Annotated in this window: 36 protein-coding genes and 3 tRNA genes (1 of these 39 running past the window's edge); 23 read left to right on the top strand and 16 right to left on the bottom strand. The window is 34.7% G+C overall.

The genetic code is table 11. From position 1 onward, the window contains the following. The 3 genes from IRZ80_RS15725 to IRZ80_RS15735 form a co-directional block, all read left to right on the top strand. The coding region (locus IRZ80_RS15725) for a T9SS type B sorting domain-containing protein (RefSeq protein WP_194642532.1) at positions 1–3,888 on the top strand (3,888 nt) is incomplete at its 5' end. A gap of 30 nt (positions 3,889–3,918) precedes the next feature. After that, complete coding sequence (locus IRZ80_RS15730; protein WP_194642533.1) at positions 3,919–4,338, top strand: DUF2141 domain-containing protein; 420 nt, start codon at positions 3,919–3,921, stop codon at positions 4,336–4,338. Positions 4,339–4,426: 88 nt separating this feature from the next. Continuing rightward, complete coding sequence (locus tag IRZ80_RS15735) at positions 4,427–4,996, top strand: hypothetical protein (protein ID WP_194642534.1); 570 nt, start codon at positions 4,427–4,429, stop codon at positions 4,994–4,996. Positions 4,997–5,293: 297 nt separating this feature from the next. Here the strand turns inward: IRZ80_RS15735 and typA are convergent, their stop codons facing one another. Beyond that, the gene (gene typA, locus IRZ80_RS15740) at positions 5,294–7,090 is read right to left on the bottom strand and encodes a translational GTPase TypA (RefSeq protein ID WP_194642535.1); all 1,797 of its coding nucleotides are present in this window, start codon (positions 7,088–7,090) and stop codon (positions 5,294–5,296) included. Positions 7,091–7,265: 175 nt separating this feature from the next. Between typA and IRZ80_RS15745 the strand changes: the two genes are divergently transcribed. Both IRZ80_RS15745 and IRZ80_RS15750 read left to right on the top strand, forming a co-directional pair. Then, positions 7,266–8,978, top strand: a complete 1,713-nt coding sequence (locus IRZ80_RS15745; RefSeq protein WP_194642536.1) for a PAS domain-containing sensor histidine kinase — start codon at positions 7,266–7,268, stop codon at positions 8,976–8,978. 1 nt (position 8,979) lies between these two features. Then, entirely contained in the window at positions 8,980–9,375 is a 396-nt protein-coding gene (locus IRZ80_RS15750) for a response regulator (RefSeq protein WP_194642537.1), read from the top strand. A gap of 78 nt (positions 9,376–9,453) precedes the next feature. On the opposite strand, the gene rpsT is transcribed toward IRZ80_RS15750, so the two are convergent. The 5 genes from rpsT to proS form a co-directional block, all read right to left on the bottom strand. Next, the gene (rpsT, locus tag IRZ80_RS15755; protein ID WP_035673520.1) at positions 9,454–9,705 is read right to left on the bottom strand and encodes a 30S ribosomal protein S20; all 252 of its coding nucleotides are present in this window, start codon (positions 9,703–9,705) and stop codon (positions 9,454–9,456) included. 36 nt (positions 9,706–9,741) lie between these two features. Further along, a tRNA-Glu gene (locus tag IRZ80_RS15760) sits at positions 9,742–9,813 on the bottom strand. Positions 9,814–9,855: 42 nt separating this feature from the next. After that, positions 9,856–9,927, bottom strand: a tRNA-Glu gene (locus IRZ80_RS15765). Between the two features lie 42 nt (positions 9,928–9,969). Then, positions 9,970–10,041 (bottom strand) — tRNA-Glu (locus tag IRZ80_RS15770). A 95-nt stretch (positions 10,042–10,136) separates the two neighbouring features. Beyond that, a complete protein-coding gene (proS, locus tag IRZ80_RS15775) occupies positions 10,137–11,615 on the bottom strand; it encodes a proline--tRNA ligase (RefSeq protein ID WP_194642538.1) in 1,479 nt (492 codons plus the stop codon). A gap of 102 nt (positions 11,616–11,717) precedes the next feature. On the opposite strand from proS, the gene IRZ80_RS15780 reads away from it, so the two are divergent. From IRZ80_RS15780 to IRZ80_RS15805, 6 genes are all read left to right on the top strand, one after another. After that, entirely contained in the window at positions 11,718–12,746 is a 1,029-nt protein-coding gene (locus IRZ80_RS15780) for a hypothetical protein (protein WP_194642539.1), read from the top strand. A gap of 45 nt (positions 12,747–12,791) precedes the next feature. Beyond that, entirely contained in the window at positions 12,792–14,336 is a 1,545-nt protein-coding gene (locus IRZ80_RS15785; RefSeq protein ID WP_194642540.1) for an OmpP1/FadL family transporter, read from the top strand. A gap of 502 nt (positions 14,337–14,838) precedes the next feature. Then, positions 14,839–16,152, top strand: a complete 1,314-nt coding sequence (gene rimO / locus IRZ80_RS15790) for a 30S ribosomal protein S12 methylthiotransferase RimO (RefSeq protein WP_194642541.1) — start codon at positions 14,839–14,841, stop codon at positions 16,150–16,152. A gap of 25 nt (positions 16,153–16,177) precedes the next feature. After that, positions 16,178–16,651, top strand: a complete 474-nt coding sequence (locus IRZ80_RS15795; protein WP_194642542.1) for a hypothetical protein — start codon at positions 16,178–16,180, stop codon at positions 16,649–16,651. A gap of 43 nt (positions 16,652–16,694) precedes the next feature. Next, on the top strand, positions 16,695–17,597 hold the full coding sequence (locus IRZ80_RS15800) for an N-acetylmuramoyl-L-alanine amidase (RefSeq protein WP_194642543.1): 903 nt from the start codon (positions 16,695–16,697) through the stop codon (positions 17,595–17,597). A 161-nt stretch (positions 17,598–17,758) separates the two neighbouring features. Then, entirely contained in the window at positions 17,759–18,901 is a 1,143-nt protein-coding gene (locus tag IRZ80_RS15805; protein ID WP_194642544.1) for a DegT/DnrJ/EryC1/StrS family aminotransferase, read from the top strand. A 185-nt stretch (positions 18,902–19,086) separates the two neighbouring features. Here IRZ80_RS15805 and IRZ80_RS15810 read toward each other — a convergent pair whose 3' ends face one another. Continuing rightward, positions 19,087–20,118 (bottom strand): outer membrane beta-barrel protein, encoded by a 1,032-nt coding sequence (locus tag IRZ80_RS15810; protein ID WP_194642545.1) that lies wholly within the window; start codon positions 20,116–20,118, stop codon positions 19,087–19,089. Between the two features lie 702 nt (positions 20,119–20,820). Continuing rightward, a complete protein-coding gene (locus IRZ80_RS15815; protein ID WP_194642546.1) occupies positions 20,821–22,173 on the bottom strand; it encodes an NAD-dependent succinate-semialdehyde dehydrogenase in 1,353 nt (450 codons plus the stop codon). A 459-nt stretch (positions 22,174–22,632) separates the two neighbouring features. Here IRZ80_RS15815 and IRZ80_RS15820 point away from each other — a divergent pair, with 459 nt between their 5' ends. Further along, a complete protein-coding gene (locus tag IRZ80_RS15820; RefSeq protein WP_194642547.1) occupies positions 22,633–23,082 on the top strand; it encodes a GNAT family N-acetyltransferase in 450 nt (149 codons plus the stop codon). A 71-nt stretch (positions 23,083–23,153) separates the two neighbouring features. On the opposite strand, the gene IRZ80_RS15825 is transcribed toward IRZ80_RS15820, so the two are convergent. The 8 genes from IRZ80_RS15825 to IRZ80_RS15860 form a co-directional block, all read right to left on the bottom strand. Next, the gene (locus IRZ80_RS15825; protein WP_194642548.1) at positions 23,154–25,268 is read right to left on the bottom strand and encodes an ATP-binding protein; all 2,115 of its coding nucleotides are present in this window, start codon (positions 25,266–25,268) and stop codon (positions 23,154–23,156) included. 119 nt (positions 25,269–25,387) lie between these two features. Beyond that, on the bottom strand, positions 25,388–26,353 hold the full coding sequence (locus tag IRZ80_RS15830) for a glycoside hydrolase family 5 protein (protein WP_228520925.1): 966 nt from the start codon (positions 26,351–26,353) through the stop codon (positions 25,388–25,390). 11 nt (positions 26,354–26,364) lie between these two features. Further along, complete coding sequence (locus IRZ80_RS15835; protein WP_194642550.1) at positions 26,365–27,603, bottom strand: glycoside hydrolase family 27 protein; 1,239 nt, start codon at positions 27,601–27,603, stop codon at positions 26,365–26,367. Positions 27,604–27,852: 249 nt separating this feature from the next. Beyond that, positions 27,853–30,723 carry a beta-galactosidase GalA gene (galA, locus tag IRZ80_RS15840; protein ID WP_194642551.1) on the bottom strand — a complete coding sequence of 957 codons (2,871 nt, stop codon included), beginning with the start codon at positions 30,721–30,723 and terminating at the stop codon, positions 27,853–27,855. A 209-nt stretch (positions 30,724–30,932) separates the two neighbouring features. Then, positions 30,933–31,985, bottom strand: a complete 1,053-nt coding sequence (locus tag IRZ80_RS15845) for an IPT/TIG domain-containing protein (RefSeq protein ID WP_194642552.1) — start codon at positions 31,983–31,985, stop codon at positions 30,933–30,935. Between the two features lie 17 nt (positions 31,986–32,002). Beyond that, positions 32,003–33,643: a RagB/SusD family nutrient uptake outer membrane protein gene (locus IRZ80_RS15850; RefSeq protein ID WP_194642553.1), complete on the bottom strand. Its 1,641-nt coding sequence runs from the start codon at positions 33,641–33,643 to the stop codon at positions 32,003–32,005. Between the two features lie 11 nt (positions 33,644–33,654). Continuing rightward, on the bottom strand, positions 33,655–36,840 hold the full coding sequence (locus IRZ80_RS15855; protein ID WP_194642554.1) for a SusC/RagA family TonB-linked outer membrane protein: 3,186 nt from the start codon (positions 36,838–36,840) through the stop codon (positions 33,655–33,657). A gap of 313 nt (positions 36,841–37,153) precedes the next feature. After that, on the bottom strand, positions 37,154–38,032 hold the full coding sequence (locus IRZ80_RS15860; protein WP_194642555.1) for an AraC family transcriptional regulator: 879 nt from the start codon (positions 38,030–38,032) through the stop codon (positions 37,154–37,156). A 300-nt stretch (positions 38,033–38,332) separates the two neighbouring features. Between IRZ80_RS15860 and IRZ80_RS15865 the strand changes: the two genes are divergently transcribed. The 11 genes from IRZ80_RS15865 to IRZ80_RS15915 all read left to right on the top strand — a co-directional run. Beyond that, entirely contained in the window at positions 38,333–39,457 is a 1,125-nt protein-coding gene (locus IRZ80_RS15865; RefSeq protein ID WP_228520926.1) for a glycoside hydrolase family 26 protein, read from the top strand. Positions 39,458–39,481: 24 nt separating this feature from the next. Further along, positions 39,482–40,873, top strand: a complete 1,392-nt coding sequence (locus IRZ80_RS15870) for an MFS transporter (RefSeq protein ID WP_194642557.1) — start codon at positions 39,482–39,484, stop codon at positions 40,871–40,873. A gap of 23 nt (positions 40,874–40,896) precedes the next feature. Further along, positions 40,897–42,090, top strand: coding sequence for a glycosidase (locus IRZ80_RS15875; protein WP_194642558.1), 1,194 nt, complete (start codon positions 40,897–40,899; stop codon positions 42,088–42,090). Between the two features lie 2 nt (positions 42,091–42,092). Continuing rightward, complete coding sequence (locus IRZ80_RS15880) at positions 42,093–43,283, top strand: AGE family epimerase/isomerase (RefSeq protein WP_194642559.1); 1,191 nt, start codon at positions 42,093–42,095, stop codon at positions 43,281–43,283. 45 nt (positions 43,284–43,328) lie between these two features. Further along, the gene (locus IRZ80_RS15885; protein WP_194642560.1) at positions 43,329–44,351 is read left to right on the top strand and encodes a carbohydrate binding domain-containing protein; all 1,023 of its coding nucleotides are present in this window, start codon (positions 43,329–43,331) and stop codon (positions 44,349–44,351) included. A 21-nt stretch (positions 44,352–44,372) separates the two neighbouring features. Further along, the gene (locus tag IRZ80_RS15890) at positions 44,373–45,602 is read left to right on the top strand and encodes a glycoside hydrolase family 26 protein (protein ID WP_194642561.1); all 1,230 of its coding nucleotides are present in this window, start codon (positions 44,373–44,375) and stop codon (positions 45,600–45,602) included. A 409-nt stretch (positions 45,603–46,011) separates the two neighbouring features. Beyond that, complete coding sequence (locus IRZ80_RS15895; RefSeq protein ID WP_228520927.1) at positions 46,012–47,307, top strand: glycoside hydrolase 5 family protein; 1,296 nt, start codon at positions 46,012–46,014, stop codon at positions 47,305–47,307. Continuing rightward, positions 47,307–49,295, top strand: a complete 1,989-nt coding sequence (locus IRZ80_RS15900) for a glycoside hydrolase family 97 protein (protein ID WP_194642562.1) — start codon at positions 47,307–47,309, stop codon at positions 49,293–49,295. Before IRZ80_RS15895 ends, IRZ80_RS15900 begins: the two co-directional genes overlap by 1 nt. Positions 49,296–49,519: 224 nt before the next feature. Next, a complete protein-coding gene (locus tag IRZ80_RS15905) occupies positions 49,520–53,575 on the top strand; it encodes a two-component regulator propeller domain-containing protein (RefSeq protein WP_228520928.1) in 4,056 nt (1,351 codons plus the stop codon). Between the two features lie 236 nt (positions 53,576–53,811). Beyond that, positions 53,812–56,793 carry a SusC/RagA family TonB-linked outer membrane protein gene (locus IRZ80_RS15910; protein ID WP_228520929.1) on the top strand — a complete coding sequence of 994 codons (2,982 nt, stop codon included), beginning with the start codon at positions 53,812–53,814 and terminating at the stop codon, positions 56,791–56,793. Positions 56,794–56,804: 11 nt separating this feature from the next. After that, positions 56,805–57,671: the 5' portion of a RagB/SusD family nutrient uptake outer membrane protein gene (locus IRZ80_RS15915; RefSeq protein WP_194642564.1), read on the top strand. The gene runs 732 nt beyond the window's last position; only the first 867 of its 1,599 coding nucleotides appear in the window; it begins with the start codon at positions 56,805–56,807; the stop codon falls past the right edge of the window.

The following is a 57,671-nucleotide window of genomic DNA, read 5'->3' on the forward strand; positions in this document are numbered from 1 at the left end:
TATGTCCTTGCATTACAAAATTATTTTGATGATGGCCTCACATCAAATAGTTCAAAAATAATTGGTGCATTAGTTCAATCAGATAAACCTGTTGTTGTAAACTCAGGTTCATTTGGCGGCAGCAACAGTAAAGAAGTACGAATCCAAAATGGAGTGAGTCTGCCTGTAGGAAGAGATGTAGGTTTTGACCAAATTGTACCCTTAGAAAAAACTGGGAAAGAATATATTTTTGTAAAAGGAATTGGAACAAATGAATTGGAACGTGTTTTATTGATAGCCCATTCAGACCAAACAAAAATTTTTCTAAATGGAGATACAGCAACTCCAATTGCAACACTCAACAGCGGGGAATATACAGTTTTAGACGGAAGCCAATTTATAGACGGCAATATGTACATTACTTCAACCCAGAATATATTTGCCTATCAAAGTATCGGAGGATCAGCTTCGCCAGCCAATCAAAACTTATTTTTTGTCCCTCCGATTAATTGTTCGACTCCTAATACTGTAGATAATATCCCCCAGATTCAAGCTATTGGAAACTCAACTCTAATGGGGGTTTTAAACATTGTAACAGAAGCCGGAGCTTCAGTTTCTTTAAACAATGTGCCTATTACAGATCTGCCAACTGCTATTACAGGAAACCCAAATTTTGTTAGATACACCGTAAACAGTTTATCAGGGAACATTGCTGTAAAATCAACCAAACAGGTGTATGTTTCTTATTTTGGAACTAATGGCGCAGCAACCTACGGAGGTTATTATTCAGGTTTTGATTTAAAACCCGAAATTGTTTCAAGCAAAATTTCACTCACCACTTCTTCCTGTATCCCAAATGTTTCTTTAAAAATAAATACGTTATCGTCATACGATTCTTTCCAATGGTATAAAGATGATATTGCAATTCCTTCGGCCAACAATAATGCTTATACTCCTGCTGCTCCTGGCTTTTATCAGGTAAGAGGAAGTATTTCGGGTTGTGTCAGTGATGTTTATTCTGATAAAATTCCTGTGAGCGAGTGTCCAATAAATAACGACAATGATTTAGCAAATGATAACATCGATATTGATTACGACAATGACGGAATATTAAATTGTACCGAGTCCTATGGTAATCAAAACATTGACATCAGTAATCCTCTTTTTGGTACTGTTACAGTGGGAACTTATTCAAACTCTTTTACAGGCTCGTTTGACAATACCCCGCCAGAAGCAGCAATACCATTTCAAGGAAATTCAGACGGCAGTTTTGTGACTGAAGTTATGGCTGGAAAAGGATTTTCCGTTGCTTATAATTTGAGTTTTACAAATCCAATAAACCTTAGTTTGGAATATGTTTCAACTACAAATACAACGGATTTATTGAATACGGATTCTGAATACATTATCAGTACAGATAAAGATAAGTCTAAAACCGTAACTGTTTTGAATCCTACTAATCAATTACTGATTGACACCAATTATGACGGGATTTATGAAAGCGGCGTAACACAATTTTCTTCTTTTGAAATTCGTTTCAGATTAAACGGAAGTACTCCTCTTCAAGCAGGAACCGGAACTTTCTCTTTTCAGTCCTATCAAACCAAATCCTTTAAAATTACCCATAAAAATCTTCTGGATACTGTTGGAAACAAAGCTGCTTTCAAACTTATTGCAACCTGTATTCCTATAGACAATGATGGCGACGGCATTCCTGACCAACTGGACTTAGACTCCGATAATGACGGCATTCCTGACAGTATAGAAAATCAAAAAAAACCAAAAGCATTATCAAATACCGACACCAACCTAAACGGCCTGGATGAAATTTTTGAACCTGCAGATAGTCCAATTGATACGGATAATGATGGCGTAGCCAATTATTTAGATCTTGACAGCGATAATGACGGAATATATGACTTAATAGAATCAGGTACTATCAAAGCTATTGACGCTGATAAAAATGGAATTTTAGACCCTACTTCTTTTGGTGCAAATGGATTGGCCGATTATTTAGAAACAAGTGCAGACAGTGGTGTTTTAAATTATACAGTTGCAGACACAGATGCCGATGGCATAAAAAACTATACCGAAACAGACAGTGATAATGATTTATGTAATGATGTAATTGAAGCAGGATTTTTGGATGCAAATGGTGATGGAATTTTAGGTTCTGTTGTGCCTCCTACAGTTAATACTAATGGAAAAGTTACCAGCGGAATCGGTTACACCATTCCAAATAATAATTATATCATTTCTGCTCCAATTGTAATAACTTCACAGCCATTAGCCAGTCCAGCATGCGAATTTCAAGATGCTAAAATCAAAATAACAGATAATGGCGGTAATATCTATCAGTGGCAATTATCTACTGATGGTGTGAACTGGAACAATCTTGTTAATAATGCTGTCTACTCTGATGTTACAACAAACACCTTAACAATAACCAAGACTGCAAGTATAATGAGCAGTTATAAATACAGAGTACAATTAAGCAGAACCGGCAATTCCTGCGGGTTAACTTCTGCAGCTACTTCATTAACAATTTATGCATTACCAACAGTAAAAGATGTAACACTAATACAATGTGATGATAACACTGATGGCATTTCTAATTTTAATGTAACCGAAAAAAACAGTTTTATTTCAGACAATTATGCCAATGAAACTTTTAGTTATTATACCACTTTGACAGGGGCTAATACAAAAGATACAAATACACATATAGCAGATCCTATTGCTTTTACAAGTGCAAATAATACTATCTGGGCAAGAGTAGAAAACTCGAATGGCTGTTTTAGAACAGCACAACTAAGCCTGATTGTCTCTACAACACAAATCAGCTCTTCTTACAAAAAAATTATTGAAGTTTGTGATGATTCTATTGACACAGTAAATGATGATAAAGATGGTATAACCACATTTAATTTTAGTGCTGTAGCCACCGACATTAAAAACCTGCTGCCTTCACCTTCCACAAACTACACTATCAAATTCTATGCGAATGAAATTGATGCGCTGGCGGAGACCAATATTATTCAAAATTCATCCAGTTATAGAAATACAACAGCAAACCAGCAGGATATTTGGGTACGTGTAGAGAGCAATTTAGACAATGCCTGTTTTGGACTAGGTCCTTACATCACTCTCATTGTTACCCCTAAACCTAATATTAAAATCAACGGAAATAAAGATGATAATCAATTAGTATGTTCTAATTTACCGAGTTTTTTTATTACTCTCAATGCTGGAATAACAGATAACACACCAACTAGTAATTACACTTATAGCTGGTCAAAAAACGGTGCAATAATTCCAAACGAAAACAACTACACTCTTGATGTCAATGAAGAAGGTATTTACACAGTAATAGTATCTACCCAGAAAGGCTGTGACAGAACACGTAATATTACTGTTAATGCTTCAGATATTGCGCATTTGGATTCGATATCAATTTCAGATTTATCCGATTCAAACAGCGTAACAGCAAATATTTCCGGGCAGGGTGATTACGAATACAGCATTGATTTACCAACCGGACCTTTTCAGGAATCCAATTTCTTCGACAATATTTCACCCGGAATTCACGACCTCTACATTAGTGATAAAAATGGGTGCGGTACCATTAAAAAAACTATTGCTGTACTAGGTATCCCAAAATTTTTCACTCCTAATAATGATGGTTATAATGACTACTGGAATATCAAAGGAGCAAATGAAACATTCAATTCAGGTGCACAAATTTTCATTTACGACCGATTTGGCAAGTTAATCAAACAGGTTACTGCTTCAGGAAATGGCTGGGACGGAACTTATACAGGAAATCCAATGCCAGCCGATGATTATTGGTACACCATAAAATTGGAAGACGGACGCGAGGCTAAGGGCCATTTTTCTTTAAAAAGATAAACAATCGCTTAAATATAAAAATCAATAATCATGATAAAATTTTTCGCCATAGGCTTATTATCAATTAGCAGCTTAGGATTTGCTCAAAATTCGAACCTAACCATCAATGTTTCAGTTTTAAAAAACAATACCGGAGTACTGACAGCTGAATTATACAATACGAAAGAAAAATTCCTCAAAACATCTTACAAAAAAGGTTCTGTCACAATAAAATCAAATACAGCTTCAATTATTTTTTCTGATATTCCTAAAGGAGAATACACAGTTATGGTATACCACGATGAAAACAATAATGGCAAACTGGATAAAAGTTTCATAGGGATGCCTAAAGAACCCGTTGCCTGTTCCAATAATGCCAAAGGTTTTATGGGACCTCCAAAATATGATGATGCAAAATTCTCCGTATCTGCGGATACAAAAATGAATATCAAAATGACTTCTGCACATTGAATTGCTCCAATTGATTAGTTGGCAGTAATTTTACCTCAGAATCTTAAATTTAAAAACATTCATAGTCATTTTTATAATACAACATGAAATGAAAAATAATAAATTGATTGTAGTCTTGTTTTTCTTAATTCCTTTTCTGTGTTTTTCTCAATCAAAAAGAGAGGATGAAAAATATATAAAGGAAACTCAAAAACTTTTATCCGATTTAATAATTCAAAATAAAATTGAGCCTCAATCGGTTTTAAATAATATAGCTAGAGCTAATCTATATGGTTTAAAAGATTGTTTTGATAACTCGTTTATTAATTTAGCAGGACTAAATGATAATGAAGTGTCACAAGTAAAACTTGAAATTTATTCCCAAAATATTTTTAAGTGGACTAACGAATATGTGCCAAACATAAATATCGTTGAAGCATCAGAAATAAACAAAATTTTTGAAGATGATAAAAATGGTTGGAAGAATTTCAGAAAACAATATGGAAATTATTCAATAGTAAGCTTTTCAAAACCAATTTTCTTGAGAAATTATGAAATTTGTATTATTTCATATTCAGTAACTTATGATTATTTAGGCGGTTACGATGAGACAGCTTGCTACAGAAAACAAAATGGCGTATGGGAAGCCTATGGAATTATATGCGGTGGTATGTCATAAAAACTACTACCAACAGATACTACAATGAGTTTAGCCAATAGGCTTAATAGAAGATAGTTTTTTGAAGAATAGTATTTTTAGAATAACAGCAAAAATGCAAAATCTCCCTCTTTAGCCCCGATTGCAGTGAAAATCCTTGTGTGCCGGGTTCAGCCCGCAAGATTGCAGCGGAGCGGGACCAATCTTTCTAAAAATGCCCAATCTTTCTGCTCCTAAAAAATAATCAAACGCCTTTAAAAACAAAAATCCCAAATTCCGATGGAATTTGGGATTTTTAATATTGAAAATTTAAATCTTTTAGATTTTAAATCTCTTTCTATCAGTTTCTGTCAAATAGATTTTTCTCAAACGAATAGATTTTGGAGTAACCTCTACATATTCATCTTTTTGAATGTATTCTAAAGCTTCTTCAAGAGAGAAAATGATTGGCGGGATGATTCTCGCTTTTTCATCAGCTCCGGAAGAACGAACGTTAGATTGTTTTTTCTCTTTAGTTACGTTTACACACATATCATCACTACGAGAGTTTTCTCCAATTACCTGACCTTCGTAAATTTCGGCATTTGGTTCAACAAAAAACTTACCACGATCCTGCAATTTATCGATAGAATAAGGAATAGCTTTTCCTTTTTCCATAGAAATTAATGATCCTTTGTTACGACCTGCAATTTCTCCTTTGTAAGGCTCATATCCTATAAAACGGTGTGACATGATCGCTTCACCAGCAGTAGCAGTAAGCAATTGATTACGTAATCCAATAATTCCACGTGATGGAATATTAAATTTAATAATCATACGCTCGCCTTTTGTCTCCATACTCAACATTTCACCTTTACGAACAGTTACGAATTCAACTGCTCTACCTGAAAGATTTTCTGGTAAATCGATTGTCAATTCCTCAATTGGCTCACATTTTTTACCATCAATTTCTTTGATGATAACTTGTGGCTGACCAATTTGTAACTCATAACCTTCTCTTCTCATTGTTTCAATAAGAACAGATAAGTGAAGTACTCCACGGCCAAAAACCATGAATTTATCTGCAGAATCAGTTTCACCTAACTTCATCGCTAAGTTTTTCTCTAATTCTTTTGTCAATCTTTCTCTAATATGACGAGAAGTTACAAATTTACCTTCTTTACCAAAGAATGGAGAGTCATTGATAGTAAACAACATACTCATTGTAGGCTCATCAATAGCGATAGAAGCTAAACCTTCTGGGTTTTCGTGATCTGCAATAGTGTCACCAATTTCAAAACCTTCAATACCAACTACTGCACAAATATCTCCTGCAATTACTTCTGTAACTTTTTTACGTCCAAGACCTTCAAAAGTGTGTAATTCTTTGATTCTTGATTTTGTTACAGTACCATCTCTTTTTACCAAAGATATTGGCATACCTTCTTTCAAAATACCTCTTTCTAAACGGCCAATTGCGATACGGCCTGTAAAAGCTGAGAAATCTAAAGATGTAATCAGCATTTGAGGAGTTCCTTCAGATACTTTAGGAGCTGGTACATTTTCTATAACCATATCCAACAATGGCTCAATGTTTTCTGTTTGGTTTTCCCAATGATCAGACATCCAGTTATTTTTAGCTGAACCGTAAACAGTTGGAAAATCTAACTGCCATTCCTGAGCACCTAATTCAAACATTAAATCGAAAACTTTTTCGTGAACTTCTTCAGGAGTACAGTTTTCTTTATCTACTTTATTGATTACAACACATGGTTTCAATCCTAAATCGATAGCTTTTTGCAATACAAAACGAGTTTGTGGCATTGGACCTTCAAAAGCATCCACCAAAAGACAAACTCCATCAGCCATATTCAATACACGCTCTACTTCTCCACCAAAGTCGGCGTGGCCAGGAGTGTCAATAATGTTGATTTTTGTTCCTTTATATTGAACAGAAACATTCTTTGAGGTAATGGTAATACCTCTTTCACGCTCTAAGTCGTTGTTATCAAGGATTAAGTCACCTGTGTTTTCGTTATCACGAAATAACTGACAGTGATACATAATTTTATCAACCAAAGTTGTTTTACCGTGATCGACGTGGGCAATAATTGCAATGTTTCTAATAGCTTCCATCTGTGAATTTTAATGGGTGCAAAGGTACACTTTATTTTGATATAAAAAATCTTTATGCAATAGTTTGCTATTTTGTTAACACATAAGCAGTTAACACAACACTATAAATATAGTGTCAGAATTTATTTAAAATGAAGTTTTAAATTTTTAACATTAATTTAATTATATTTGATTAATGAAAAACAAAGCTAACCAGACAACCTTAACTTATACACTCACTGCGTTATTCATAGCTATTCTTTGCTATAGATTAACAAAGCAGTATTCTAACTATTTAAACATCTATAGTTTTGTTTTTATCAAAGACATTCTTTTCATAATTACTACTGGTCTTCTTTTTAGATACATCCTGTACAAAAACAACAAAAGATATATCGAAATAAACAAAAACCTTAAACAAACCAACGACAAACTAAAAGAGTCTAACGAAAAATATGACATCGTAGCAAAAGCAACCAGCGATACGATTTGGGACTGGAAAATACCCGAAGACAATTTCACCTGGAACAAAGGCATCGAAACAATATACGGCTACAACCCAGATCAAGTGAACAATAATTCCAAATGGTGGTTCGATAACATACACCCGGAAGACAGCATTAAAATGTCTATCAAACTCTATTCATTTCTTGAGCAGAAAACCGAAAAATGGCAGGATGAATACCGCTTTAAATGCGCTGACAACAAATACAAATACGTATTAGACAGAGGTTTTATTTTAAAAAACGAAAAAGGGAAAGCCATTCGAATGATCGGTGCTATCCAAGACATCACCAAACAGAAAGAAGAAGAAAACAGATTGAAGCTTCTTGAAACAGTATTTACGGAAGCTCGCGATTCAATCATAATCACACAGGCAATTTCTGATGATAACCAAATTCCTAAAATAGTTTTCGCAAATCCGGCATTCAGCAAAATGTCCGGCTATGAACACTCTAAAATCATAGGAAAATCTCCCAACTTTTTTATGGGGAAAAATTCTGACCCCAATGAAATCCAAAAATTAACACAGGCCATAAAAAACAGAAAAGAATGTTTTCTTGAAATTATACTCTACAAAAAAGACAGCTCAGAATACTGGGTAAGTCTTTCTTTCATTCCTGTTTATAATCTTGAACAGGATTTATCTCACTGGATTTCGATTCAACGAGACATAACAGAAGAAAAAAAATTAGAAAAAGAGAAAGAAATACTCATACAGGAATTAACCCGCAACAATAAAGATCTAAAACAATTTTCATATATCACATCTCACAATTTAAGAGCTCCATTATCAAACTTGACAGGCTTATTAAATTTAATCAATCAAACGTCAATTCAAGATGAAGATTTAAAAGAAATTATAGACGGATTCAAAACATCTACCCTGCTGCTTAATGACACTGTCAATGATTTATCCAAAGCGATTACCATAAAAGACAGTCCGGTTATACAAAATGAAGAATTACAGATACAGAATGTTTTTGAAAATATTCTAGGCCAGTTAAATTCAAGTATCGAAACCATAAAACCAAAACTAAATATCTGCTATGGAAACGTTTCAAAAATAAACACCAACAAAACCTACCTTGAAAACATCTTACTCAACTTATTCACTAATTCCATTAAATTTAGATCAAAAACGAGAGATCTAATTATCGACATTACCCTTTCAGAAGCCGACAGCATAATTTCAATCAGCTTTAAAGATAATGGAATCGGAATAGACCTTGAAAGACATAAAAACAAAATATTTGGTCTCTACCAAAGATTTCACGACTATCCAGAAAGCAAAGGCCTGGGACTATTCTTAGTCAAGTCTCAAATAGAAACAATGGGCGGTACAATAAGCATTCAAAGTGAAGTAGACAAAGGAACCGAATTTATACTAACGCTTAAATCTTTTTAAAATGTTAGACTTAATTATGTGCATCGATGATGACCCTATTACATTAATGCTATTTAAAAAAGTAGTACAAAAAGCTTCTTTTGCAAAAGAAATAATATATGCTTACAATGGGCAGGAAGCAATTACGCTTATTGAAAACATTAAGAATGAAGACACAAAACCTCAGTTACTTTTTTTAGATCTAAATATGCCCGTAATGGGAGGATGGGAGTTTCTCGATTTATTTAACGATTCCGATTATTATCTTTCAAATAATACAAAAGTTGTCATTTTGACTTCAACAATCGACCCTGAAGATATCAAAAAATCAAAATCATATTCTAATGTTATTGAATTCCTATCCAAACCTATCACTGTAGAGATGCTGCATTATTTAGAATCGAATCATTTACATTAAATTAACCGTCAGCAAAAAAAATAGGACATAAAAAAAGCCCCTTAAAAAGGAGCTTTCTCTATATACAAATTATATTACTTACAATTTAGCAACATGCTTAGTTAACTTAGACTTCAAGTTTGAAGCTTTGTTATCATGAATGATGTTTTTCTTAGCTAATTTATCAATCATAGAAATTACACTTGACAATTTTGAAGTAGCATCAGTTTTATCAGTTGCAATTCTTAATGCTTTAATAGCATTACGAGTAGTTTTATGTTGGTATCTATTTAATACTCTTCTCTTTTCGTTACTTCTAATTCTTTTTAGAGCTGACTTATGATTTGCCATTGTGTTATCTTTTTATCTTAATTATTTCATTTTTTGTAGTCCGTAAGGGAATCGAACCCCTGTTACCAGAATGAAATTCTGGCGTCCTAACCCCTAGACGAACGGACCATATTCCCTCTAAGTTCAGAACTTTCTAGATCAAAAAAATTGTAGTCCGTGGGGGAATCGAACCCCCCTTACCAGGATGAAAACCTGGCGTCCTAACCGATAGACGAACGGACCATTGTTTTTTTATTCTCAGAATTTCAATCTAAATACTTCTTGTAGTCCGTGGGGGAATCGAACCCCCCTTACCAGGATGAAAACCTGGCGTCCTAACCGATAGACGAACGGACCTGCTTCAGTAAACTGCCTTACTTCTGTAATGCGGATGCAAAGATACATCTATTTTTGAGAAGCACAATAGCTGATGCAAAAAAAATTATTTTTTTTTAATATGCCTTAGCAAACAACACCCTTCCAACTGATGGATTCCCAGTAAACACACAGCTTCCCGCCTGTTCAACTCTGTCCAAAGGAATACATCTTATGGTTGCTTTGGTCAATTCTTTAATCTTCTCTTCCGTAGCCACAGTTCCGTCCCAATGTGCTGAAACAAAGCCTCCTTCCCCATCAAGAACCTCTTTAAACTCATCAAAACTATTCACTTCTGTAATATGGGCATTCCTGTAATTTAATGCTTTTCCGAACAAATCTTTTTGAATCTGCTCCAATAAATCGCCAATATAAGTTGTGATTTCATCTTTGGAAACAACTTCTTTTGTCAAAGTATCTCTTCTTGCAACTTCAAAAGTTCCGTTTTCTAAATCTTTTGGACCAACAGCAATTCGAACCGGAACTCCTTTTAATTCCCATTCAGCAAATTTAAATCCTGGTTTTTGAGTTGTTCTATTATCAAATTTAACTGAGATGTTTAATTTTCTCAAAGTCTTTACTAAAACATCAACTTCATTTGAAATCGCATCTAATTGTTCATCACTCTTATATATAGGAACAATAACTACCTGTATCGGAGCTAAATTTGGAGGCAACACCAATCCCTGATCATCAGAATGAGTCATTACCAATGCTCCCATCAATCGGGTTGAAACTCCCCAAGAAGTTCCCCAAACATGTTCCTGCTTACCTTCGGCATTAGCAAACTTCACATCAAAAGCTTTTGCAAAATTCTGCCCTAAAAAATGCGACGTTCCTGCCTGCAGTGCTTTTCCATCCTGCATTAAGGCTTCTATACAATACGTTTCATCAGCACCAGCAAAACGTTCTGTTTCTGTTTTCAATCCTTTTATAACCGGAATAGCCATAAAATTCTCCACAAAATCAGCATATACATTCATCATTTTCTCCGATTCTTCTATTGCTTCTGCTTTTGTTGCATGAGCAGTATGTCCTTCCTGCCATAAAAACTCAGCTGTTCTCAAAAATAATCGGGTTCTCATTTCCCAACGCACGACATTTGCCCATTGATTAATCAACAAAGGCAAATCTCTATAGGATTGCACCCATCCTTTATATGTAGACCAGATAATCGCTTCACTTGTAGGGCGGACAATTAATTCCTCTTCCAGTTTTGCATTTGGATCTACCATTAATTTCCCTGATTTATCAGGATCATTCTTTAATCTATAATGAGTAACTATTGCACATTCTTTTGCAAAACCTTCTGCATTTTTCTCTTCGGCCTCAAACATACTTTTGGGAACAAACAAAGGAAAATAAGCATTTTGATGTCCCGTTTCTTTAAACATTCTATCAAGTTCAGCCTGCATTTTTTCCCATATAGCATAACCATACGGTTTTATCACCATACAGCCTCTAACCCCTGAATTCTCTGCTAAATCGGCCTTAACAACCAACTCATTGTACCATTTTGAATAATCTTCTTCTCTTGTTGTTAGATTCTTGCTCATTTTGAATAATTTGGCATAATATTTGTTTCTTAATAATTTAACTAAATAATTACGCAAAACTAACTAATTTTGTATTGTCCAACAATAAAATAATCTGCCGAAATGAAAACAAATGCATTAATTACCCGGAAAACATCACTTCATTCCTTAATTGTATTTTTAGGCCTGATAATAACTTCATGCGGTTCTTATCAAAACAGCTCCTATTATGATAGTGACGGCATTTATGGTGCAAATGGAGAGAACGCTGGTACAAAAAATAATCAAACTGCTCAGACCTCAGTTCAATATAAAGAATATTTCAATTCATTACAAAGCACTGGAGTATCTGGAGAAATTTTTACTGATGTAAATAGCTACAGCAGTGGTTATAACACAGAGAATGATTCAATACAGGCACCATCTACAGGGTATGCTTCATGGGGAAGTTCCCCTCAAGAAACAACTATAACCGTTTATCCTGACACTTCTTGGTATTTTGGCTATGGATGGAATCACCCCTATTACGGCTATAACTATGGTTATGGCTACCCTTATTATGGATGGGATTATCCAAGGTATGGCTGGGGCTATCCTAACTACGGATATTCAGGCTACGGTTATGGCTACTCATACTATGGATGGGGGTATCCAGGATATAGCTGGGGCTATCCTAGCTACAGATACCCAGGTTACAGCCACAATCATCATACAGCTACTCGTTATTCCTATGATTACAGCCGAAGAGGATCGTCTTACGGCGGAAATTACAACAATAACAGAGTTAGCACTTACGATAGCAATAGAAGCAGTTTTACCAGCAGAAACAGTACCACTGGAAGAAACAGCATTTACTACAACAGAAACAGTACGAATGATGTAGTAAACAGACGGGTTCCTACTTTTACAAACAGAAACAATTATACTAATTCTGCTTCTAGAAATTATAACCAAAGTCAATCTCAATACAGAAACAGCAATTACACCCAAAGCAGAACATATACCCCTAGCCAAAACACTCAAAGATCAAGCTACACTCCAAGCAGCAACAGTTCCTACAGAAGCAGCAGCAACAGTAGCAACATGTCAAGTGGCAGCAGCAGAATGTCAAGTGGTGGCGACGGCGGAAGAACTGGTGGCGGAAGAAGATAAAAAATACTAATCGATTAAACTACTAACTAACTTTAAGTCATACCCATGAAAAAGAACCTTTTGTTATTTTTAGCAGCAGGATTAACATTCTTTACAGCAAACTCACAAGAAATAAATGACGCAATGCGTTATGCACAAAATAACCAGAACGGAACAGCTCGATTTAGAGCTATGGGAGGTGCTTTTGGCGCACTTGGAGGTGATTTATCTGCTATAAATGTGAATCCAGCAAGCTCTGCTGTTTTTTCTAACAACCAAATTAGCACAACTTTAAGTAATTTCAGCACCAAAAATAATTCTAATTATTTTGAAACCAATACTTCCAAGAGGGATAACTCTTTTGATGTGAATCAAGCAGGCGGTGTTTTTGTTTTTAGAAACAATAATTTGAATAATAAGTGGAAGAAATTCTCCATTTCTATAAATTACGAAAACACGAATAATTTTGACAACAAAATCAATTCTTTTGGAACCAATCCAAAAAATAATATTAGTAATTATTTCTTAAGCTACGCCAATGCAAATCCTAGCAGGAATCAACTCGGAATTCCACTAGGAGTAATTACAGATAATAATTATTTTCAGCTAAATTATGCTGACCAGCAAGCTTATTTGGGATATTATGGCTACCTAATTAATCCTTTGAATGAAAATGACAACAGCAACACCATCTACACATCGAATGTACCAGCTGGAGGAAATTACTATCAAGAAAACAGTATAATTTCAACGGGGTATAATGGTAAATTGTCTTTTAACGCCGCCACCTCATATAGAGACAAAATTTATATCGGATTAACTTTGAACTCTCATTTTACTAATTACAAAAAAAACAATCTTTTTTATGAAGAAAATGACAACGCAAACACTAATATTGTTGACTTAGTAAGCACTTCATTCGAAAATGAGATAACCACTTATGGATCAGGTTTTTCATTCCAGCTTGGAGCTATTGCTAAAATTACCAACGAAGTCCGCTTGGGACTTTCATACGAATCTCCTACTTGGTATTCTCTTAATGATGAAGTAAGACAAAACCTAGTTTCTCGAGTTTTCAATTACACCAATAACACTAATCCTAATATATCTTCCGAAAACCCTGATTCAAATGATGTTGTAATTTATGACACCTATAAATTAAGAACTCCCGGTAAATTAACTGGAAGCTTGGCTTATGTTTTTAATAAAAAAGGATTAATCAGTTTTGATTACAGCTTCAAAGATTATAGCAATACCGAATACTCTATAGAAAGAGATTCAAGAAATGAGTTTGTAAACAGTGATATATCCAATCAGCTAACTAGTGCTTCGGAATTTAGAATTGGTGGAGAATACAAAATTAAAACATTGAGCCTTAGAGCTGGATATCGTTTTGAGCAAAGTCCCTACAAAAATGCTAGAACCATTGGAGATTTGAATAGTTATTCAGGAGGTTTGGGCTATAATTTTGGCACATGGAAATTAGATTTGGCTTACACCTATGCCGAAAGAAATTCACAACAAAATTTTTTCAGTCAAGGATTTACAGATAGCGCTAAAATCAATACTGTAAACAACAATGTTTCTATGACTTTAACATTTGAATTATAGTTTTTTAAAGAGATTTACTTTATTTGTATAGAAACCATTTCATTGATTTGAAGTGGTTTTCTTTTAAAAAGCCGTACTGAAAAACTAAAAATTGTAAAATGAGCCACAATAATAGTGAAAATCCTTGTTGCCCAGAGTTTGAGTAACGAGATTGCAGCGGATAGCGGGACAAATATTCTATTATACTACAAATCTTGTGCTCCAAATCATTTTTGCACAAACAAAATGTCCATTTTAAACACGGCATTCGCTTTTAAAAGTTTCTGACACGAATTACACTAATTTGCACGAATTAAGATTGCTATTTAATTACACAAAATGTCCGAAACTGTAAAAGTTGTAAAATTTGATTTCAATTTTGATAAGAACTTAGTGTTAATTGGTGAAATTCGTGTTTATCTTTTTTTAAATGCGAATGCCATGCATTTTAAAAGGAAACAGACAGGGTTTCGGCAAAAAATTGTAATTTTGCGGATTCCTAAATTATCAGGAATATAATATTATGAGAACGAAGTCTTTAAAAAAGAACAAAATAAATGTGATCACTCTTGGGTGTTCTAAAAATGTATATGACAGTGAAGTGCTGATGGGACAGCTTAAAGCAAGCGGAAAAGATGTGACCCATGAAGCCAAATCCGAAGATGAAGGAAATATTATCGTGATAAATACTTGTGGTTTTATTGATAATGCCAAAGCAGAATCAGTAAACATGATATTGGAATATGCTGATAAAAAAGACAAAGGACTTGTAGATAAAGTTTTTGTAACCGGATGTTTATCCGAAAGATACAGACCTGATTTAGAAAAAGAAATTCCGAATGTAGACCAATATTTTGGAACTACTGAATTACCAGCTTTATTAAAAGCTTTAGGAGCCGATTATAAACATGAATTATTAGGAGAACGTTTAACAACAACTCCAAAAAACTATGCTTATTTGAAAATTTCAGAAGGCTGTGACAGACCCTGCAGTTTTTGCGCAATTCCGTTAATGCGAGGAAAAAACGTTTCTCAGACAATTGAAAAATTAGTTAAAGAAGCCGAAGGTCTAGCAAGAGACGGTGTAAAAGAACTGATTTTGATTGCTCAGGACTTAACTTATTATGGTCTTGATTTATACAAAAAAAGAGCGCTTGGTGAATTATTGGAAGCATTAGTAAAAGTAGAAGGTATCGAATGGATTCGTCTTCACTACGCCTTCCCTACCGGATTTCCAATGGATGTCCTTGAAATCATGAAGCGTGAGCCTAAGATTTGCAATTATATTGACATTCCGCTGCAGCACATTGCTGATTCTGTTTTGAAATCGATGCGCCGAGGAACTACACAGGAAAAAACAACACAATTATTAAAAGATTTTAGAGCTGCGGTTCCTGGAATGGCAATCAGAACAACTTTGATTGTGGGGTATCCAGGAGAAACTGAAGAAGATTTTAATATTTTGAAAGACTTTGTTCAGGAAATGAAATTTGACAGAATGGGATGTTTTGCTTACTCACATGAGGAAAATACACATGCTTTTTTACTGGAAGACGATGTTCCTGCCGATGTAAAACAAGATCGCGCTAACGAAATTATGGAATTGCAGTCACAGATTTCCTGGGATTTGAATCAAGAGAAAGTTGGAAAAACTTTTAGATGTATCATTGACAGAAAAGAAGGCGGTCATTTTGTAGGAAGAACCGAATTTGACAGCCCAGATGTAGACAATGAAGTACTAATTGATGCTGCAAAACACTATGTAAAAACAGGTGATTTTGCAATGATTAAAATCATTGAAGCAACAGAATTTGATTTATACGGAGAACCAGTTTAGATTTTTTAATTTTCAAAATTGTATTATGAAAACATTTAAAACAGTATTACTTGCATCATTTTTATTTTTAACAGCCAACACTATTTCGGCTCAATACTATAATAATGGTTACGGTGGCGGCGGATATGGAGGAAACGGATATGGCAACGGCTACGGCAGATCCAATCAGATGAGCCAAATGCAGGCCAGCCAGCCAACTGCACCAAAACCCGTACCCGTAGAAGAAACTGCTGGGAAAATTGTTGCTTATTACAAAAAAGAACTTAATCTGGATGCACTTCAAGAAGTCGTTGTAAAAAACATCTACATCAAATCGTTAAAAAAAGAAGAAGTTTTAATGAAAAAAGAAATTAGCGATGATGACAAAAAACAGGAGTTTAAAGTTCTTAGTGAAATGACAGAAATGGAAATAAAAGAAATTTTGAACAAGGATCAAAAAGAGAAATTCAAAAATCTGATTGATGAGAGAAACAGCAAAATGGAAGCTCGAAAACGTTAAGAAAACTCACGATTAAATACTTTTTTGAAAATATTCCAATCTTATGACGAAAATTTTTTACTATCTCATTATAATACTTTTAATTGTTTCATGCGGTCCAAATCCACATAAGTCAAGTGAAAAAGTTTATAATGACCAAATAAAATCTTTAAATGAAACTATCGCTGTAAAAGAAGCTACTCCTTTAAAAAATCAGCCTTTTGTCGTGATTGACAGCATCGCTTACCGATACAACAATCAATTGCTTAATTATAAAGATACGCTTTCTAAAACTGACACTAAGGTTTTACAAAACGGCATTGTATCTGAATGGGTGGGTACAGTAAATTTTAATTTAAGAAAGCCAAATTTTATTATTATTCACCATACTGCGCAGGATTCTATACAGCAGACTTTAAAAACTTTTACTTTAAAACAAACCAATGTAAGCGCTCACTATGTAATCGGCAGAGACGGAAAAGTGGTTCACATGCTCAATGATTATTTAAGAGCCTGGCATGCAGGTAATGGATCATGGGGAAAAAACACTGACATTAATTCCAGTTCTATCGGCATTGAATTAGACAATAATGGCACCGAGCCTTTTTCTGATTTACAAATCAATACTTTACTGGCTCTTTTGACCAAATTAAAAAAAGATTACAATATCCCAACTCAAAATATAATAGGACACGCTGACATCGCCCCAACAAGAAAAAAAGACCCAAGTGCTTTATTCCCTTGGAAACTTTTGGCAGCAAATGGTTTTGGCGTTTGGCCAGATGACATACTCCCGTGTCCTCCGCCTGAATTCAATACAGAACAAGGCTTACAGGTTATAGGTTACAGTACTAAAAATCTTTCCGCAGCCATTATCGCTTTTAAACTTCATTTCATGCAGACTGAAATTAATGATATTTTGGACGAAAAAACAATCAGCACCATCTATTCTGTTTACAAAAAATAGAAAACAATATTTCACAAAAAACGCTTTTTGGATTAACCAAAAAGCGTTTTTATGTTTATATTTATTTGGTTTTAAAAACCAAATAAATATTCAATATTAAACAAAAACAAGCATCAGCCAAAATCATTTTTTAAATTCTGTGATTTTAATGTCTAAAAACAATGAGCAACCCAAAAATATGGTTATCCTCCCCGCACATGGGAGGCTCCGAACTTAACTACATACAGGATGCATTTGACTCGAATTGGATTGCTCCATTTGGAGCAAACATAACCGAATTTGAACATGATTTAGAAAAATACCTGTCTCATGGTGTTTTTGTAACCGCACTAAGTTCTGCAACCGCCGCTATTCATTTAGGCTTAATACTTTTAAATGTAAAACCAGGCGATGCAGTAATCTGTCAATCTCTGACATTTTCAGCATCAGCAAATCCAATTTTATATCAAGGAGCAGCTCCTATTTTCATTGACAGTGAATCACAAACCTGGAATCTTTGCCCTATAGCTTTAGAAAATGCTATTGTAGATACGATTAACAAAGGACTGGTCCCGAAAGCAATAATAACAGTCCATCTATATGGAACCCCTTATAAAATAGACGAAGTTAGAGCCGTTGCCAACAAATATAACATTCCTATTCTTGAAGACAGTGCCGAAGCTTTGGGAAGCAGTTATAAAGGACAAAAATGCGGTACTTTTGGAGATATCAGCGTTTTTTCATTTAACGGAAATAAGATCATAACCACCTCTGGAGGAGGAGCCATAATCACTTCAAGCCAACAGCTGAAGAAAAAAACTCAGTTTTTAGCTTCGCAGGCCAAAGATGAAGCACCTCATTATCAGCACAGTGAACTGGGTTTTAATTACCAGATGAGCAATATTTGTGCTGGCATTGGACGCGGTCAGATGAAAGTTCTCGACAAACATATCGCACTGCGAAGAGCCATGCACGATTTTTATGTTTCTCTTTTCGAAAATATACCAGGAATCACTGTTTTTTCGACAACAGATCCAGACTATTTTTCCAACTATTGGCTGACTTCTATTCTTGTAGATCCTGCCAAAACCAAAAACGGAATCGATAAAGAAACTATACGGCTGACTTTACTGGATTCAAATATAGAATGCAGACCTTTATGGAAACCAATGCACCTGCAGCCTTTGTATAAAAACTATCCATTCTATGGAGGAAAAACTGCCGAAACATTATTTGAAAATGGATTGAGCCTTCCTTCGGGATCAAACTTGAGCGATGCTGACAGGGAACGCATACAAATATGTATTTTAAATTTATTAAGCTGATTACTTTCTGAAATAATTATTTGGCATACAGAAAAATTCATATCGCCTTTATACATTATTAAATCAGAACAACTACAAATTCTACTAAATAAAAAAAGCTGCCAAAACCACAGAGGATTTTGACAGCCAAAAAAAAAATATTCTTTTATTATTTTTTGAAAAGTTTAAACTAAAGAAACTCTTTATTAGAACCCATAAACCACAGCCAAAAGAAATTGAGAAGCTGAACTAGCTGGAGCCAAATCTGAATCTTTAAAATAATCATCCGAATTACTATCTAATCTAAACTCAGGAATAATAGTCAATCCGCTTACTTTATAGTTACCTGATAATGTAAAAGCCGTTACTGATTGATCAGCACCAATTCCATATAAAGCAACAGCCTCTTCTTTTGCTTTAAAATATTCAGCACGTAATCCTAATGAAAAAGCATCGGTAAAAGCATAAGAAGGGTATATTGCCGCTCCTGTATAACCTACTTTGTCTCCATTTGAAAAATCAGCAGCATTCAAACCCAACTTGAATTTTTTACTAAGCTGGAAGGTTGCAGTCAAATCTACAATAGTACCACTTACAGAACCATCCATAAAATTAAGATACGCACTAACTCCTTCAGTTGCAAAAGACAATTGACCTCCCACAGCATTTAATCCTTTCACTGGATCCGCTTTGTATGAATTCCATGTATCATTAAACACTCCTAACATTGCACCAAATTTATCAGATATTTTATAATTTGCTTTAACACCTGCATTTTGGAATGGTCCATTGGTAAACAAATAAGAAGTAGAATAGTTAAAATTACCTACAGGAGAAATTACCTCATATCCTATATATGTTCCCATATAACCAGCTGTAAAACTAAATTTATCTGAAACCGCATAGCTGGCATACAGATTTTGAATGTGGAATGAATTTACATCTGTTCCATCACCATTTGGAATTGACTGATACTGTCCTCTTGGCCCAAAAGAAACCTCACCAACAAAAGACACTTTTTTTATGCTTTTCTTAAATGCAATATCCAGCATCCCCAAAGAAACAGAATTCTGATCTGTTCCAAAACTCGTTCCAATATTTGGAACTTTTGCAAAATCGTACTTGTAATATAAATCTCCAGAACCTGTAATCTCCAATGGTGTCGTTTCTGGTGCATCTTGTGCAAATGAAATACTCGTTGTTAAGGCTAAAACTAAAATTGCTAATAATTTTTTCATGTTTAATTTGTTTTTTAGTTACTAATTTGAATAACGACTTCCTAGTCAGATTTTGTTATTTTTTTTCTTTCTTTGAAGCGAAATTATTAACTTTTCGTTAACATGAAAATTTTTTTAACCGTTTCTGAAAAGAATTATTAATATCCAAAAATCATAGCATAAATATGATCAAATTATGTTTTTTTTGCTTTTATTTTAAAAATTCAATAATCACATTTTTAAATAATACCCATAAAAACAATACGTAATTATACTTATCAATACTTAAAAATTCTATTTTTAAATTAAAAAATTAAAATTAAAAAACATCACCCCCTAAAAAATAGGGGGTGATGTTGAAAAATTAAAAATTAAGCCGTAAAACAGCATCACTTCTTAGGTCAAAATCAAAACAGCATTCTTACTGTTCAAATCCTTAAACCCATTATTAAATGTGCTTAAGGATTCCGTTAACTAAACCACTATTGACTGAAAGTCCATAGATTGGGTTAGGCAGACTGAAAGTGCAAGGTTGGATTGCGAAAATTGATGAAATTTTGCCACAGATTCATAGATAAAAAATGATTTTAAAATCTGTGAATCTGTGGCAAAAACTTTTTTAGAAACTAAAGCGAGATGCACTGAAAGTGCATAGTTTTAAACTCTATTTGAGGCCAATAAAATTGAAATCATTCGCAAAAACAACTTCAGCTAAGATTATAATTACTCAATAATAACTGATTTCATATTCATAAATTCTTTGATACCAACACTGGATAATTCTCTCCCATAACCCGATTTTTTTGTTCCTCCAAAAGGAATTCTGGAATCTGAACGCACCAAAGAATTTACAAAAACATTTCCTGCTTCAATTTTTCTGGCTAAAATATAAGCCCGTTCTCTGTCTTCTGTCCAAATGGCCGAAGCCAAACCATATTTATGATTATTTGCAATTGCGACAGCCTCGTCTTCATTTTTTGCTCTAACGAGAACTGCCAACGGTCCAAAGGTTTCTTCCTGAAAAGCAATATTACCAGAGTCAACAAAATCAATCAGTGCAGGCTGAAAATTGCATTGATCCCTTTCTCCTCCAACTACCAATTGAGCACCTTGGCGTAAAGCATGTTCCAACTGACTGCTTAATTTTTCTGCTAAGTCAATTCTTGCCAAAGGCCCCATATCAATACCGCTTTGCAACGGATTTCCCTGCTGCAGTTTTCTTATTTTTTCGGCAAAAAGAAAAGCAAACTCATCGGCGGCTTTTTCTGTAACGATAAAACGCTTTGCACAGATACACGCCTGACCTGCATTTAGCATTCTTGACTGTACAGCAACAGTAGCTGCTTTTTCTAAATCAGCATCATCCAAAACAATAAAAGCATCGGAACCTCCTAATTCCATCACTGTTTTTTTGATATGCTTTCCTGCCAGCGCTGCCACCGAAGATCCTGCTGCTTCACTTCCAGTCAAAGTAATTCCCTGAACAATATCAGCTGCAATAACACTTTCTGCCTGAGAAATATCTATAATTATCTGCTGAAAAACTCCTTCAGGAAAACCAGCTTCCAAAAAAGCTTTTTCAATAGCTTTGGCGCATCCAATAACATTTGGAGCATGTTTTAAAAGCGTAACATTACCTGCCATAACTGCAGGTGCTGCATAACGCAATACCTGCCAGAAAGGATAATTCCAAGGCATAATCGCAAATACTGCCCCCTGAGGATCATAAACAGACATACTTTTAAAAGGAGTGTCATAATATTCATCCTTAAGCATTTTTTCGGCATTTTCAGCATAAAAATCACAATTTGCAGCTGATTTTTCAACCTCTGAAATTCCTTCAGAAAGAATTTTGCCCATTTCATTAGTAATAAGCAAACCTAATTCCTCTTTGTTAGTACGCAATATAACTGCCAGATTTCTCATTTTGTCGGCTCTTTCCTGAAAAGTAGTAGTGCGCCAATACTTGAATGCCGATTCAGATATCTTTAATTTATCCGCCAATTGAGCATTAGTCAAGACTTCATGTTCTTCTAGTTCTGCTTGTGTGAATGGATTTATGGATTTGAATATCATTTTAAAAGTTTATAAAGTTTAAAAAACAGCAGTGCTGAAAATCTAATAATAAAGGTATGATAATCCTCTGAAAAAATATACGTCTTCAAATAACAGCCCCTAAATTTGAAATATAAATTACAATGCACATTAAACCACGGCATTCGCATTTAAAAAAAGATAAACACGAATTTCACCAATTAACATTAATTCTTATCAAAATTGAAATCAAATTTTACAACTTTTACAGTTTCGAATATTTTGTGTAATTAAACAGCAATCTTAATTCGTGCAGATTAGTGTAATTCGTGTCAGAAACTTTTAAAAGCGAATGCCGTAACATTAAACTGAAATAATGCTATTTTTTTTGTTTTTTGAGTAAGAAAACAGCGTTAAACCAATTAAATCTGAAATATTATTGAAATACATGATTATTATTTTTGTACATTTAGTTTTCTAACTAACACAACCAGCACAATTATGATACGAAAAGCTAACATTCAAGACTTGGATCAATTAACAAATCTGTTTGACCAATATGTAGTTTTTTATAAAAACCCATCCAATTATGAAAAACATTATGCCTATCTAAAAGAAAGATTAGAAAATAATGAAGCCGTAATTTTTGTAGCTTATGATGATGCATATCCTGATAAAATTATTGGTTTTGCACTCATTTACATCACTTTTTCTTCATTGGCACTCAATAGAATACTAATCTTAAACGATCTTTTTGTAGATCCATCAGCACGAAAAAAAGGAATAGGCGAACAATTAATTACACAAACTGAAGCATTTGCTAAAGAGCTGGGCTCTCCTACCATTCGTCTGAGAACCGCCAAAAATAATAATGCAGCCCAAAAATTATATCATAAAATGGGTTTTGTAAGAGAAGATTACCTTTACAGCTATGATCTTACTATTTTATAATCTCACTTAGTAAAACTGAAAAAATGAGGACTCCTAATCGAAAGTCCTCATTTTTTTTGAATAAAATAAATCTAATTAGCTGAATTGTTTTGAAACACCTTGGTAATTATTTCATAGATTTTTTCTTTATCTAAAGGTTTAGTAATATAAGCTGAAAAACCGGCTTTCATTATCCTTTCTTTCACTTCTGATGAAGAATGAGCTGTCTGAGCAATTACAATCAGGTCTGGATTCTCTTTTTTAATTATTTCAAAAGCCTCATAACCATCTAAAACAGGCATTTTAATATCCATTAAAATCAAATCTATCGCCGGATTTGACCTACTGATATCTACTACTTCCTGACCGTTTCTTGCTCTTATAACAGAGTGTTTTTTTAATTCCAATATTGTTTTTAACAACAAAAAATTGATATTATCATCTTCAGCTACTAAAATATTTTTAGAATCAGAGTTTTTATTCAGACATTCTTCATCGGGATCTTTATTTTCCTCAATATATTCTTCGTAAATCAATGGAATTGTAAATTTAAAAACAGAACCTCCTCCATAAACTGATTCAACATGAATTTCACCGCCAAGCATTTCAACATAAGCCTTGGAAATAGATAAGCCTAATCCTAATCCGCTAAGTGATATTGAATAATCATCTTCAACTCTTCGAAAACGGTCAAAAACAACTTTCAGATCATTTTTACTGATTCCAATACCTGTATCTTCAACTCTAAACTCTATCAGCTGTTCCTCTTTATCTATCGAATAACCAAAGGCAACATGTCCGCTGTCTGTAAATTTTATTGCATTTGTAAGCAGGTTAACAATTATCTGCTTCAGCTTTACTTCATCCGTTAAAATATTATTTTCTAATTTCTCAGTGCTTTCGCTAATATAAAAATTAATGCTTTTATCCTCAGGTATTGTCACTTTTAGTGTATTATACAGTTCCTTAATGCATTTTTCAATATCCAGCCCTTTATAATTGGGCATTATCAGTTTTGCATCAATCTTTGACATTTCAATTAAATCTTCAATAATAGACACCAAACTTTTGCCGCTGCTATTGATGATTTTCAAATATTTCATTTTCAGATCTTCGCTTAAATTTTCATTTAAAAGCAAATCTGAAAACCCGATAATAGCATTCATAGGTGTTCTAATTTCATGAGATAAATTAGCAAGGAAAGTCGACTTTAGTTTATCACTTTCTTCAGCTTTCTGTTTGGATTTTTCCAATTGAAACCGATTCTTTCTATGATCTTCAAACAAATTTCCGATATGTCCAAATTCCCCTGGCTCCCTTTTTAACAGACTAATTGAAATCTCTCTGTCGGTCTCTAAAATATTTGTTACTAAACGCAATGGTCTGTAAACCCATTTTCTGGAATAATAAACCGCGGCTATAAGTCCTATCAATGTAGTAATGACAATAATCAGCAGCAGTTCTTTGGTTCTTTCAAAATTAAGATAAGAAGATCTCTCAAACAATAATTTCCCAACTGTATAATTTTTATGATCTTTAAGCTGTATTAATGATGTCATTTTTTTATCTCCAATAAGACTGACATCTCCATTATTTAAAAGCCGGACATTAGAACTGCAGATATCTTCTAAATTTTTAAAATATTCCTTATCTAATAACCGAGCCATGAACATATATCCAGCTGGTTTCGTTTTAATTTTTCTAGGATCATTTGAAGCATGAATTGTACCTCCAAGCACCTCGACTATACCCTCAGGAACTCTCATGTAAAATCTGGAAAACTTGGTTTTATACAAAACTCTCATAGCCTGTTTTGCTATAAAATCTTTGGATTTAAAATCAGGCTTTGCAATGCTTGTAATAAACTTTTTATCAAGACCATAAATCGAAATATAATCTACCTCATAAGTAGGAAATTCATTTGCAATATATTTTTTAAACCAAAGTGTGTCTTTCGATTTTGTAAAATTGACTAAAGCATCCCAATAAGTAAGATCATTTATGGTAACTATCTGGGTTTTCGAATTAAAATCAAATAATCGATTTATCTCTGTTTTATATTGATTTGAATTAGCTTTGAAAACATCATTTTCCTGCTGTACTGTATATAAATAAAGGGAAAGAAATAACAATATAAAAAGCGAACAAATACTAATGATTAACAGTACCAATTTAAAGTAAGTCGTTAATTTTAATGTTAATTTCATATAGTTACTATCAATGTAGATGCGTCCAATGCTGCCAAAAAAGAGGCGCAATATAGTTCTTTTTGGAACACAAAAAAAAACCAACTCATTGAAAAATTGGTTTTTATGTTTTTTTAAATCTAATTCTTACTATTAAATTTTCTTAGCAGTTCTTTTGTTTTCAAACCAGATTCATTCAGGTCTTCATCTTTCCAATTTCCTTCAGAACTGGCAGATTTTTTTAACATCGAACATGTTTCTGTCTTGTCAGAAATTGACCAAACTACCCAGCTTAATTTTTTACTCTCCATCCAGTCAATATATTCCTGCCATGCAGTATAATTCATAGGACCGTCACCAGAAGCTTCCATTCCGGCCGATTCTGAGATAAAAACAGGCAAACCGCTTTTTATGGCTTCATCTGTTCTATCTCTAAGCTCTTTTTGATGCGTTGCAGCATAAAAATGCATGGTGTACATTAAATTATCATAGCCTTTTATAGGGTCAGCTGCTGGTAAATTTACATCTTGGTCCCACCTTGGGCATCCTACTAAAATAATATTATCCGGATCGTTTGCTCTAATGACTTTAATTACTTCTTCGGCATAGGCTTTTACTTCCGGCCAGGTTTCGTAGTCCGGTTCATTAAAGACCTCATAAATTACATTTGGATATTTCCCGTATTTCCTGGAGATTCCGTCAAAATATTCTTTGGCTTCTTTCAAATTAATATTATGACTGTGCCAATCGACAATCACATAAATATCGGATTTGATTGCACCTTTTATAACCGCATCTATTTTTTCTTTAGAAAATTCAGGTTCTTTTATATAAGCATACTGCCCAATTTCGATTCCCAATGCTGCACGCACAATATTGCAGCTGAAATCCTTTTTCAGCCAGTCTACCGCTTTTTCATTATAAAATCTTGGCCACATACTATGCCAGCCAAAACTTACGCCTCTCAAAACAATTGGGCTTTGGTTTTTATCCACCAGCTGAGTTCCTTTTACGCTTAGCTGTCCGTGCTTTTTTACGAATTGTGCGCTTGCGATGCTGCAGCTTAGTACCAGCAAAAGCAGAATAATTTTAGATTTAAAGTTCATCTCTATCATTTTTAAGGAATTAATCGAAGTGTAATTACATCATGAGAAGCTATATCAGCAGTAAAATTCTTCTTAGTAGTTCCTGCTTCTTTGTTTTTCCAAAGATCTTTGATTTTGAATATTGTTTTATTAAAATCGGCTTCAAAGCCAAAATCGGCATCTTTGATTGAATTTTTTTTCCAGTCGAAATTGATTTTTTTAAGAGCGTCGGTTCTATTTAAGAAAGTAACAGCCCAATTTCCATCAGCTAATGGTTTTACCCAAACTTCCAGTCCGTCTTCCGCAGAAAGTTTGAATCCCTGGATTCCTAATTTATCCTGATTGACCGTAATTAGTTCTTTATTGGTTAAAATCGCCAAAGTTTCTTTTGACATTTTTCTGAAATCATTTCCCGCAATCAAAGGAGAAGCCATCATACACCACATTGCAAAATGTGTTTTGTCTTCGGTATTGGTCATTCCGTCGCCTACTTCCATCATATCAAAATCATTCCAATGGTCTGGACCTGAATATTTACGAATATCTTTACGCATTTCGGCAATTTTCATGAATCCCCATGATGACCAATTTCCTTCTTCGTGGTGAAATTCACAATCAAAACAAGGATAAATATCTCCCGAAATTCTCCACAAGTTTCCAATTGGTTTTCCCCACTCCCAAGGTTTTGTATCACCCCATTCGCAAAGACTGAAAACAATTGGTCTTCCAGCGGTTTTAAGTGCGTTACTCATTGTTGAATATGCTTCTGTAGAATTAATTCCTGCCGTATTACACCAATCGTATTTCAAAAAATCGATTCCTAAACTGGCATAAAAACGAGCATCTTGGTACTCATAACCGCGTGTTCCCGGATAACCTGCACAAGTATGTGTTCCGGCGCAATTGTACAAACCAAACTTCAAACCTTTGGAGTGTACATACTCGATTAAAGCTTTCATTCCGCTTGGAAATTTTATCGGGTCGGGAACTAAATTTCCATCTTTATCTCTTTCCTTTGCCATCCAGCCATCGTCAAGAACAATGTAGTTGTAACCCGCAGCTGCCATTCTGGTAGAAACCATAATATCTGCGGTTTCTTTTACGAGTTTTTCATCGATGTTAGTTTCAAAAGTATTCCAGGAGTTCCAGCCCATTGGCGGTGTCATGGCCAAACCTTCGAATTTTCCGGTTCCTTGTTTATAGACATTTCCTTGGGAGAAGCCTTGAATTGCAATGCAGTTTAAAAGTAAGCAGAGAAGTAATTTTTTCATTTTTTTATATTTTGTTGTTGCGATAGTATTCTTGTTGTACAAATGTTTATTTTTTATTTGGCACGCAGATCTTGCAGATCTTGCAGATTTTTTTTTAAAACTATATGATCTTGTTCTCCATTTTTTTGGTGAGAGATAATAGTGGAGCTCTTTTTTCTTTATCAATTGCCTCGGGTTTAAACCCGAGGCAATTGATAAAGAAAAAAGCGGGAACGGATAGCCCGACCCTTGGGGCACGCCCACATTCTATTAATTATTTATTGCATTTATTTTTATTTCAGCATTCTTCAAGCCTTTACTGACTGTTGTTAACGTAATTTCTCCTGCTTCCCCGGTTGTTTGGACAATTACCTGTGCCAAACCATTGAATAATTTACGCTTGTAATTTTCGGCTTTGGTAATAATCTGGATCGTTCCCGGATTTTGATTGACAACATCCCATTTGTATTTTTTCAATAAAGGCTCGGCGATAATTGCAATGGTGTTTTTGCCTGAATGCAGGATTTTTTTGTCCAGCACAAATGAATCTCCTTTTTTGTTTTCTGGAATTTCATTGCTGATTTTATTTCCGTTAATAAAAATGGATTGTTTTTTCCCAAGACTGTTATAGAACAAATTAATTTCCGTTTCGTTATAGTTTGCCGGCAAATTGAACTCAGTTCTATAAACGACCGTTTTTACTTTTTTACCAAAAATAGTATCTCTGTCGTCTGTAAAGGCTTTTTGCCAAGATTCGGCACTAACATTTTCCTGCGTTTCTTCTGAAATATTGAAATCAGCTGCAATTTTTTCTTTTAAATTTTCAATATTCAAAACGGTATTGGTTTCCAAATATTGGTCAGGTTCCAATGATGTTGGATTTCCGTTTCCAACACCGATAATTTTTCCAGGTCCAGTGATTGAAAAAGTAATTTCATTATCAGCAATTGGAACAGAAAGTCCTGATTTATCTTTGGCACTCACTGTAATCATTGCGATATCATTTTTGGAAGCTTCAATATTATTTTTATCGGATGCTAAATTTAGAACTGCTGCTGTGCCGGTAGTTTTTACGGCATCGGTTATGATTTTCTTTCCGTTTTTGTACCCGACTGCTTCCAGCGTCCCGGGAGTGTAATTGACATTCCATTCGAGATGGCCGTCTTTTTCCATTGCTTTTTTACCTAAACTTTTCTTGTTTAAAAAAAGTTCTACTTCGTCACAATTGCTGTACGCCCAAACTTCAATACTTTGGTTTTCCTTTCCTGCCCAGTTCCAGTGAGGCAAAAGATGGAGAACAGGTTCATTTTGCCACCACGCTTTCAAGTACCAAGCGTCATCTTTATAAAATCCGCATTGATCTACCATCCCGAAATAAGAACCTGTTGAAGGATATTCAAAAGGTGTAGGCTCACCGCGATAATCAAATCCTGTCCAAATGAACATTCCTGACAGATACGGGCGGGAATTATAATGTTTCCAGCCTTGTTCTATACTAATAAAACTCGAACTTGGCGCTTTATCATAGGCCGGCATAATGTGTTTTTGATTGTCGCGATAATATTCACCACGAGTGGCATTGGTACTACCCTCTTCGGTTCCCCAAATACATTGATTGGGAAATAATTCATGTTGTTTGTCCGTGCTTTTATTCACGATATAATTAATACCTAAAAGATCCATAACCGTTGTTATTCCGTTACTGCCTATTCCGCCACTGAAAGCTGCTGTGGCAGGTCTGGAAGCATCTAAAGTTTTTACATACGATTGCATGGTACTGGCAATTCGGGCACCTACTATGTCATTTTCGATTCCCCATTCTTCGTTTCCAATGCTCCAGCTTATGATAGAAGGATGGTTTCTGTCACGTTCGATCATTTTTTTGATATCTGTCAGATGCATTTCTGTGCTCCCCATTAAACGGTTTTCATCTATAATCAGCATTCCCAAACGGTCACAAGCCTCAAGCAATTCAGGTGTTGGCGGATTGTGTGAACAGCGATAAGCATTACTTCCGAAGGATTTTAAGGTTTTAATTCTGAAATCCTGCAATGCATCCGGCATGGCCGCTCCTACCCCGGCGTGATCCTGATGATTGTTTGTTCCTTTTATTTTGACATGTTTTCCGTTAAGAAAAAAGCCCTCATTGGCATCAAAACGAATAGTTCTTACTCCAAAAGAAGTTTGAAAAGTATCTACCAGCTTATCCTCTTCATAAACGGAGGTAATCATTTTATACAAATAAGGATTTTCAAGTGACCAAAGTACTGCATTCTGCAAAGTCAAATCTGTTGAAAAGTCTTTGGTTTCTCTTGGGTTTAAAACGCAGGAATTTATTGTTTTTTCGGAAACATTTTTACCTGACGCATCCAGAACAGTTTGACTAATTCTGAATGATTTAGCAGTTTTTCCTTCGTTTGTAACTGTTATTAATGCATCAATTGCTGACGTATTGTCTTTTGTTTTTGTTTTCACAAAAGTACCGTTATCCGGCACATGAAGCTCACTAGTTTTATTAAGCCAAACATGGCGGTAAATTCCGGCTCCTTCATAAAACCAGCCTTCTTCCATGACTGCATCTACACGGACAGCGATTGTATTTTCGCCTCCATAATTAATATAATCGGTTATGTCGTATTCAAAACCCAGATAACCGCTGTCCTGATTTCCTAAATAATGTCCGTTTACCCAAACAATGGAATTACGGAAAACACCATCGAATGCGATATGGATCCGTCTTCCCAAATCACTTTCGGGAATGGTTATTTTTTTACGGTACCAGCCGATGCTTTTGTCAGGAAAATTTCGGCCAATGGCTTTGAAGCCGTGACTAAAACTGGCTTCAGGACTAAAACCCTGCTCTACCGCCCAATCGTGAGGAAGATCCAATTTACGCCAGGAACGGTCATCAAAAGAAGCATTGGCTGCGCCGTCACCAAAACCCGCTTTTGCCAAATAAGAAAAATAGGCTGTTCCAGTATTATAGTCTTTCTTAGTATCTGATGGATGACCAAAAGCAAATTTCCAATCTTTGTCTAACAAAATATGTTCTCTTGGAGAATTTTTCAAAGCTGATTGTGAAAAAACAGAAAAGCTAAAAGAAATCAGTACTAAAAAAAAGGATGTTTTAAAATTTTTCATCAACATTTATAAAAAGGTTTGTCAAAAGTTTAACTCTCAAAAATAATGAATCGAAGTCAAGTATATTGATACTTTTTTTTCAAAATACACTTAAAAACAATGTAATAGTGAATTTGAGTATTTCAAATTTAAAGTCATAAGAACTGCTGTAAAAAAAATATTCCCTAATTTTTCAACTAGGGAATATTTCAACTAACTCAAATTAAAAATTATTTTAACACAAATCCCATCTCATCCATTAATATGGTGTTACCGCCAAAATTTCCGGCTTCTTGAAATGTCAATTGATCAAAAGTAGTAGGATTTCCAATCTCTGAGAACGGAATCTCAATAATAGTCCATGATGTATTTATTGATTTTACTATTTGATAAGCCCATCCTCCAAAAACAAATTTCAATTTAGCATCAGGATTTGCAGAGGTACTTTTAATCTTAACTCTAAATGCTTTATATTTTGAAACATCTCTAGAATTAAACTTCAAATCAGCACCATCCCAACCTCCAAAAGCTATTTTCAGGGATGCGTTTCCTTGGGCTTTATCTACAGTATAATTTGTATTAAACTCATTACCGCTCCAAGTCCAATGTCCTGCATCACCTTGTATTGCATCGTCATACAATGCTGCACCAACTGCTAGACTAGAAGCTGCTGTACCAGTAATATTTGTAACTGTCACCAATTTATCAGCAGAATTAGCTGGCATCTTAAACTTAATCTCTGTCAACGTAGAAGAAACTATAGTTGCTTGCTGCGTGCCAACTTTTACAACAGGATTTAAAAAATACTTTCCATCAATAGTAACTACATCACCTGCTGCTGCATTTATTGAATTGAACCAATTAAAAGTTGGCGGCGGCGGTGCTGTAACAAAATCATAAAGAACAGTTCCGTAATTGGTAACTATTTTTAATTTATTAGAAGCGTTAGCATACGGCGTGCTTTCATCAATCATTATAACAATATCAGTATCTGTTACAAAAGTTGGACGAAAATAAGTCTCAAAATCATTAAAGTACACTTTCTGCGTTGTAAGCAAACCTTTACCATGGATGATATAATAACTTTTAGGATCTCCTTTGGTAACTGGAGCTAATGGCAAAATAACACCATCTTCAGTATAACCTGACGGCATTACTGATTCTACAACTGGAGGACCGGCACTGTCTGAAGTATTAGAATCATCGGAGCATGAACTAAAAAGCATTAAAGAGAACATCAATGCAATACATGCTGTCAACGTAACATTTTTTATATTTTTCATATTTTTAATTTTAAAAATTATTTAAAAGTATACGGAGCTACTTCTGTCAATTTTGGATTTTTAATCAAATCATCTGCTGGATAAGGCAGTAAAAGATTTGTAGCAGTAATCGTTATGTGTTTAGGATTGTCTTTATCTCCTCTATTTTGCCCCTCTAGTATAGCTTTAGCTTTAGCAAAAGGCAAACGTCCCAAATCAAAATAGTAATCTCCTTCACAAGCCAATTCCGCGCGTCTTTCTTTGAATACATCATCAAAAGTAATTGATGCCTTTGCAGACAGTCCTGCTCTTTTACGGACTGCATTGAAAGATTTAAGAGCCAATGCATCTGTGGTGCTTCCTGTCTGAGAACCTATAGCTGCTTCTGCATGAATCAATAATAACTCAGCATAACGCATCTGATACGTGTTCATACTGCTTTCTCCATTAAAAGGTTTATTAAATTTCCCTGTTATAGGTAAATTTTCTTTTCCGATTACATATTTTTTAAGCCCTGCTCCAGAGTTTTGAACTCCATTAAGTGTAGGATTCGCAGTTTTCCCGTCAGGTAAAGTTGCTGATGTTGTATCAAATGTATATCCTAAAATATAAGGAGCATCAACACTGAGATCCTTAGCATAAGTTAAATTAGGATAATAATCCCCAGAAAGCATAAAGGTCTCTCTTCTTCTTCTGTCTCCAGCCTCAAAAACATTATTAATTAAATCCTGAGATGGTGCAATCTGGGCAGAATAAGTAGTTTCTACCAATCTATTTTCAGGAGCAAAAGTTGTATTAGAGAAGTTACCGTCAAAATAAGTTGCTGTCCCTGTCCATTGCCATGCAAAGATTGACTCTTCATTATTATTGTTCATCTGCAAAAATAAATCTGCAAACGATTTTGTAGGCAATTCATCTCCTCCTAATAATTTAAACTCTCCGCTGTTAATTACTTCTAAAGCCATAGCTTTTGCCAAGTCATACTTTTTCTCATATAAATATACTTTTGCCAAAAAAGCTTTAGCAGACCCGCTTGATACGTGCGCATTAGTAGCATAATTAGAACCTCTTACTTTTGTTCTCAAATTTGCAGCGGCAAATTTTAAATCATTTTCTATAAATTTATAAACATCTGCAACTGGATTACTCGGAGTCACAAAATTCGCAGAATAATCAGCAGTGTTTTCAATAATAGGCACATTACCCCATAATCTCACTAAGAAAAAATAAGAAAAGGCTCTGATAAAATGTGCTTCTCCTAATGCATTATTTAATGCTTCTTTACTAACTTCAGGCCCAACACCTGTAGGCAGACCATTGATAAAAGCATTAGAATTTGCAATAGCACCATAACATGATCTCCATGAATCAGAAATATAGGATGCCGTACTAGTAAAACTCAAATCGGTGAATTTACCAAAATCATTATACGGAGCAGCATACATATTACCAGAAATCACATCAGTAATACCATAATAACCCGCTTTGTTCATATTAAACCATACAAGACCATATAATCCATTAGCTGCATTATCCAGTTTTAAATCTGAGTCATAATAGTTAGTTAAAGTAGGTGTTCCCTGTGCCGGCACATCTATAAAATCCTGAGAACAAGAAGATGAGACCAACAATATCAATGTCATAGCAACAACACTGCTTCTTTTTATTATATTTTTCATATTAATACGTATTAAAATTCAACATTAAAACCAAAAGATATCTGTCTAGGAGTCGGATAACGTCCGTTATCAATACCAGATAATAATGCATCTTGGTTATAAGAACCTACTTCAGGATCATAACCTTTGTAATTGGTAAAAGTATATAGGTTTTGCGCAGAGGCATAAAATCTCAATCTTGACAATTTTATTTTTGAAATAATATCAGACGGTAAAGAATATCCTAAAGTTAGATTTTGAATTCTCAAATAAGATCCATCCTCAATAAAACGAGATGATACCGCATTATTTATATTGTCATAAGCTGAAGGTCTTGGTAAAGCACCATCTAAATTATCAGCCGAATAAAAATCTGCTGCTTCAGTCAAATAATTTGTTCCAACACCATTATTCATTGTACCAGATGCACGAGTTAAATTCATTAATTTATTTCCAACAGTTCCCTGAAGAAAAATAGACAAATCAATATTTTTATATTTAAAATTATTCGTAAATCCGTAAGTTAATTTTGGATTAGGATTTCCAATTGCAACTAAATCTTTTGAATCAATAATACCATCATTATTTTGATCTTTATAAATTACATCTCCTTTTTGGAAATTTGGCAATAATGAATTAGTTCCATCTTTTAGGATTGTTTTAGTTCCATTAGTATCATGTCCATAAGTTAACAAATCAGCATCTGTTCTATAAATACCTTCAGCCTGATAACCAACGAATGATCCTATTGGCAAACCTTCCATTGTTCTGGAAACAGTAACTGTACTATAAGCCAGTGTATTCATTGTTTTAACAATGTTTAATCCTAGCATATCTGTAACCTCATTAACATACTTAGATAAATTCAAATTTGCATTCCATGAAAAATTTTCAGTAAAGTTATGAGAATAACCAAGTGTAACCTCGATACCTCTATTTCTCATACTTCCAAGATTAAAATATGGAGGATTTACACCACCTTCATAATCGCCGCCGCCAGAAAGGAAGTTTGGCAAAGGAACTTGATACAAGAAATCTTTAGAAACTTTATTATATACATCCACAGAAGCAGTTAGTTTAGAATCAAACATTGTAAAATCTAAACCTAAATTAGTCTGCTCTTGAGTTTCCCATTTTAAATTTGCATTATTAGTGTTTGATGGCAAATAGGAATTCCCCATTGAACTATTAACCAAATGCAGATTAGAATCATATGACCAACCAGGAATTTGATTATTTCCTGTCTGCCCCCAGCCAAATCTAAATTTTATATTATCAACATACTTTTTAGTACCCTCCATGAAAGCCTCATTTGAAAGTTTCCAAGAAGCTCCAAATGCACCAAAAGTACCCCATTTTTTACCAACGTCAAACTTTGAAGATCCATCCGCTCTTATCGATGCCGAAATCCCATATTTATCGCCATAATCATAAACAACCCTTCCTAAATAAGAAGACATAGTTTGATCTCCTTCGTATGGACTGCTTACAATTGCTTTAGACAAATCAGAATACGCAAGTTCATGATGACTATTGTCTTTAAAGCCAGTAGCATTAATAGAATACCCTTCCCAATGTGCTCTGTTCGATTCTTGCACTGCCAAAACTGTAAAATTGTGTTTACCAATAGTTTTTCTATAGGTAAGCATATTTTTCAAGTTCCATGAATTACCAGAAGATGGATTATAGTATAAGTTAGCATAGCTTTTTACAGCATTTCCTAAAGAATACATTGGATCATACTGCTGTCCTAAATTGTCATAAATATATCCACCCGCTTCAAAACGATAATCCAATCCTTTAAACAGATCAATCTGCGTATAAAAATTTCCAGAATAATTTTTTCTAACCAATGTATTAGATCCTAATAAAGAAGTTGCCACAGGATTAACGAATGAAAGCCCGCTAATTGGTCCTCCAAAAGATCCTGACAATTCTCTAACTGCAACATCTGGAGTTGATAATAGAGAAGTAGCAACTACTCCATTAAACTGACCGTTTAAAGTTAATTTTTCATCTGTAATTGTACCGCTGACATTTGCACCGACTTTTATAAATTTATTAAGTTTTGCATCAATATTAGATCTAAAATTATATCGTTTGAAACCCGATTCAATTACAATACCTTCTTGATTTAATGCACCACCGGAGATATAATAATTCACGCCGTCTTTACCGCCTGAAAAAGACAATTGATTCGATTTCATAATTCCTGTCTGGTAAATTTCTTTCTGCCAGTCTGTTCCAGCTCCTAAATATTCTGGATGAGCAAATTCTGGACGAAGACCAAGACCATATACAGTTGCTAAAGCATTTTGATGGCTTGCATATTGCGACAGATTCATTGAAGGCAATTGTTTTGGCAGATTACTGATAGAATAAGAATTCTCGTAAGTTAATTTTCCTGTTCCTTTTTTACCAGATTTTGTTGTCACAAGAACAACACCGTTAGCACCTCGAGAACCATAAATAGCTGTAGCAGAAGCATCTTTAAGAATATCAATAGATTCTATATCACTAGGGTTTATAAGTGATAAAGGGCTATATGTAATATTTCCAGCATTAGAAAAATTAGAATTTCCAGATGCATTTCTTCCAGATGTAGATGAATTTCTTGCATCTCCTGAAATTGGCACACCATCAATTACATATAAAGGCTCGTTTGTGCCTGTCAATGATGATGCTCCTCTAATTTTTACAGAAACATTTCCTCCTGGCTCACCAGAGTTATTATTTATAACAACACCAGCAGCTTTACCCTGCATCATTTGGTCAAAAGAAGCTACCTTTATATTTTCGATATCTTTTGAACTAATACTAGAAACAGCACTGTTTACGTCTTTTCTTTTTACAGTTCCATAACCAATTACTACAACGTCTTTTAAATCTTCTGCACTAGATTTTAAAATGACATTGATAGTTGTTCTCCCGTCTACAGCAATTTTTTGCGTATTAAAACCTACAAAAGAAAAGGACAATGATGCATTTGCAGGAACATCTATAGCAAATTTCCCATCAAAATCAGTTGAAACTGATTTTCCCGAACCTATAACAGTGATATTTACCCCTGGAATAGTAAGCCCTTTATCATCTTTTACAACTCCCTGCACTTTTGTTTGTGCCGTAATGTAACTGCATGATAATAATAAAAACAAAATCAAAGGAATTGGTCTGTGGCTGACTTTCCAATGAATTAAATTAGACAATAGTTTTTTCATAATAAAAATTTGTTAGTTAAGTTTGATAATCCCCGAAAAGGGTTATTCGGAAATTATCTTGGTATTAATTAGTATGATTTATAATTAACAAATTTATAACAGTAGTAAACATTAAATTAATATTATTATATCATTTAATGATAATATATTTTCAAAATGGAAATAAAAATTACATATAATAAAATTTAGTCAATATTTTTTTATGTTATTATTATTTAAAACTTAAAATTAAAGCAATATAAACAATTATTAAAAACAAAAAAGTCCTTTAAATTACTTTCAAAGGACTTTTCACAACATAATCACAAGTTTTCTACAGAATTCGCTTCAATCCTGAGAAATCATCACGGTACTGACTGGGAGTACATTTCTTAAAAGACTTAAAACTTCTGTTAAAATTTGCAATATTATTAAACCCAGATTTGAACGCAACCTCAGATATACTGAGATCTTTCTCTACTAACCATCTGGCTGCGTAGCCAATACGAATATCATTAATATAATTGACAAATGTCTTTCCTGTGCGTTTTTTTATAAACCGATTGAAAGAAATAGTAGTCATACTGGCAACACCGGCAACCTCTTCCAATGATAATTTCTCAGCAAAATTCTTCTGAATATAATCATAGATTAACTTCATCTTATCATACTCCTCAAAAGTATCATTTTCAACAGTAAAAGTAGACAAAAGCCTTTGATTACGAGAGTTGGCAAGATCATAGAGAATTGATATGATTTCAAGAAAATAATCCATCCCATCCAGCTTTGATATCTTTATTAACCGCGGAGTAAGCATTTCTGCTACCTGTTTTGAAAATAAAATACCATGTACAGAACGATTAAACATCTCTTTAATTGGAGTCATAATTCGCCTGGAAAGCAAAAAATCATGAAAAAGATCATTATGAAACTGAATCGTTATCTCATGAATATCTTTATTTTTACACTTATATTGTTCCCAACCATGATATAAATTCGGCCCTACCAGCACCAGCTCAACATCATCAATCTCTTCTATAGTGTCACCTACAACGCGTTTTACTCCTTTTCCGTTTAATATAAAATTGATTTCATACTCGGGATGATAATGCACCGGATAATCAAACTCATCTTTAATCCTGTCAAAAACCAAAAAACTGTCTTGTGCCGCTAGAGGAACTATTTCTCTGTGAAAATCTTTAAAAGCGCTCATAATTCATTTATTTTTTTGCAATAATAAGATATAAATTTGATAAAATAATATTAATTCAAAAGATGTTATTACTTTATCTTTGAAAAATGAATTTATGTTTTTGAATATAAAAATATCCTTAAAAAATATAAATCATTTTAAAATGATATTTTTTTTAACATTTTATCAAAAAATTAATATAAATATAGAATAACAGTTTTCAAAAAATACAACACTCTGAGACTTAATTCACACTAAATACAGTCTAAGCAGCACCATTAAAAACTTTTACTATAAATTATGACAAAAACAAACCACATAATGTCTTTTTTATTTGTTTTGAGTGTGTTTTTCACAGCTCAATCACAGAATAGTGATACTAAATTATCATTATCAGATAAAAAAGCGACAAAAAACACCATTCTATTATATCAAAATCTACACAGAACAAGCAATAAGGGAATCCTTTTCGGCCATCAGGATGATTTGGCATATGGCGTAAACTGGAAATATGAGGATGGACGCAGCGATGTAAAAGACGTTGTTGGAGATTATCCTGCCGTCTATGGCTGGGATTTAGGAGGACTTGAATACAAATCGGATAAAAACATCGACGGAATTCCCTTTGATAAAATGAGACAATTCATCATTGACGGACATAAAAGAGGCGGTGTTATTACTCTTAGCTGGCATTCGAACAACCCATTAACAGGTGGAAATGCCTGGGATACAACTCAAAAGTCATTGGCTTCGGCTTTGCCGGGAGGTGTTAGTCATGAAAAATATAAAGCTTGGCTGGATGAAGCAGTAAAATACATTTTAACTTTAAGGGATAATAAAGGGAATCTAATCCCAATATTATACCGTCCTTATCATGAACTTACCGGCACTTGGTTTTGGTGGTGTAAAAACAACGGAAGCCCCGAAGAATTTAAAAAACTTTGGAAATTCACAGTTGATTATTTTCAAAAGAAAGGCCTTCATAATTTAATTTATGTATACAATACAGCTGATTTTACGTCTAAAGAAGATTTTTTAGAATACTATCCAGGGTCAGAATACGCTGATATTTTAAGCTTTGATAAATACATTTACAATGACCCGCTGAAAGACAATTCTTTTGTAGAAAACTGTCAAAAACAATTTGGCATAATAGATCAGATTGCCAAAGAGCAAAACAAAATCATTGCATTTGCAGAAACTGGCTATGAAGCTATTCCATATGACAAATGGTGGACAGACACTTTGATGAAAGCAATGGGAACATATAAAATATCTTATGTCTTAGTTTGGAGAAATCACGGCTGGCAGGAAAAAGAACAAAAAATGCATTATTACGCTCCTTTTAAAGGACAAGTCAGTGAAAAAGATTTTGTAGATTTCTATAATCTAAACAACATCTTTTTTGAAAAAGATGCTGCCAAAATAAATTTATATAAAAAATAACACCAAAAGACAACAACCTAAAAAATGGAAGAAAAAATTAAATTAAAAGAAAAAGTTGGTTACGGATTAGGAGATGCCGCCTCCTCAATGTTTTGGAAAATTTTCAGCATGTACCTAATGTTTTTTTATACAGATGTTTTTGGAATAGCACCAGCCGTTGTTGGAACAATGTTTTTAATTACACGTATCTGGGATTCCTGCTTTGACCCTTTGGTAGGTATTGCTGCAGACCGCACCAAAAGCCGTTGGGGAAAATTCAGACCTTATTTATTATGGACAGCAATTCCGTTTGCAGTAATTGGTGTACTTACTTTTTATACTCCTGATTTTGATGAAAAAGGCAAAATAATCTACGCCTATGTTACTTATTCATTAATGATGATGATTTATTCTATAATTAATGTTCCCTATGCTTCACTGCTAGGAGTAATGTCTGCTGACCGCAAAGAACGCACCACACTTTCTTCATACCGTATGGTTTTTGCATTTGGCGGAAGTCTATTGGCTTTGTGGCTAATCGAGCCTTTGGTAAATCATTTTGGCGGAAGTTTGAACTCTAAAACAGGCTGGTTATATACGATTGCCGTTTTTGGAATGATTACAACAATTTTCTTTTGGTCTTGTTTTTTTCTTACCAAAGAAAGAGTTCAGCCGTTAACTGATGAAAAACCTAATTTAAAAGAAGATTTAAATGACCTTCTTAAAAACAGACCCTGGTGGATTTTATTGGGAGCCGGAATCGGAGCATTGATATTCAATTCAATACGTGACGGAGCAGCTGTTTATTATTTTAAATACTATGTAAGCAGCACTGTAAGCTATAGTTTTAACTTTTTGGGAGAAAATTTTGCAATGACTCCAACCACACTTTATTTAGTATTAGGACAAGCGGCTAACATTATTGGTGTTATTGCTGCCACACCTATTGCTAATAAAATCGGGAAAAAGAAAACGTTCTTTGGCGCTATGGCTCTTGCTGCAGTTTTGAGTATAATTTTCTATTATTTAGGAAAAGAAGATATAATCCTTATTATGGTTTTCCAAGTACTTATTAGCATTTGTGCAGGCTGTATATTCCCTTTAATCTGGTCTATGTATGCCGATAGTGCCGATTATTCTGAATGGAAACAAGGACGAAGAGCAACGGGACTTATTTTCTCAGCTTCTTCAATGTCTCAAAAATTTGGATGGACAATCGGCGGAGCAGCAACAGGATGGTTATTGGGATACTTTGGTTTTCAAGCCAATGTAGCACAAACATTGACCGCACAAACTGGAATACAATTAATGCTGAGCATTCTTCCTGCAATTGCAGCGGCTATCTCGGTACTTTTCATCGTTTTCTACCCCCTTTCGGAAGAAAAACTACAAGCCATTGAAGATGAACTTAATGATAAAAGAAATATAAATAAATAATACCGATCTAGAAAATTCAACCTATGAATACAACAGCACTACAGCCAGATTTAAAAGAAATAAAAGCTGGACTTGAAAAACAATTTAACACCCTAATACAAACAAAAAACCAGCCTCAGGAAGGCATTGGAAACGGCATATACACTCGCTATAAAAATCCAGTCTTAACAGCTGCACACGCTCCGCTTGAATGGAGATTTGACTTTAATCCAAATACAAATCCGCTGTTTTTGGAAAGAATTCAGATAAATGCAACATTCAATGCTGGTGCCATGAAATGGAATGATAATTATGTCCTTTCAGTGCGTGTTGAGGGAGCCGACAGAAAATCATTTTTTGCTATTGCTGAAAGCCCTAATGGAGTAGATAATTTCAAATTTTGGGACAAACCATGTGTCATACCTCAAACAGAAGAACCTGATACCAATGTATATGACATGCGTTTAATAAAGCATGAAGACGGCTGGGTTTATGGTATTTTCTGTACTGAAAGAAAAGATCCATCCGCTCCAAAAGGCGACACCAGTATGGCTGTTGCCAATGCAGGAATTGTACGCACCAAAGATTTAATCAACTGGGAAAGACTGCCGGATTTAGTATCAAATACAGGACAGCAGCGCAACGTGGTACTGCACCCTGAATTTGTAAACGGAAAATATGCTTTATACACCCGTCCGCAAGATGGTTTTATTGATGTTGGAAATGGCGGCGGAATAGGACTTGGCTATATTGACGACATGACTAATCCAGTCGTAAAGGAAGAAAAAATCATTTACGGAAAACAATATCACACAGTATATGAATTGAAAAATGGTCTTGGACCAGCACCAATTAAAACCGAAAAAGGATGGCTTCACTTGGCTCACGGTGTGCGTAACACTGCTGCAGGCCTGCGTTATACATTATACATGTTCATGACTGACCTGAATGATATTTCAAAAGTAACTCATGCTCCTGCCGGACATTTTATGGCACCAGAAGGCATAGAAAGAGTTGGAGATGTCTCTAATGTTTTATTCTCTAATGGGTGGATTGAAGATAAAGACGGTACCGTTTTCATTTACTATGCTTCTTCAGACACAAGAATGCACGTAGCTGTTTCTTCTGTAGAAAGATTAGTAGATTATGTTATCAATACTCCTGAAGACACTCTGACTTCTGCAGGTTCTGTAAATGCCATCATCAATCAGGTGAATAGAAACAAAGAAATTTCATAATTGTGAATTCTAATTTAAAAAATCTAAAAACAGAACTAAAGCTTGAACTTCAAAGCATTCTCTCTTATTGGATGGAAAATACTTTGGACGAAAAAAACGGAGGTTTTGTCGGGCAGATAGATTACAATAATAATACAAATGATGAAGCTGAAAAAGGGTCTGTACTTAATGCGAGACTGTTATGGACCTTTTCTGCAGCTTATAAAATTTCTAAAAAACAAGACCACTTAGACACAGCTAAACGTGCTTTCGAATATATTTCGGAACATTTTTATGATAGTGAATTTGGCGGTGTTTTCTGGAGTCTTCATTCCGATGGAACTCCAAAAGACACCAAAAACCAAATTTATGCTTTAGCCTTTGTCATTTATGGACTGAGCGAATACTATTCGGTAACCGAAGACAACAAATCATTACATCTTGCAATTGCATTATACAATAGAATTCAAAAACATAGTTATGACAATGAAAAAGGCGGTTATTTAGAAGCTTTTACACGCGATTGGAAACCTATAGATGACTTACGCTTAAGCGAAAAAGACGCCAACGAAAAGAAAACGATGAATACTCATCTGCACATCGTTGAAGGTTATGCCAATTTATATAAAGTCTGGAAAGACGAATCATTGCGAAAAGTCATTATAGAATTATTAGAAACTATCGAAAAATATTTTATCAATACTGAAACAGGACATCTGAGACTTTTTTTTGATGAAAATTGGATAGAGAAGAAAGACGTAATCTCCTATGGTCACGACATTGAAGCAGCCTGGCTTTTACTGCAATGTGCAGAAATTGCAGGTGATGGTAATTTAATAGAACGATACAAAAAATATGCGGTCCAAATTGCCGATGTAACCAAAGAAGGAATTGATAAAGATGGCGGATTGTGGTATGAATTTGACCCGGAAACTAATGAATTAATTGCCGAAAAACACTGGTGGCCTCAATCCGAATTGATGATAGGCTATTTTACAGCCTGGCAGCTTACCGGCAAACAGGAATATTTGGATATAATTTTCAAAAACTGGGATTTTACACAAAAACACATCATCGACAAAAAAAATGGAGAGTGGTTTTGGGGAATTTTCAGCGATTATTCAACTATGAAAAAAGACAAAGCCGGATTCTGGAAATGTCCCTATCATAACGGAAGAGCCTGTATTGAATTAATTCACCGAATCGAAAGTTAGAAAACATCCCGTTTTAATTTAAAGTAACCTCTAAATTTAATAATTATGAAAGCATTTCTTGTATTAAGTCTTATTTTTATTACTGTGACAAATAATGCGCAGACCAACCTTATAAAAAATGCTGGTTTTGAAACTGATTTATTAAATTGGAGAGGCGAAGAAAATGCAGCTATTTCGCCTTATGATAAAAAATCAGGTAAAAACAGCTGTACCATTACTCAGTATGTGGGAGCCGAATGGAAAGCTGTAGACCAGATTACCACTATTCCTAAAAATACAGCAGCCATCGAATTAAGCGGATGGATAAAAACTGAGGGAGTAGAAAAAGGCAAAAATGACTGGAATACCGGAAAATTTGATATTGAATTTTTAAATTCTGGTGAGAAAGGAATTAAAAACGAAAGTATCGCTTCAGTATTAGGAACAACACCATGGTCTTTTTACAAAAAAATAATTGCTGTTCCTGCAGGAGCTTCAAAGCTTAGAGTAATGCTGGCACTAGGGCAGACTAATGGAACTATTTTTTTTGACGATATAAAAGCTGTTGCTATTACTCAGGAGCAGATGGATAAAATACAGCAAGAAGAAAATGCAAAAAATACAGCCACAGCTTCAGGATCGCAGACAGCAGTGTTAACAAATACCGATTTTGAAAACGGAACAGCTTCCTGGCGCGGCAATGCAGCTGTTTCAACAGCTGTTTTCAAAGAAGGCAAGGCAGCACTTGTTCTAAATTCTGCTGCTTTTGACTGGACTGGAATTGATCAGATTGCTGCTGTACCTGATAATGCTGTCTCAATAACAATTTCAGGATGGTTAAAATCAGATGCCATAAAACAGGGTAAAGATCCATGGAATAACGGATTATTCAGTGTCGAATTTACCGGAACCGGAGATCAAAAAACTGGTGATCAAAATATTGCTTTTGTAACCGCAACAACAGACTGGACGTATTACACCAAAACATTTACGCTTCCAGCTGGAACAAAAAAATACAGAATCATGCTAGCCTTAGGATTTGCATCGGGAACGCTTTATGCCGATGCTCTTTCAGTCGATTTCAAATAGCATCTGAATCGTACATTATTTATGAGAAAAATTTATACTCTGACAATTCTGATCGGATTGTCATTCCTTTCGGCCTGCTCTGGAGACAGCTCAGCTTCAGCACCTGATCCGGTGACTGAACCACCTGTAGTTACTGATGTTTTAACAACACAAAATGTAAAAACCTATATGGCTGACCCAAACGCTACGGCAGAAACAGTCGCTTTATTTTATAACCTAAAAAAACTTGCTAAAACCAAATTTGCAATTGGACAGCAGGATGCTTTTAGTGGCATTTACAATAATGGCTCTTCGGCTGAATCAGACATGAAGAAAACAACTGGATACGATCCCGCTGTTTTGGGTTCTGATTTTATGTTTATTACCGACAAAAATAATAATGGACAAACAAACAATTGGTATTACCAACAGGAAATTACTATAACTGATGATGTGAAAGAGGCATACGCCAAAGGCATGATCAATACTTTTTCCTGGCACATCAGAGAACCGAATAAAGACGAAAGTTTTTATGCAGCAGACATGACCGCAGAGGAAAAAACAACTGCTTTCAAAAGCATTTTGCCAGGCGGAACCAATCATGAATGGTACAAGAAAAAACTAGACAAAGTGGCCAGTGTGATATCAAATTTAAAAGGTTCTAAAGGAGAATTAATTCCCATTATTTTTAGGCCTTTTCATGAGTTCGACGGAAGCTGGTTCTGGTGGGGCGCTAATTTTTGTTCACCAGACGAATATAAAGCAGCTTATCAGTTTACTGTTACTTACTTAAGAGATACCAAAGGAGTTCACAATATTTTATATGCATTTTCTCCTGATAATTCTTATTCAAAAGCGACAGATTATTTGAGCCGTTATCCCGGAGATAAATATGTTGATGTTTTGGGAATAGATAATTACGGTGATTTTAATAATCAAGGGCAGACTGGAGCAGATAAAGCTAATGCTAAACTAAAAATGATATCCGATTTAGCCGCAGACAAAGTGAAAATTGCTGCCATGACAGAAACTGGTTATCAAGTTACAGCAAGCGTTTCTCCGATAGCCAATTGGTTTTCGACTTATTTATACAGTGCATTGACAGCAAACAACATCCAAATAAGCTATGTTATTTTTTGGACCAATTATCAAGACGGGTATTACGTTCCAACACCGACTGCATCTAATGCAGCTGATTTTAAAACATTCGCATCAAAAACAAAATCGGCATTAGTGAATTCTTTGCCTAAAATGTACGAGCTGCCTAAATAAATTGTAAATTCAGAAAACGCTCAGCCACTAGCCCTGATAGCAGCCTACCGTGTGGACACAAATATTTTATGTTAAAATAGCACGCAGATTGGGCAGATTATCGCTGATTTTTTGGTTGTATACTAAAAATATTATGTATAAAACTTATGTTTTTTTCAATACATTTTTAAAAAAACAACAAATTTATCGATTTAAATCCGTTCAATCCGTGTCATCTGTGGCCTATTAAAAGATGTGTCCACACGGTAGGATAGCAGTGGAAAGCCCGGAGCAGGAAAAGCAAAATTTTCTTGCTGCAAAAAAGCGACCAAAGGAAGCTCTTTTTGTAACTTTAGAAAATCTGCTTTTCCTGCGAGGACTTGAGACAGATAACAGGATCAGCTTCTTAAAAAAAGAAACATAAGTATATATGAAAAAGATATTTGTACAATTAGCATTACTTGCATTATTGATGGTAAATTTTGAAGCCAGTGCTCAAAAACAGCAAGCCAGAATTACAGTAAAAGGAACGCAGTTTTATAAGGGAGACAAGCCGTATTCGTATATTGGAACCAATTACTGGTACGGAAGTTTATTGGCTTCCAAGAAAGTGGGTGATCGAAAAAGACTGCTTCGGGAGCTTGACTTGATGAAGAAAAACGGAATTGATAACCTACGAATTCTGGTCGGAGGCGACGGTGGCAAATACGATTTTACTGTTCGTCCTGCGTTGCAGTACGAGCAGGGAAAATATGATACTGACTTACTGGATGGCTTGGATTTCCTTATTGCCGAAATGGGCAAACGCAATATGTATGCAGTATTGTTTTTAACCAATAACTGGGAATGGTCCGGCGGTATGTCGCAATATCTGGAGTGGAATGGCAAAGGCGCTATTCCGGTTCCGGCAATTCCGCCAAATACCTGGCCACAATTTATGGCCTATACCCAGCAATTTTATAGCTGTGAACCTTGTATGGAAGGGTTGAATAATCATGTGAAATATATTATTGGCCGAACAAATGCCTATACTAAAAGGAAATATACAGAGGACAACACCATTATGGCATGGCAGGTCGGGAATGAACCAAGGCTTTTTACTGTAGAAAATGAAGCAAAATTTACTGTTTGGCTGAATAACATTGTGAACTTAATTGACAGTCTGGACAAAAATCATCTGATTTCTACAGGTTCTGAAGGTTTGAATAGTTCGAATGATGATATCGGTATTTTTGAAAGAACGCACCTTAACCCAAATATTGATTATTTGACAATGCATATCTGGCCAAAAAACTGGAATTGGTTCAAAGCCGATAATGCTGAAAAAACATTACCGGCAACTATGGAAAACGCAGGAATTTATATTGATAAACATATAAAAGCAGCTCAGAATTTAAAAAGACCTATTATTATTGAAGAGTTTGGCCTGCCAAGAGAAAATGAAAATCTGACCAGCACTTCTTCTGCTGCCAATAGAGATGTTTTTTACAATTATATCTTTAACCGTGTTGCAGAAAGTGTAGCTAAAAAAGATGTACTGCAGGCTGCTAATTTCTGGGGATTTGGCGGTGAAGGAAAAGCAGTTACTGCTGATGGAAAATGGAATTCCGGCGATCCGTTAACTACAGATCCGCCACAGGAACCGCAGGGACTGAATTCGGTTTTTTCTACTGACAAATCGACTTTGGAAATCGTTAAAAAATACAATTCTAAATTCAAAAAGTAATGAAGCAGACAATCTCATTATTCCTTGTTTTATCCTTTTTCAATCTTTCTTTTGCCCAAAAGAAACAAGACTTCACACTGATTTCTCCAAACGGAAAAATTCAAATTGCAATTGCTGTGAATGACAAAATAACCTGGACAGTTTCACACGAAAAAAATGTTATTTTGGCTCCATCGGCAATGTCAATATCTCTGGCTGAAAATGATATTTTAGGAAAAAATGCTGTTGTTTTAAATTCAAAAAAAGAAACTGTCGACACTTCATTTGAATCTCCTTTTTACAAAAAGAAATCAGTCAAAAACAATTACAATCTGCTGACTTTGAATTTTAAAAATGATTTCAGCATTGAATATCGTGTTTTTGATGATGGTGCGGCCTATCGGTTTATCACTAAAAAGAAAAAAGATATTACTGTAAAAAATGAAGAAGTTGTTCTGAACTTCGATCAGGATTACAATACGCTGATGCCTTATGTACGTGATTTACGAAATCCGAAAGATCCTTTCATCTCATCATTTGAAGCACATTACGAAAACAAAAAAATCAGTGAATTTGCCAAAGATACTTTAGCCTTTCTGCCGTTTTTAATTGATTTTAAAAATCATAAAAAAGCTGTTTTCCTTGAAGCCAATCTGGAGGATTATCCGGGATTATTTATAACCAATAACAGTTCTAAATCCGGTTTTGAAAGCCGTTTTTCTAAATATCCTTTACAGGAAAAAAACGGCGGTTTCAATAACATTAACCGACTGATAACCGAAAGAGCTGATTATCTGGTTAAAACCAAAGGAACCCGAAACTTCCCTTGGAGAATTGTGGTTATCTCAGAAAATGACAAGGATCTGGCCAATAACGATATGGTTCAGAAATTATCCGAGCCGACTAAATTTAAAGACATCAGCTGGATAAAACCGGGAAAAGTTGCTTGGGACTGGTGGAATGACTGGAACATTTACAATATTGATTTTAAAGCCGGAATCAATACCGAAACGTATAAATATTACATTGATTTTGCCTCCAAAAACAAAGTGGAATATGTCGTTTTAGACGAAGGCTGGAGTCTGGAAGAAGACATTATGAAACACAATCCGAATGTTAACCTGGAAGCATTAATCGCTTACGGAAAAAAACGCAATGTCGGGATTATTCTTTGGAGTTCATGGATGGCTCTGACCAAAAATACAGACGGAATTTTAAAGAATTATGCCGGCTTGGGAATCAAGGGGTTTAAAGTTGATTTCTTGGATCGTGATGATGCCAAAATGGTGAATTCTGTTTATGATATTGCACAAAAAGCAGCCGATAATAAACTGCTTTTGGATTTTCACGGAATGTACAAGCCAACAGGAATCCAGCGTACTTTCCCAAATATTTTAAACTTTGAAGGCGTAAAAGGCCTGGAAAATAATAAATGGACTCCAAATGATGATGTCCCAACGTATGACTGTTCAATTCCGTTTATCAGAATGATGGCAGGACCGATGGATTATACACCCGGAGCCATGCGTAATGCTACGAAAAGCGAGTTCAAACCTAGCCATTCTAATCCTGTAAGTCAGGGAACAAGATGCCATCAGCTGGCGTTATACACTATTTTTGAAGCGCCGCTGCAGATGATGGCCGACAGCCCGACTGCTTATATGAAGGAACAGCAAAGCACTGATTTCATTGCCAAAACGCTGACCACTTTTGATGAAACTGTGGCTCTGGACGGTGAAGTTGGAAAGTTTGTGGCAATAGCACGCAGGAAAGCTTCAGTCTGGTATTTAGGAGCTATTACCAACTGGGATTCCAGAGAAATAACTATTGATTTTTCTTTTCTTGAAAAAGGCAAAAAATACGAAGCCGAAATTTTCTCAGACGGATTGAATGCTGACAAAGCAGCGAATGATTATAAGAGAGTAATTATTACAGTAGATTCAGCAACGAAATTAAAATACCGATTAGCTGGCGGGGGCGGATTGGCAATGATTATTCAGATGAAATAACTGAAAAATCATTAGTAAACACTAATTTCACGAATTTTCACGAATTCATTCGTAAAATTAATTACACGAACTACAGACGCAATAGTTTGTGAAATTAGTGTCAATTTTACCTCTATATTTCTTTCCAGATTGCAGCTTATTTTAATCCATTGGAGAAAAAGTACCATATACTTAATTGCATATTTTGATTTACAATTAGAAAGTAACTACTTTTATACACTCTAATGCCACAAATTTTGAAACTATTATTACACTTTTTTACCTTATTTTTTTTAGGCACATTAATTTGTTTTCCCCAATCCCAAACTGTCTTTAAAAAGATAAATAAATCATCTGGGCTGTCTAACGGCAGGATTACCAGTATGGCAAAAGAAAAGGACGGTTTTGTATGGATTGGCACTAATAATGGATTGAACCGTTATGACGGTCTGGGTTTCAAAGTGTACAACAAAAGGAACAGCAGTATTGGATCCAATGATATTTCGGATATTTTAATTGACAGCAAAAACAGAATCTGGATTACAACTCTGGGAGGCGGATTGAATTATTATAATCCGCTGGATGATACTTTTCAAATTTTCAAAAACAATCCCGGCAATCCTAAATCACTGATATCTGACAACGTCAGCACCTTAATCGAAGACTCCAAAGGGCTTATCTGGCTTGGTACCGAAAAAGGTCTGTGCAGCTTTAATCCAATTACCAGACAGTTTGTTTCTTACACCAATAAATTCAGTAACAATCAGACCAAAAAGAGCAACAGTATTACCAGTATTTATGAAGATAAAAATAAAAACTTGTGGATCGGTACTTTTGGAAACGGTTTATTTTTATTTGATAAAACTGAAAAAAAATTCACCCAGATTAAATCTGAAAGTGTATATGTTTCTGATTTCATAAATGTTATTTCGGCTTTAAATCCAGACAAAATTCTTATTGGCACCAGCGGAAGCGGTCTGCTGTTATATGATTTAGCAACACAGAAATTTTCTGATTTTCTGAAGGATAATTTAGCTTTAAAACAAGAAATAAACATTGTCCGTTCTGTAAAAATTGACAGTAAAAATAATCTATGGATTGGTACCGATGGCAACGGCGTTTTTGAAGTGGAATATCCCAATGCCAGTCATCCAATAATTCACAACTATTTGTATAATCCGCAGTTGGAAACCTCGCTTTCCGGTAATTCTATTTATACCATAATTGATGATGCAGACGCCAATATCTGGATTGGTACGGCATGGAACGGTATCAGTGTTTTGGACAAAAAAAACAGAAGCGAATTGCTGTTTAGTGATATAGTGGGTTTAAATCCGTCGCCGGTACTTTCGATTTATAAAAAAAACAGTGAACTATATCTGGGTCTAGACGGCGAAGGATTAACTGTATTTAATGCTGCATCAAACAAAGCCAGATATTATAATGAAAAATATCATAATACATCTATAAAAGGCCGGTATATTCAAAAAATTATCGAAACGACTGACGGAATGCTCTGGCTGGGTACTTTCAAAAACGGACTTGTAAAATTCAATAGACAAAGTGACCAGTTTGAGCAGTTCAATCATAAGTTTGGAAATAAAAGTTCGATCAGTTATGATGACGTACGAGATATTATTGAGGATAAAGACCATAATTTATGGGTCGCTACCTGGGGCGGCGGTCTGAATTATTTTGATACCAAAACAGAAAAATTCATCAGCTACAGAGAAAGTGCCAATAATAACAAGACCATAAATAATGACAACCTTATTGATATGGTTCAGGATGGAGATAAAATATGGATTGCCACCTTTGGAGGCGGATTAAATGTTTTTGACACAAAGAAAAAACAGTTCCGCTATTTTAAACACAAAGATTCGGACTCCACAACGATCAGCAATAATAATATCTTCTCATTATGTAAAGATTCTAAAGGCTATTTGTGGATTGGTACTGCCGGCGGAGGTATCAATCGGATGAATTTAAAAACCAATAAAATCGAGCGTTTTGAAAAAAATGACAACATTAAATATCAAACGGTAACGGGTATTATTGAGGATGACAGCCATACCATCTGGTTTAGTACCAAACAGGGGATTATAAACTACAATTATTCGGCCAAAACCTTTAACAGCCTGCCAAAAATAACATCTGAGTTTCATATCAATTCTATTTTTAAAGATGAAAAAGGATGGATTTATTTCGGCGGCATTGACGGTGTTGTAAAGCTGAATCCTAAAACCATAGAAATGAACAGTAAGCCGCCAAAAGTGAAACTTACTAATTTTAAATTATTCAATAAAGAAGTTCCTGCCGAGAAAAATGGAATCTTAACCAGTGATATTGCTTTTACAAAAGAAATTACGCTCGATCATAATCAGGATGTACTCACTTTTGAGTTTTCGGCATTACAGTTTCCTTTTTCTAACAGCTGTGAATATGCCATCAAAATGGAGAATTTTGATGCCGACTGGCGTTTTATCGGAAAAGACAGAACTGCAACTTTTACTAATTTATCCCCAGGAAACTATATTTTCAAAGTAAAAAGTAAAGAAATAGGCGGGCAATGGGGAAAAGAATATGCTTCAGTAAAAATTCATATTTTAAGACCTTATTGGCTGCAGTGGTGGGCTTATTTAATTTATGGAGCTGTATTGGTTTTTCTGTTTTATTTATTTAGAAAATACACTATCGAATGGGAACGCTTAAAAACTAATCTGGAGTTTGAGAGACTCACTCACGAGAAAGACAAAGAATTATACAACCTGAAACAGCAGTTTTTTACCAATATTTCGCATGAAATCAGAACTCCGGTAACCTTAATTTTAAGTTCGATAAACCGATTGTTCGATAAAGGCGAAATGCTGGAAAGCAGACAGCTGAAATCGGCACATACCATTCGGAAAAACAGTAATTTACTGCTTCAATTGGTTAATGAACTTTTAGATATTAAAAAATTTGAAACAAATGATGTCCATTTAAAAATTACTGAAAACGACTTTGTTTCCTATTGTAAAGAGATTTATCTGTCTTTTTCAGAAATTGCTTCAGACAGGAATATTGAATATACTTTTGATTCAGATAAACCAAAGATAGATTTGTGGTTTGACAAAAATCAATTCGAAAAAGTACTTTATAATCTATTGACAAATGCTTTTAAATTCACCAAAAATGGCGGAAGCATCAATATTGAAATAGAAACTGATGATGAAGCCGTGTATCTGATAGTGAAAGATACCGGAATTGGAATGTCCGAAGGAAATCTGCGCCAAATATTCAATCGTTTTTACCAGATTAAAAATGCAGAAACAGATGGAAAATCAGGATTTGGTTTAGGTTTATCTATTGCAAAAGAAATCATAGACCTGCACAAAGGTTCCATTGAAGTAAAAAGCGAAAAAGGCAAAGGAAGTATTTTTGAAGTAAAGCTTCTAAAATTGAATACTCATTTTTATGAAAATGAAATTGAAAAAACAACTGTTGTGCCCAAACAGGAATTGGATACTATTAAACATTTAAAACAAAAAGCAGTCAAAAACGAAGTCAAAAAAGAAACTATTTTAATTGTCGAGGATAATACAGCCATTCAGGAATCATTAAAAGAAATATTGAGTAATGAATATGTAATTCTTCAGGCTTTTAATGGTGAAGAAGGTTTGAAAACAGCATCAGAAAAATTTCCAGACTTAATTATAAGCGATGTCATGATGCCGGTTATGGACGGAATTGAATTTGTAAAAAAATTGAAATTAAACACTTTTACAAGTCATATTCCAATTATTATCCTGACAGCAAGAACAACTATACAAAACACAATGGAAGGCTTTGAAACTGGAGCCGATGATTATGTTGCCAAACCTTATGATGAAGAATTATTAAAAGCAAGAATCAGCAATCTGCTTAACAATCGAAAATTAATCCGTGAAAAATTTATAAGTGATAATCTTTTAAATCCAAAAGAACTTGCTATCAGTTCGCCTGACCAGTTATTTCTGCAGCGTCTCTATGAAAGCTTAGAACCCAAGCTGGAATCCACAGATCTAAAAGCGGAAGTAATTGCAAAAGAAATTGGGATGAGCCATTCGGTAATGTACAAAAAAATAAAGGCATTAACGGGACTGTCTTATGTCGAATTTATCCGTGACTACAGACTCTCTATCGCAAAACAGCTTATAGAAGATCTAGGCTATTCTGTTTCGGATACCTGCTATAAAGTGGGCTATTCTGACCGCAAATATTTCAGTAAACTGTTCAAAGAAAAGTTCAAAAAGAACCCTTCCGAATTCCTGAAAAAATAAAAACTTTTTTTGCGTTATACTCAATTTATTTGTTTGTTTTTTCTCTATTTGATTAATTTTTAGTACTTCACCGCCCAAAGCGATGAATTCCACACCCCTATTTAACGAAATCGACCCTCATCAAAGCTCATAGAATCGAGGTAATTGCAGCCATTGAATTTAGTAGGTTTTATTTTTAGCCAGTATCAAAAAATAACACTTATTAAAACTAATCTAACCAATTTAAATTACATTTTATGATGAACCGTTTTCGAAAAAGAAAGCGCTATTTTGAAGTGAAACAGCATTTCTTCATTATGTTGTTTTTATGTTTTACAATAGGCGCATTTGGACAAAAATTAAAAATTTCAGGACTTGTTACTGATGCCGCAACGGGAACTGCTATTCCGGGGGTTAGTGTAACTGTTAAGAGTTCTAATCAGGGAACTACAACGGGGTTTGATGGTAAATATCAAATCCAGGCAAATCAAAATGATGTTCTGATATTTTCTTTTATGGGATATCGAAAAACTGAAATGACAGTAAGCAAATCAGAAACTATCAATGTCCGTTTATCAGAAGAGAATCAAAAACTGAATGAAGTTGTCGTTATTGGTTACGGAAGTACCAAATTGAAATCGGCTACTGCATCAGTAACTGCTGTGACGGCAAAAGATTTTAATAAAGGAAACATTGTTACTGCAGAAAATCTTTTAACAGGACGAGTTGCTGGTTTATCTATTACAACTGGCGGTGATCCAGGTTCTGGATCTACTATCCGAATTCGTGGCGGAGCCTCATTAGGAGCTTCAAACGATCCTTTGATTGTTATTAATGGTCTTCCGGTAGATAACAATACAATTGGAGGCTCACGTTCTGTCTTGAGTTCTATTAACCCAAGTGACATAGAATCTTTTTCTGTTTTAAAAGATGCTGCAGCTACGGCTATCTATGGTTCAAGAGCATCAAACGGTGTTATTATTATCACGTTAAAAAAAGGAACTAAAACCCTTGCTGCAAGCTTAGACATGAATATGGGTGTTAATACAATTACTAATACAGTAGATGTTTTTGATGCTAATGAAATAAGAAGCCTGATATCTGAAAAGAATCCAGCATTATTACCTTTATTAGGAACAGCAAATACGGATTGGCAGAAAGAAATTTATAGAAACAGTATTTCTTCAAATTTGAATTTTTCCGTGAGCGGAATGCTGTTTGACAAAGTTCCGTCAAGACTTTCTGTCGGCAGAACATTACAGGAAGGTTTGATATTAACTTCAGGATTTGAACGCAGCAACGCTTCGGTATCTTTGAATCCAAGTGTGCTGGATAATCATTTAAAAATTACTGTTAATGCAAATGCTTCTTTGGAAAAAAACAGATTCAACAAAGGAGTTCAGGGAACTGCAATAACTTTTGATCCTACACAGCCTGTGTATGATGCTAACTCTCCATTTGGAGGATACTTTCAATATTATAAAGATAATAATGACGGAGTAATCAACAAGAGTGATTTAACAGAACGTGCACCGCTGAACCCTGTAGCAGATTTGATGCAGACCAACAGCCGAAGCGAGGTAAAAAGAATATACGGAAATGTAAAATTAGATTACACCTTCCATTTCTTACCTGAATTATCAGCAGTTTTAAATGTTGGTTTGGACAAAAGTTCTGCCGACGGTTATTCAAGAACTTCAGACCAGAATCCGCTTTCTCAGGCTGATGGACGCATTATAGGTTCGTCAACTGAATATTCTAATGAGCAGAGCAATAATTTATTAGATGGATATCTGGCTTATAAAAAAGCAATAGGAAGCTTAAATTTTGATGTTACAGGCGGTTATTCATATCAAAAATTCACGAATAAAAGATATGCTACCAATGAATTACTGGACGATGGCGTAGATAGTTCTCCAGTTACAAACATAGATCCAGATTTAGTTTTGATCGGATTCTTCGGAAGGACAAACCTTTCTTTTTATGATAAATATCTTTTTACATTTTCTTATCGCAGAGACGGTACTTCCCGTTTTAGTGAAGAAAACCGCTGGGGTAATTTCCCTGCAGCAGCTTTTGCCTGGAAAATCAAAGAAGATTTATTTCCAGAATCTAAAACACTATCTAATTTAAAATTAAGATTAAGCTGGGGTGTAACAGGACAGCAGGACATCGGTCAGACAAATTTAGATTTGTATATGGCGAGATATATCATGGGCTTACCGACTTCTCAATATATTTTTGGAAATACAATTACAAATATTGGAATACCACAATTTAGAAATGAAAATCTAAAATGGGAAGAAACTACGACTTATAATGCTGCTATAGATTTTGGAATGTTTAACGATAGACTGACAGCAACTGTTGAAGGTTTTTACAAAGAATCTAAAGATCTGCTTGCAAATGCTGCTATCTCAGATGGTTCTAACTTTAGTAATTCTGGTTTTCAGAACATTGGTGATTTTACATCAAAAGGTCTTGAATTTTCTATAAATGGTGATATAATTAAAAACCCAAAAGGATTCAACTGGAATGCTAATTTCAATACCACTTTTATAAAAACACAAATTAAGAGCCTGGCATTAGGCCAAGATCAGTTTATGGGTTCAACAGGATCAGGGACAGGATCTACCGCACAGATACACAGAGTAGGCTATACTCCTTATTCGTTTTATGTGTACAAACAGATTTATAATGAAGCTGGTAAACCAATTGAAGGAGCATATGCCGATCTTAATGGCGATAATGCAATCACTAGTGCGGATTTATACATTCATCATAATGGTATGCCAACTGTAACTATGGGATTTGCATCCAATATGAATTATAAAAACTTAGATCTATCTTTTAATATGAGAGCAAGTTTAGGTAATTACGTATATAATGCTGCGAATGCTTCAAGAGCACAATACAATTTATTAAGAAACAGTTCAGTAGTATCCAACATACCAACTTCAGTCCTAGACACCAATTTCCAGTCTAATGAAGCTGTATTATTATCTGATTACTACATCGAAAATGCTTCATTCTTAAAAATGGACAATGTAACCCTTGGATATACGTTTAAAGAAACTTTTAATGCTAATTCTTCTATACGCTTATCTGCTGGTGTGCAGAATGTATTTACGATTACCAATTATTCAGGTTTAGATCCAGAGGTATTTGCGAACGGAATTGATAATTCAATAACTCCTCGTCCTAGAACTTATCTAATAGGAGCTAATATGAAATTTTAAAAAGAAACAGTATGAAGAATATAATAAAACATAAAGCAATATACATCTTAGGAACTGTATTAGTAATGGCTGGCTGTACAAATGATCTTAATATTGATGTTAAGGATCCAAATGTACTGCTAGTAGACAACTTTTATTCTACTCCCGAATCCTATAAACAAGGATTAGCAGGTGTGTATGGTAATCTTTCTTTGACAGGAGCTACAGGACCGGGAAGTTCTAATATTTCAGGTCTGGACGCAGGAACAAGCCAATACGGAAGAGGTTTCTGGAACATGCAGGAGCTTACTACAGACGAAGTTAAATGGTCATGGGAAAATGATCCGGGATTAAAAGGATTAAACAATGATACCTGGACATCCGATAATGTGGTAATCAGAGGTTTTTTTGGAAGATGTATGACACAGGTAGCTTTTGTCAATGAATATCTCAGACAGACATCAGATGCTAAATTAGACAGCCGTGGCGTAAGCACTGAATTGCGCAGTGAAATTAAAACCTATAGAGCCGAAGCCCGTTTTTTAAGAGCATTAGCTTACTATCATTTAATGGATTTATTTGGCAAAGCAGGATTTGTTACCGAAAATGATCCAGTAGGTGCTTATCAGTCACCACAGTATGGACGCCCTGAATTATTTGCTTTTGTAGAATCTGAATTGAACGCAATTATTCCAGATTTAAAAAATGCACGTGAAAATGAATATGCCAGAGCAGATAAAGCTGCAGCATGGATGTTGCTTGCTAAAATTTATCTGAACGCAGAAGTTTTTATTGGCCAGAAAAAATACGATCAATGTCTTGCAAACTGCAAAAATATAATTGATGCAGGATACACTTTATCTCCGGTATATGCCAATAACTTCAACGCAGATAATAAT

The organism is Flavobacterium sp. HJJ (assembly GCF_015351475.1).
GTDB classification, from domain to species: Bacteria; Bacteroidota; Bacteroidia; order Flavobacteriales; family Flavobacteriaceae; genus Flavobacterium; species Flavobacterium marginilacus.

Coding starts and splice junctions, on each gene's coding strand:
- IRZ80_RS15730 (WP_194642533.1), top strand. CDS start 3,919: ATGATAAAATTTTTCGCCATAGGCTTATTATCAATTAGCAGCTTAGGA.
- IRZ80_RS15735 (WP_194642534.1), top strand. CDS start 4,427: ATGAAAAATAATAAATTGATTGTAGTCTTGTTTTTCTTAATTCCTTTT.
- typA (WP_194642535.1), bottom strand. CDS start 7,090: ATGGAAGCTATTAGAAACATTGCAATTATTGCCCACGTCGATCACGGT.
- IRZ80_RS15745 (WP_194642536.1), top strand. CDS start 7,266: ATGAAAAACAAAGCTAACCAGACAACCTTAACTTATACACTCACTGCG.
- IRZ80_RS15750 (WP_194642537.1), top strand. CDS start 8,980: ATGTTAGACTTAATTATGTGCATCGATGATGACCCTATTACATTAATG.
- rpsT (WP_035673520.1), bottom strand. CDS start 9,705: ATGGCAAATCATAAGTCAGCTCTAAAAAGAATTAGAAGTAACGAAAAG.
- proS (WP_194642538.1), bottom strand. CDS start 11,615: ATGAGCAAGAATCTAACAACAAGAGAAGAAGATTATTCAAAATGGTAC.
- IRZ80_RS15780 (WP_194642539.1), top strand. CDS start 11,718: ATGAAAACAAATGCATTAATTACCCGGAAAACATCACTTCATTCCTTA.
- IRZ80_RS15785 (WP_194642540.1), top strand. CDS start 12,792: ATGAAAAAGAACCTTTTGTTATTTTTAGCAGCAGGATTAACATTCTTT.
- rimO (WP_194642541.1), top strand. CDS start 14,839: ATGAGAACGAAGTCTTTAAAAAAGAACAAAATAAATGTGATCACTCTT.
- IRZ80_RS15795 (WP_194642542.1), top strand. CDS start 16,178: ATGAAAACATTTAAAACAGTATTACTTGCATCATTTTTATTTTTAACA.
- IRZ80_RS15800 (WP_194642543.1), top strand. CDS start 16,695: ATGACGAAAATTTTTTACTATCTCATTATAATACTTTTAATTGTTTCA.
- IRZ80_RS15805 (WP_194642544.1), top strand. CDS start 17,759: ATGAGCAACCCAAAAATATGGTTATCCTCCCCGCACATGGGAGGCTCC.
- IRZ80_RS15810 (WP_194642545.1), bottom strand. CDS start 20,118: ATGAAAAAATTATTAGCAATTTTAGTTTTAGCCTTAACAACGAGTATT.
- IRZ80_RS15815 (WP_194642546.1), bottom strand. CDS start 22,173: ATGATATTCAAATCCATAAATCCATTCACACAAGCAGAACTAGAAGAA.
- IRZ80_RS15820 (WP_194642547.1), top strand. CDS start 22,633: ATGATACGAAAAGCTAACATTCAAGACTTGGATCAATTAACAAATCTG.
- IRZ80_RS15825 (WP_194642548.1), bottom strand. CDS start 25,268: ATGAAATTAACATTAAAATTAACGACTTACTTTAAATTGGTACTGTTA.
- IRZ80_RS15830 (WP_228520925.1), bottom strand. CDS start 26,353: ATGAACTTTAAATCTAAAATTATTCTGCTTTTGCTGGTACTAAGCTGC.
- IRZ80_RS15835 (WP_194642550.1), bottom strand. CDS start 27,603: ATGAAAAAATTACTTCTCTGCTTACTTTTAAACTGCATTGCAATTCAA.
- galA (WP_194642551.1), bottom strand. CDS start 30,723: ATGAAAAATTTTAAAACATCCTTTTTTTTAGTACTGATTTCTTTTAGC.
- IRZ80_RS15845 (WP_194642552.1), bottom strand. CDS start 31,985: ATGAAAAATATAAAAAATGTTACGTTGACAGCATGTATTGCATTGATG.
- IRZ80_RS15850 (WP_194642553.1), bottom strand. CDS start 33,643: ATGAAAAATATAATAAAAAGAAGCAGTGTTGTTGCTATGACATTGATA.
- IRZ80_RS15855 (WP_194642554.1), bottom strand. CDS start 36,840: ATGAAAAAACTATTGTCTAATTTAATTCATTGGAAAGTCAGCCACAGA.
- IRZ80_RS15860 (WP_194642555.1), bottom strand. CDS start 38,032: ATGAGCGCTTTTAAAGATTTTCACAGAGAAATAGTTCCTCTAGCGGCA.
- IRZ80_RS15865 (WP_228520926.1), top strand. CDS start 38,333: ATGTCTTTTTTATTTGTTTTGAGTGTGTTTTTCACAGCTCAATCACAG.
- IRZ80_RS15870 (WP_194642557.1), top strand. CDS start 39,482: ATGGAAGAAAAAATTAAATTAAAAGAAAAAGTTGGTTACGGATTAGGA.
- IRZ80_RS15875 (WP_194642558.1), top strand. CDS start 40,897: ATGAATACAACAGCACTACAGCCAGATTTAAAAGAAATAAAAGCTGGA.
- IRZ80_RS15885 (WP_194642560.1), top strand. CDS start 43,329: ATGAAAGCATTTCTTGTATTAAGTCTTATTTTTATTACTGTGACAAAT.
- IRZ80_RS15890 (WP_194642561.1), top strand. CDS start 44,373: ATGAGAAAAATTTATACTCTGACAATTCTGATCGGATTGTCATTCCTT.
- IRZ80_RS15895 (WP_228520927.1), top strand. CDS start 46,012: ATGAAAAAGATATTTGTACAATTAGCATTACTTGCATTATTGATGGTA.
- IRZ80_RS15900 (WP_194642562.1), top strand. CDS start 47,307: ATGAAGCAGACAATCTCATTATTCCTTGTTTTATCCTTTTTCAATCTT.
- IRZ80_RS15905 (WP_228520928.1), top strand. CDS start 49,520: ATGCCACAAATTTTGAAACTATTATTACACTTTTTTACCTTATTTTTT.
- IRZ80_RS15910 (WP_228520929.1), top strand. CDS start 53,812: ATGATGAACCGTTTTCGAAAAAGAAAGCGCTATTTTGAAGTGAAACAG.